Source organism: Anaerotruncus sp. AF02-27, assembly GCF_003465835.1.
GTDB lineage: Bacteria > Bacillota > Clostridia > Oscillospirales > Ruminococcaceae > Anaerotruncus > Anaerotruncus rubiinfantis.
The window spans coordinates 282,293-339,963 of record NZ_QSBX01000002.1 but is presented as its reverse complement, the minus strand read 5'-3'; the positions used below and the strand labels follow the sequence as shown (position 1 = coordinate 339,963).

The 57,671-nt window shown below is 57.7% G+C and carries 53 protein-coding genes (2 of these 53 running past the window's edge); 35 read left to right on the top strand and 18 right to left on the bottom strand.

Translation table 11 applies throughout. From position 1 onward, the window contains the following. The 9 genes from asnS to DWV16_RS03670 form a co-directional block, all read left to right on the top strand. Nucleotides 1-964, top strand: partial view of an asparagine--tRNA ligase gene (gene asnS / locus DWV16_RS03710; protein WP_118477820.1) — the 3' portion only. Its footprint begins 431 nt before the window's first position; only the last 964 of its 1,395 coding nucleotides appear in the window; its start codon lies off the left edge, out of view; its stop codon occupies nt 962-964. Nucleotide 965: 1 nt separating this feature from the next. Further along, nucleotides 966-1,760, top strand: a complete 795-nt coding sequence (gene larE / locus DWV16_RS03705) for an ATP-dependent sacrificial sulfur transferase LarE (RefSeq protein ID WP_118477819.1) — start codon at nt 966-968, stop codon at nt 1,758-1,760. Between the two features lie 11 nt (nt 1,761-1,771). Then, nucleotides 1,772-2,521: a nickel pincer cofactor biosynthesis protein LarB gene (larB, locus tag DWV16_RS03700; RefSeq protein ID WP_118477818.1), complete on the top strand. Its 750-nt coding sequence runs from the start codon at nt 1,772-1,774 to the stop codon at nt 2,519-2,521. A 175-nt stretch (nt 2,522-2,696) separates the two neighbouring features. After that, the gene (larC, locus tag DWV16_RS03695; protein ID WP_243007267.1) at nt 2,697-3,962 is read left to right on the top strand and encodes a nickel pincer cofactor biosynthesis protein LarC; all 1,266 of its coding nucleotides are present in this window, start codon (nt 2,697-2,699) and stop codon (nt 3,960-3,962) included. Between the two features lie 265 nt (nt 3,963-4,227). Next, entirely contained in the window at nt 4,228-5,523 is a 1,296-nt protein-coding gene (locus DWV16_RS03690) for an aminotransferase class I/II-fold pyridoxal phosphate-dependent enzyme (RefSeq protein WP_118477816.1), read from the top strand. Nucleotides 5,524-5,639: 116 nt separating this feature from the next. Further along, nucleotides 5,640-7,079: an adenylosuccinate lyase gene (gene purB, locus DWV16_RS03685; protein WP_118477815.1), complete on the top strand. Its 1,440-nt coding sequence runs from the start codon at nt 5,640-5,642 to the stop codon at nt 7,077-7,079. A gap of 346 nt (nt 7,080-7,425) precedes the next feature. Continuing rightward, nucleotides 7,426-8,781: a preprotein translocase subunit SecD gene (gene secD / locus DWV16_RS03680; protein ID WP_118477814.1), complete on the top strand. Its 1,356-nt coding sequence runs from the start codon at nt 7,426-7,428 to the stop codon at nt 8,779-8,781. Further along, complete coding sequence (gene secF, locus DWV16_RS03675; protein ID WP_066459094.1) at nt 8,778-9,713, top strand: protein translocase subunit SecF; 936 nt, start codon at nt 8,778-8,780, stop codon at nt 9,711-9,713. Before secD ends, secF begins: the two co-directional genes overlap by 4 nt. Nucleotides 9,714-9,838: 125 nt before the next feature. Next, a complete protein-coding gene (locus DWV16_RS03670; protein WP_118477813.1) occupies nt 9,839-10,624 on the top strand; it encodes a sugar phosphate isomerase/epimerase in 786 nt (261 codons plus the stop codon). A 517-nt stretch (nt 10,625-11,141) separates the two neighbouring features. Here the strand turns inward: DWV16_RS03670 and DWV16_RS03660 are convergent. From DWV16_RS03660 to DWV16_RS03650, 3 genes are all read right to left on the bottom strand, one after another. Then, on the bottom strand, nt 11,142-11,897 hold the full coding sequence (locus tag DWV16_RS03660) for an aspartate/glutamate racemase family protein (RefSeq protein ID WP_118477811.1): 756 nt from the start codon (nt 11,895-11,897) through the stop codon (nt 11,142-11,144). Between the two features lie 22 nt (nt 11,898-11,919). Beyond that, nucleotides 11,920-13,323 carry an MmgE/PrpD family protein gene (locus DWV16_RS03655; RefSeq protein ID WP_118477810.1) on the bottom strand — a complete coding sequence of 468 codons (1,404 nt, stop codon included), beginning with the start codon at nt 13,321-13,323 and terminating at the stop codon, nt 11,920-11,922. A gap of 186 nt (nt 13,324-13,509) precedes the next feature. Beyond that, on the bottom strand, nt 13,510-15,561 hold the full coding sequence (locus tag DWV16_RS03650; RefSeq protein WP_118477809.1) for a sigma-54-dependent Fis family transcriptional regulator: 2,052 nt from the start codon (nt 15,559-15,561) through the stop codon (nt 13,510-13,512). Between the two features lie 330 nt (nt 15,562-15,891). On the opposite strand from DWV16_RS03650, the gene DWV16_RS03645 reads away from it, so the two are divergent. The 13 genes from DWV16_RS03645 (at nt 15,892) to DWV16_RS03585 (ending at nt 30,376) form a co-directional block, all read left to right on the top strand. Further along, nucleotides 15,892-16,881 (top strand): ornithine cyclodeaminase family protein, encoded by a 990-nt coding sequence (locus DWV16_RS03645; protein WP_118477808.1) that lies wholly within the window; start codon nt 15,892-15,894, stop codon nt 16,879-16,881. 26 nt (nt 16,882-16,907) lie between these two features. After that, nucleotides 16,908-17,981: an NAD/NADP octopine/nopaline dehydrogenase family protein gene (locus tag DWV16_RS03640; protein WP_118477807.1), complete on the top strand. Its 1,074-nt coding sequence runs from the start codon at nt 16,908-16,910 to the stop codon at nt 17,979-17,981. 64 nt (nt 17,982-18,045) lie between these two features. Next, nucleotides 18,046-19,155, top strand: coding sequence for a TRAP transporter substrate-binding protein (locus DWV16_RS03635; protein ID WP_066459111.1), 1,110 nt, complete (start codon nt 18,046-18,048; stop codon nt 19,153-19,155). A gap of 82 nt (nt 19,156-19,237) precedes the next feature. Beyond that, nucleotides 19,238-19,753, top strand: a complete 516-nt coding sequence (locus tag DWV16_RS03630; protein WP_066459116.1) for a TRAP transporter small permease — start codon at nt 19,238-19,240, stop codon at nt 19,751-19,753. A 17-nt stretch (nt 19,754-19,770) separates the two neighbouring features. Then, nucleotides 19,771-21,048 carry a TRAP transporter large permease gene (locus tag DWV16_RS03625; protein ID WP_118477806.1) on the top strand — a complete coding sequence of 426 codons (1,278 nt, stop codon included), beginning with the start codon at nt 19,771-19,773 and terminating at the stop codon, nt 21,046-21,048. A gap of 137 nt (nt 21,049-21,185) precedes the next feature. After that, on the top strand, nt 21,186-22,586 hold the full coding sequence (locus tag DWV16_RS03620; RefSeq protein ID WP_158572769.1) for an SLC13 family permease: 1,401 nt from the start codon (nt 21,186-21,188) through the stop codon (nt 22,584-22,586). 53 nt (nt 22,587-22,639) lie between these two features. Beyond that, the gene (locus DWV16_RS03615) at nt 22,640-24,199 is read left to right on the top strand and encodes an ABC transporter substrate-binding protein (RefSeq protein WP_118477804.1); all 1,560 of its coding nucleotides are present in this window, start codon (nt 22,640-22,642) and stop codon (nt 24,197-24,199) included. A 135-nt stretch (nt 24,200-24,334) separates the two neighbouring features. Then, entirely contained in the window at nt 24,335-25,264 is a 930-nt protein-coding gene (locus DWV16_RS03610) for an ABC transporter permease (protein WP_066459125.1), read from the top strand. A 15-nt stretch (nt 25,265-25,279) separates the two neighbouring features. Beyond that, a complete protein-coding gene (locus DWV16_RS03605) occupies nt 25,280-26,143 on the top strand; it encodes an ABC transporter permease (RefSeq protein ID WP_066459127.1) in 864 nt (287 codons plus the stop codon). Nucleotides 26,144-26,159: 16 nt separating this feature from the next. Beyond that, nucleotides 26,160-27,128, top strand: a complete 969-nt coding sequence (locus DWV16_RS03600; protein ID WP_066459129.1) for an ABC transporter ATP-binding protein — start codon at nt 26,160-26,162, stop codon at nt 27,126-27,128. A gap of 9 nt (nt 27,129-27,137) precedes the next feature. Next, the gene (locus DWV16_RS03595) at nt 27,138-28,085 is read left to right on the top strand and encodes an ABC transporter ATP-binding protein (protein WP_118477803.1); all 948 of its coding nucleotides are present in this window, start codon (nt 27,138-27,140) and stop codon (nt 28,083-28,085) included. Nucleotides 28,086-28,098: 13 nt separating this feature from the next. Beyond that, entirely contained in the window at nt 28,099-29,280 is a 1,182-nt protein-coding gene (locus DWV16_RS03590; protein ID WP_158572768.1) for a M20 family metallopeptidase, read from the top strand. Between the two features lie 25 nt (nt 29,281-29,305). Continuing rightward, on the top strand, nt 29,306-30,376 hold the full coding sequence (locus DWV16_RS03585) for a Xaa-Pro peptidase family protein (protein ID WP_118477801.1): 1,071 nt from the start codon (nt 29,306-29,308) through the stop codon (nt 30,374-30,376). 68 nt (nt 30,377-30,444) lie between these two features. Here DWV16_RS03585 and DWV16_RS03580 read toward each other — a convergent pair whose 3' ends face one another. The 7 genes from DWV16_RS03580 to DWV16_RS03550 are packed head-to-tail and all read right to left on the bottom strand — an operon-like array spanning nt 30,445 to nt 37,897. Further along, complete coding sequence (locus DWV16_RS03580; RefSeq protein WP_118477800.1) at nt 30,445-30,960, bottom strand: 4Fe-4S dicluster domain-containing protein; 516 nt, start codon at nt 30,958-30,960, stop codon at nt 30,445-30,447. 10 nt (nt 30,961-30,970) lie between these two features. Beyond that, nucleotides 30,971-33,133: a molybdopterin-dependent oxidoreductase gene (locus DWV16_RS03575; protein ID WP_118477799.1), complete on the bottom strand. Its 2,163-nt coding sequence runs from the start codon at nt 33,131-33,133 to the stop codon at nt 30,971-30,973. Continuing rightward, entirely contained in the window at nt 33,126-34,385 is a 1,260-nt protein-coding gene (locus DWV16_RS03570) for an NAD(P)/FAD-dependent oxidoreductase (RefSeq protein WP_158572767.1), read from the bottom strand. Before DWV16_RS03570 ends, DWV16_RS03575 begins: the two co-directional genes overlap by 8 nt. Nucleotides 34,386-34,427: 42 nt before the next feature. Next, entirely contained in the window at nt 34,428-35,417 is a 990-nt protein-coding gene (locus DWV16_RS03565; protein WP_118477797.1) for a hypothetical protein, read from the bottom strand. A gap of 36 nt (nt 35,418-35,453) precedes the next feature. After that, nucleotides 35,454-35,837, bottom strand: coding sequence for a tautomerase family protein (locus tag DWV16_RS03560; RefSeq protein WP_118477796.1), 384 nt, complete (start codon nt 35,835-35,837; stop codon nt 35,454-35,456). 13 nt (nt 35,838-35,850) lie between these two features. After that, nucleotides 35,851-36,561, bottom strand: a complete 711-nt coding sequence (locus DWV16_RS03555; protein ID WP_118477795.1) for an aspartate/glutamate racemase family protein — start codon at nt 36,559-36,561, stop codon at nt 35,851-35,853. A 13-nt stretch (nt 36,562-36,574) separates the two neighbouring features. After that, entirely contained in the window at nt 36,575-37,897 is a 1,323-nt protein-coding gene (locus tag DWV16_RS03550) for an MmgE/PrpD family protein (protein WP_242863732.1), read from the bottom strand. Here DWV16_RS03550 and DWV16_RS19515 point away from each other — a divergent pair. After that, nucleotides 37,865-38,014 carry a hypothetical protein gene (locus DWV16_RS19515; RefSeq protein WP_242863739.1) on the top strand — a complete coding sequence of 50 codons (150 nt, stop codon included), beginning with the start codon at nt 37,865-37,867 and terminating at the stop codon, nt 38,012-38,014. The genes DWV16_RS03550 and DWV16_RS19515 overlap by 33 nt on opposite strands. Nucleotides 38,015-38,294: 280 nt before the next feature. On the opposite strand, the gene DWV16_RS03545 is transcribed toward DWV16_RS19515, so the two are convergent. Genes DWV16_RS03545 through glp form a run of 3 tightly spaced genes read right to left on the bottom strand, consistent with a single transcriptional unit; the run spans nt 38,295 to nt 41,029 of the window. Continuing rightward, on the bottom strand, nt 38,295-39,236 hold the full coding sequence (locus tag DWV16_RS03545; protein ID WP_118477794.1) for a molybdenum cofactor guanylyltransferase: 942 nt from the start codon (nt 39,234-39,236) through the stop codon (nt 38,295-38,297). Further along, entirely contained in the window at nt 39,233-39,739 is a 507-nt protein-coding gene (mobB, locus tag DWV16_RS03540) for a molybdopterin-guanine dinucleotide biosynthesis protein B (RefSeq protein WP_066459153.1), read from the bottom strand. Before mobB ends, DWV16_RS03545 begins: the two co-directional genes overlap by 4 nt. 12 nt (nt 39,740-39,751) lie before the next feature. Further along, the gene (gene glp, locus DWV16_RS03535) at nt 39,752-41,029 is read right to left on the bottom strand and encodes a gephyrin-like molybdotransferase Glp (RefSeq protein WP_199719757.1); all 1,278 of its coding nucleotides are present in this window, start codon (nt 41,027-41,029) and stop codon (nt 39,752-39,754) included. Nucleotides 41,030-41,459: 430 nt separating this feature from the next. Here glp and nrdR point away from each other — a divergent pair, with 430 nt between their 5' ends. Then, on the top strand, nt 41,460-41,945 hold the full coding sequence (nrdR, locus tag DWV16_RS03525; protein ID WP_118477792.1) for a transcriptional regulator NrdR: 486 nt from the start codon (nt 41,460-41,462) through the stop codon (nt 41,943-41,945). Nucleotides 41,946-41,995: 50 nt separating this feature from the next. Here nrdR and DWV16_RS03520 read toward each other — a convergent pair whose 3' ends face one another. Further along, nucleotides 41,996-42,376: a DUF4363 family protein gene (locus DWV16_RS03520; protein ID WP_066459159.1), complete on the bottom strand. Its 381-nt coding sequence runs from the start codon at nt 42,374-42,376 to the stop codon at nt 41,996-41,998. Next, complete coding sequence (locus DWV16_RS03515) at nt 42,373-43,080, bottom strand: DUF421 domain-containing protein (RefSeq protein ID WP_066459161.1); 708 nt, start codon at nt 43,078-43,080, stop codon at nt 42,373-42,375. Before DWV16_RS03515 ends, DWV16_RS03520 begins: the two co-directional genes overlap by 4 nt. A gap of 129 nt (nt 43,081-43,209) precedes the next feature. Between DWV16_RS03515 and DWV16_RS03510 the strand changes: the two genes are divergently transcribed. From DWV16_RS03510 to DWV16_RS03500, 3 genes are read left to right on the top strand one after another with little or no spacing between them, the layout of a single operon-like run. After that, nucleotides 43,210-44,754, top strand: a complete 1,545-nt coding sequence (locus tag DWV16_RS03510; RefSeq protein WP_066459163.1) for a spore germination protein — start codon at nt 43,210-43,212, stop codon at nt 44,752-44,754. Nucleotides 44,755-44,757: 3 nt separating this feature from the next. Continuing rightward, the gene (locus DWV16_RS03505) at nt 44,758-45,834 is read left to right on the top strand and encodes a GerAB/ArcD/ProY family transporter (protein ID WP_066459164.1); all 1,077 of its coding nucleotides are present in this window, start codon (nt 44,758-44,760) and stop codon (nt 45,832-45,834) included. Further along, nucleotides 45,831-47,078, top strand: coding sequence for a Ger(x)C family spore germination protein (locus DWV16_RS03500; protein ID WP_118477791.1), 1,248 nt, complete (start codon nt 45,831-45,833; stop codon nt 47,076-47,078). The genes DWV16_RS03505 and DWV16_RS03500 overlap by 4 nt, the downstream gene beginning before the upstream one ends. 61 nt (nt 47,079-47,139) lie before the next feature. Here DWV16_RS03500 and DWV16_RS03495 read toward each other — a convergent pair whose 3' ends face one another. Then, nucleotides 47,140-47,484, bottom strand: coding sequence for a hypothetical protein (locus DWV16_RS03495; protein WP_066459168.1), 345 nt, complete (start codon nt 47,482-47,484; stop codon nt 47,140-47,142). 226 nt (nt 47,485-47,710) lie between these two features. On the opposite strand from DWV16_RS03495, the gene spoIVB reads away from it, so the two are divergent. The 3 genes from spoIVB to DWV16_RS03480 all read left to right on the top strand — a co-directional run bounded on the left by spoIVB (nt 47,711) and on the right by DWV16_RS03480 (nt 51,543). After that, entirely contained in the window at nt 47,711-48,931 is a 1,221-nt protein-coding gene (gene spoIVB, locus DWV16_RS03490) for a SpoIVB peptidase (protein ID WP_066459170.1), read from the top strand. Between the two features lie 131 nt (nt 48,932-49,062). After that, nucleotides 49,063-49,842, top strand: a complete 780-nt coding sequence (spo0A, locus tag DWV16_RS03485; protein WP_118477790.1) for a sporulation transcription factor Spo0A — start codon at nt 49,063-49,065, stop codon at nt 49,840-49,842. An 84-nt stretch (nt 49,843-49,926) separates the two neighbouring features. Beyond that, nucleotides 49,927-51,543: an amidohydrolase gene (locus tag DWV16_RS03480; RefSeq protein WP_066460437.1), complete on the top strand. Its 1,617-nt coding sequence runs from the start codon at nt 49,927-49,929 to the stop codon at nt 51,541-51,543. A 93-nt stretch (nt 51,544-51,636) separates the two neighbouring features. Here the strand turns inward: DWV16_RS03480 and DWV16_RS03475 are convergent, their stop codons facing one another. Continuing rightward, a complete protein-coding gene (locus tag DWV16_RS03475; RefSeq protein WP_118477789.1) occupies nt 51,637-52,584 on the bottom strand; it encodes a hypothetical protein in 948 nt (315 codons plus the stop codon). Between the two features lie 221 nt (nt 52,585-52,805). Here DWV16_RS03475 and DWV16_RS03470 point away from each other — a divergent pair, with 221 nt between their 5' ends. Continuing rightward, entirely contained in the window at nt 52,806-52,976 is a 171-nt protein-coding gene (locus tag DWV16_RS03470) for a DUF1540 domain-containing protein (protein ID WP_079988276.1), read from the top strand. 48 nt (nt 52,977-53,024) lie between these two features. Here DWV16_RS03470 and DWV16_RS03465 read toward each other — a convergent pair whose 3' ends face one another. Further along, nucleotides 53,025-53,882, bottom strand: a complete 858-nt coding sequence (locus DWV16_RS03465) for an endonuclease/exonuclease/phosphatase family protein (RefSeq protein WP_066459176.1) — start codon at nt 53,880-53,882, stop codon at nt 53,025-53,027. A gap of 228 nt (nt 53,883-54,110) precedes the next feature. Here DWV16_RS03465 and DWV16_RS03460 point away from each other — a divergent pair, with 228 nt between their 5' ends. The 4 genes from DWV16_RS03460 to guaB all read left to right on the top strand — a co-directional run. After that, nucleotides 54,111-55,085 carry an aldo/keto reductase gene (locus tag DWV16_RS03460; RefSeq protein ID WP_118477788.1) on the top strand — a complete coding sequence of 325 codons (975 nt, stop codon included), beginning with the start codon at nt 54,111-54,113 and terminating at the stop codon, nt 55,083-55,085. Nucleotide 55,086: 1 nt separating this feature from the next. Beyond that, a complete protein-coding gene (locus tag DWV16_RS03455) occupies nt 55,087-55,428 on the top strand; it encodes a Smr/MutS family protein (protein ID WP_118477787.1) in 342 nt (113 codons plus the stop codon). Further along, the gene (locus DWV16_RS03450) at nt 55,425-56,567 is read left to right on the top strand and encodes a DUF3810 domain-containing protein (RefSeq protein ID WP_118477786.1); all 1,143 of its coding nucleotides are present in this window, start codon (nt 55,425-55,427) and stop codon (nt 56,565-56,567) included. The genes DWV16_RS03455 and DWV16_RS03450 overlap by 4 nt, the downstream gene beginning before the upstream one ends. 147 nt (nt 56,568-56,714) lie before the next feature. Continuing rightward, nucleotides 56,715-57,671, top strand: the 5' portion of a protein-coding gene (gene guaB, locus DWV16_RS03445; protein ID WP_066459184.1) for an IMP dehydrogenase. 516 nt of this gene lie beyond the right edge of the window; only the first 957 of its 1,473 coding nucleotides appear in the window; its start codon is at nt 56,715-56,717; the stop codon falls past the right edge of the window.

The following is a 57,671-nucleotide window of genomic DNA, read 5'->3' as shown; positions in this document are numbered from 1 at the left end:
TGCGATCCACAAATTTTTCAATGAACGCGGCTTTATATACGCGCACACGCCGCTCATCACCGGCAGCGACGCCGAAGGCGCGGGAGAGATGTTCCGTGTGACCACGCTCGACCCGCAGAATCCGCCCCTTACCGAGGACGGCAAGATCGATTATTCCCAGGACTTTTTCGGCAAGGCGACCAACCTGACGGTTTCTGGCCAGCTCGAGGCGGAATGCATGGCGATGGCCTTCTCGAAGGTGTACACCTTTGGGCCGACCTTCCGTGCGGAAAATTCCTACACCGCCCGCCACGCGGCCGAATTCTGGATGATCGAGCCGGAGATTGCGTTCGCGGATCTCGCGGACGATATGGAACTCGCGCAGGATATGGTGAAGTACGTCCTTTCTTATGTGCTGGCTGAGTGCCCGGAGGAGATGCAGTTCTTCAACAATTTCTACGACAAGGGCCTCATCGAGCGGCTGCAGGGGATTGTTTCGTCCGATTTCGCCTGTGTCACCTATACCGAAGCGGTTAAAATCCTTGAACAGCATAAGGACGAGTTTCAATATCCGGTTTACTGGGGCTGCGATTTGCAGACCGAGCATGAGCGTTACCTCACCGAGCAGGTGATGAAGCGCCCGGTCTTTGTCACTGACTATCCCAAGGAGATCAAAGCCTTCTACATGCGGCTCAACGACGACGGCAAAACCGTTGCGGCGGTCGATCTGCTGGTGCCGGGCATCGGCGAGATCATCGGCGGAAGCCAGCGTGAGGAGCGGCTCGATGTGCTGCTTTCGCGCATGAAGGAACTGAACCTCAATGAGGAGGATTACTGGTGGTATCTCGACCTCAGGCGGTTCGGCGGCACCAAACACGCGGGCTTCGGGCTCGGGTTTGACCGCCTCATCATGTATATTACCGGCGTGTCGAACATCCGCGATATCCTGCCGTTCCCGCGCACGACCGGAACGGCGGAATTTTAAGATGAACCGGCAGCTTCAAACGCTGACCGAAACCCTCACACAGCTTGCCGCCGGCGGCGGGCTGTGTGTTGCGTTTTCGGGCGGAGTTGACAGTTCGCTTCTCGTGAAGCTCGCATGCGGCGCGGGCATCCCGGTGCACGCAGTTACCTTCGACAGTACCCTGCAGCCCGCTGCCGACGCCCCGCAGGCCGCAAAACAGGCGGCTTCCTACGGCGCGAAGCATGTTCTGCTGCGGTGCGACCCGCTTTCGGACGAAGTGGTCCGGATGAACCGAAAGGAGCGCTGTTATCGCTGCAAATACGCGCTTTTCGCACGGCTGCGTGAATATGCGGCCGAACAGGGCTTTGCAGCGGTGATCGACGGCACAAACGCGGACGACCTGTCGGAATACCGGCCGGGCCTGCGGGCCCTGCGGGAGCTTTCAATTGTGAGCCCGCTCGCTGAGCTTGGCATCACCAAGGCGATGGTGCGGGAATTTGCAGCGGAGATCGGGCTCGATGTTGCCAAAAAACCGTCATCGCCCTGCCTGGCGACCCGGTTCCCTTACGATACGCTTCTCACAGAGCAGGAGCTTTCCCGCGCTGGAAAAGCGGAGGAGCTTCTGCGTGGATTCGGGTTTCTGACTGTCCGCGCGCGGGTACATGGGGAGCTTCTGCGGATCGAAGTGCCGCTTGAACAGCTTGCGCAAGCCGTTCAATGCGCCGGGGAGCTTGTCCCCGCGATGCGCGCGCTTGGCTTTTCCCAGGTCACGCTTGACCTCGCAGGCTTTCGCAGCGGAAGCTTCGATGGGAAGTAGGGAGGATACATATGGAGATCAAAACGCTGTTAGAACAGGTGCGCGCGGGTGAAATCACGGTCGCGCAGGCGCAGAAATATATTGAAAAACTCCCTTATGAGGAGCTCGATTTTGCAAAACTCGACCATCATCGGCTGATGCGCAGCGGTTTTGGGGAAACGGTGTTCTGCCAGGGCAAAACGCCCGGGCAGTGCGCTGAGATCTTCGCGCGCTTTGCCGGGATGGGGGAGAACGCGCTCGGCACCCGGGCCGATCCGGCGCACTATGAAGCGGTGAAAGCTGTTCTGCCGGACGCGGTCTACCACGAACGGGCGCGCACCATTGCCTACACCTGCAATCCGGTGGAGCCGATCGGATGCGTCGCCATCTGCACCGCGGGCACCTCGGACATCCCGGTGGCGGAGGAGGCCGCGCTCACTGCGGAGTTTTTCGGGGCGAAGGTCGAGCGGGTCTTTGACGTGGGTGTGGCGGGAATCCACCGGCTGTTCGCAGAGATGGACCGCATCCACACGGCAAACTGCGTCGTTGCCTGTGCCGGGATGGAAGGGGCGCTCGCGAGCGTCATCGGCGGGCTTGTGAGCGTACCGGTGGTGGCGTTGCCAACCAGCGTTGGCTATGGCGCGAGCTTTCACGGGCTTTCCGCGCTGCTCACCATGCTCAATTCCTGTGCGGAGGGGGTCGCAACAGTCAACATTGACAACGGCTTCGGCGCGGGCTACCTTGCGGCGCAAATCAACAGGCTCGCTTGCCGGGGAAAATAACTGCTGGAGACGGAGGGGGAACAATGACAAGATAGCTTCGACGCGGCAAATCGATCTATCTGTTTTTGGTGTTCTCCATGACTTTTATGCTGGCGCGGATATCTTTGGGCGCGGTGCGTGACCTGTCGCGGACTCTGCTCACGGTGCCTGTGCCGCGATGGGAGGAATCGACCACATGAAAACACTTTATCTGGAATGTTATTCGGGTATCAGCGGCGATATGACGGTGGCCGCGCTGCTCGACCTGGGCGCGGATGAACAGAAACTGCGTGCCGCGCTCGCAAGTCTCGGCGTGGGCGGTTACCACCTGCACACCGGCCGGGTGACAAAACGCGGAATCTCCGCGTTTGATTTTGACGTGCATCTGGAGGCGCAGGAACATCCGCATGAGCATCATCATATGGACGGACATGACCATACCCACGCGCACGAACATCCCCACGATCACAGCCATGATCACACGCATGATCACAGTTGCGGGCATGCGCACGAGCATCGTAATTTTGCAGATATCGTTGCGATTATCAACCGCGGAGCGCTGACCCCGCGCGCCAAAGAGCTGGCAAAGCAGATCTTTGCGCTGGTTGCAAAGGCGGAGTCGAAGGTGCACGGCCTGCCGGTGGAAGAGGTGCATTTCCATGAGGTCGGCGCGGTGGATTCGATCGTAGATATTGTTGCGGCCGCTTTCTGTCTCGACAACCTGGGGATTGAAAAGGTCTACTGTTCGCCGCTTTACGAAGGGACTGGAACGGTGAAGTGCCAGCATGGGATCATGCCGGTTCCCGCGCCCGCGACAGCGGAAATCATCGCGTCGAGCAGCCTTTCAATGACCATCACCGACAATTTCGGGGAGATGGTGACCCCGACCGGCGCGGCGATTGCGGCGGCGGTATCCGCCGGCGCGCCGCCCAAAAGTTTTTCGATTCTGAAGACTGGCTACGGCGCGGGCAAGAAGGAATTCGAGCGTGCGAACGTGCTGCGCGCGCACCTTATTGAGGAGCGGAGGGAAGGATCGTACGACGGGGTGGTGAAACTCGAGTGCAACATCGACAACATGACCGGTGAACAGCTCGGATATGCGATGGAGCAGCTATTTGACGCCGAGGCGCTCGACGCATGGTTTACGCCCATCCAGATGAAAAAAAACCGCCCGGCGGTGCTGCTTTCGGTGCTTTGCAGGCCGGACAGGCTCGAAAAACTGACCGCCTGCATCCTGGCCCACACCGGAACGATCGGCGTGCGGTACACGCCGATGCGGCGGATAGAGATGCAGCGGGAAGCGGATGAGGTGCAGACCGCTTACGGCGCGGTGAAGGTGAAGCGCAGCCGCTGGGGAGCGGTCGAAAAAACGGCGGTGGAGTATGAAAGCGCACGGGAAAAGGCGCGGGAATGGGATGTGCCCATTTCGGAAATCTACCGCGCGGCCCGGTCCGAAAAGTGACAATTAGGAATCAGTGGAAATGGAAAGGTGCAGGAATGCGGCTGAGCATTCCTGCACCTTGTGCATTTTTAGCGGTCTATCTCATTTTGACACATACTTTTTCGTGCTGTTTTCTGAATTTTGCAGGATTAAAAAATTCAACTTGCAAACCATGGAGTGTTGTCATATACTATTATGAGGATTAAGGCAGAATTTGGCGGCTGCCTATGCAGAGATGAAGGATTTTTGGGAAAACATATTCTTGAAGATAGTGGAGGTCAACATTATGGCAACTTACAGTGCGCTTTCCCGCCCGGAGCTTGAAGCGCTGCACCGCGAGCTGGTAAAGCGGTATGACGCTTTCAGGGACAGAGGGCTGAAATTGGATATGTCCCGCGGCAAGCCTGCCGCTGACCAGTTCGATCTGGTGAAGGGGATTCTGGACGTGGTGAATTCCGAATCGTCTCCTTATGCGTCTGACGGCGTGGACTGCCGCAACTACGGCGATCTGGATGGGATTCCAGAGTGCAAAGCGCTCTTCTGCGAGATGCTCGGCGTGAGTTTCGATGAGGTTTTTATCTGCGGAAACTCGTCGCTTTCGATCATGTACGACGCAATCGGAAAAATGATTCTGCATGGTGTGCGTGAAGGCGCGACTGCCTGGTGCAGGCTGCCAAAGGTGAAGTTCCTCTGTCCTGCGCCGGGATACGACCGTCATTTCGCAATCACCGAATGTTACGGCATCGAGATGATCCCGGTTGAAATGACCCCGGACGGCCCGGATATGGATACCGTGGAAAAGCTGGCCGCCAGTGATGAAAGCGTCAAGGGCATCTGGTGCGTCCCGAAATATTCAAACCCGCAGGGTATCACCTATTCGGATGAAACGGTCCGCCGCCTGGCGCGGATGAAAACCGCGGCCAGCGATTTCATCATCATGTGGGACAATGCCTACGCGGTGCATGACCTCTATCCCGACCGTCGTGACCAGGTGCTGAACATCCTGGACGAATGCAAAAAAACCGGCGACCCCGACCGGGTTATGATGTTTGCCTCCACTTCAAAAATTACCTATGCGGGCTCCGGCGTCGGCGCGTTTGCCTGCTCGCCGAACAATATGAAGCGCATGAAAAAGTTGATTTCAATCCAGACGATCGGCTTTGATAAGATCAATATGCTGCGCCATGCGCGTTATTTTAAGAATATGGACGGTGTCATGGCCCATATGGACAGACAGGCGGAGCTGCTGCGCCCGAAGTTCAAAGCCGTGCTTGACGCGTTCGACCGGGAGCTTGCGGGCAAGGGAATTGCCGAATGGCTGAATCCGAACGGCGGTTACTTCATCTCGCTCGATGTGATGGATGGCTGCGCCAAACGGGTGGTGCAGCTTTGCCGGGACGCTGGCGTCACCCTCACCCCGGCGGGCGCGAGCTTCCCTTACGGGAAGGACCCGCGCGACCGCAATATCCGCGTCGCGCCGACCTATCCGACGGTGGAGGAGCTGACCCTTGCCGTCGATCTGCTCTGCATCTGCGTGCAGCTTGCCGCGGTGGAAAAATTGCTGCGGGAGCAGACCTTCTGATGTTATTTTCCTTCGGCCATCGGCCCGGACTTTTGTACGGCGGACGATCTTTTCATCGTCCGCCGTTTGTGGTATACTTTTTGCATTGAGGCTTAATTTGGAAAGGATGTTAAAATATGAGCGACAGAACCGACCGTTACGAAAGCCCGTTTTGTACGCGGTATGCAAGCGATGAGATGCAATATGTATTCTCAGCGGACAACAAATTCAAGACCTGGCGCAAACTTTGGATTGCGCTTGCAAAGGCCGAGCAGAAGCAGGGCCTTGCCATCACCGACGAACAGATCGCGGAGCTGGAAACCCATGCGGAGGACATCAATTACGAGGTTGCCGTCGAGCGGGAGAAACTGGTCCGCCATGACGTGATGAGCCATGTCTATGCCTACGGCATGCAGTGCCCGAAGGCGAAGGGGATCATCCATTTGGGGGCGACGAGCTGCTATGTGGGGGATAACACCGATATCATCGTCATGCGGGAAGGCCTGCGGATCGTCCGCCGCAAACTGATCAACGTCATCTCGCTGCTTTCTGATTTCGCCATGAAATATAAGGACCTGCCGGCGCTCGCCTACACCCATCTGCAGCCGGCGCAGCTCACCACCGTCGGCAAACGCGCGACGCTGTGGGTAAATGAACTGATGATGGATTTGGCGGAGGTGGAGCATCGCATCGCGGATCTGAAGCTGCTGGGCAGCAAGGGCACCACCGGAACCCAGGCGAGCTTCATGGAGCTCTTTGACGGGGATGGAGAGAAGGTCAAGGCCTGCGAGATGGACATCGCCCACATGATGGGTTTCGAAGCGGTCGTGCCGGTTTCGGGCCAGACCTATTCGCGCAAGGTGGATTCCTACGTCTGTTTCGCGCTCGCAGGCATTGCGCAGAGCGCAAGCAAGTTCTCGAACGACCTGCGCCTTCTGGCAAACTTCAAGGAGATGGAGGAGCCATTTGAGAAAAACCAGATCGGTTCGTCCGCGATGCCGTATAAACGCAATCCGATGCGTTCTGAACGGATCACGTCGTTGGCGCGGTATGTGATGGCGGACTCTTTGAACCCGCAGTTCACCGCGGCGACCCAATGGTTCGAGCGCACGCTCGACGACAGCGCGAACAAACGCATCGCGGTCGCGGAGGCCTTCCTCGCGGTTGACGCGATCCTGGGGATTATGCTGAACGTCTGCGACGGGCTGGTGGTCTATCCGAAGGTGATCGAGCAGCGCCTGCGCCGGGAACTGCCGTTTATGGCGACTGAGAACATCATGATGCAGGCGGTCAAGAAGGGCGGCGACCGTCAGGAGCTGCATGAGCGTCTGCGGGAGCACTCGCTGGCCGCCGCGAAGGTGGTCAAGGAGGAGGGCGGTGAGAACGACCTCATCGAGCGCATCTGCGCCGACAGCGTCTTTAACCTTTCGCGCAGTGAGATTGAAGGGGTGCTTGACCCGAAGGAATTCACAGGCCGCAGCGCCGAGCAGGTGGAGGAGTACATCCGGGATGTTGTCGGGCCGGTGCTCGAGCAGAACAGGGAGATTCTCGGCGAACGCGCGCAGCTTTCGGTTTAAAAATTTACAGACTGGGAAGCATAGCCGCTGAACGCTGCGGTTTTGAACCTATGCCACAGGCGGAACCGTGCCTTTGGACGGTGCGGTTTCAATGCGCAGTTTTCCCACAGACGCGAAGCGCGCTGCGGGAAAAGGACGGCCTGCCGCCGCTTTGCAGCGGCGGGCCGTGTGAATCTGAAAAATCAATTGACTTTTGGATATAATTCCAATATAATTGTAAAAGTGCCGCATTGTGACATACAGTGCGAATTCGCATGGAATGAGGAACCATATCAACCGCAGAACGGGATGCTGAACTGCGGTTGTTGTCTGTGTTTGCAGATATGGTTGCAAGGAGGACAAGCAGATGAAAAAAGTTGGAAAGCCGACGTTCTTTGTAGTTCTTGCATTGATCGTTGTGCTTGCCGGGCTGTCATTCTTCGGGATTCATGCGTCCTATGGCGATATACCCAGTACGTATATCAAGGGCGCAGGGGATATCCGTTGGGGCATCGACATCCGCGGAGGCGTCGACGTGACGTTCAGCCCGGAAGAAGGCTACGATGCCACAGATGACGAGATGGCCGCGGCGGAATCTATCATCAAGGTGAGGCTCGTGTCGCAGAATATCACCGACTCGGAAGTTTACACCGACTACAACCGTGACAGAATTATCGTCCGTTTCCCCTGGAAGGAAGGGGAAACCGACTTTAACCCTGAGAAGGCTGTCAAAGAGCTCGGCGAGACCGCGCTTCTGACCTTCCGGGAAAACATGGACGGCCCGGTCGTCCTCGAAGGCAAGGATGTGGAATCTGCCACCGCGGGGATGGATCAGGAAACTGGGCAGTATATCGTTCAGCTGAAACTGAAGCCCGAAGGAGCCCAAGCATTCTCCGAAGCGACTGGGCGCCTGGTTGGGCAGACCATCTCGATCTGGATGGATGAAACCAATATCAGCGCCCCGACGGTAAACTCCCAGATCCCGAACGGCGAGGCCCAGATCACCGGGCGCTTTACCGCGGAGGAAGCAAAAGCTCTGGCGGATAAGATCAATGGCGGCGCGCTGCCCTTCAAGCTCGTGACCGAGAACTATTCCTCGATTTCCCCGACGCTCGGCATGGGCGCGCGTGACGCGATGGTCACCGCGGGCATCATCGCATTCATCCTGGTTTCGATCTACATTATCGCGCTTTACCGCCTGCCCGGCGTGATCGCCTGCATCGCGCTGCTCGGCCAGGTCGCGGGTTCGATTGCGTGCATCTCGGGATTCTTCCCGAACGCGCCGTCCTTCACCCTGACGCTGCCCGGCATCGCCGGTATTATCCTGTCGATCGGTATGGGCGTTGATGCGAACGTCATCACTTCCGAACGCATCAAGGAGGAACTGCGCATCGGAAAAACAATCGACGGCGCGGTCGACTCCGGCTTCCAGCGGACCTTCTCCGCGATCTTCGACGGAAACATCACCACGATTATCGTTGCGGGCGTCCTGATGGGGGCGTTCGGCCCTCCGGGATCGATCCTTGCGAAGATCCTTGCGCCGATCTTCAGCTGGTTTGGACCTTCCGCTACCGGCGCGATTTATTCCTTCGGTTTCACGCTGGTTGTGGGTGTTATCTTCAACCTGCTGATGGGCGTCCTGGCGTCCCGTCTGATGCTCAAATCCATCTCCAAGTTCAAGGCGTTTAAGAAACCGTGGCTGTATGGAGGTGCGAAGGCATGAAAAAGACCTATGATATCGTAGGACGTAAAAAGCTCTGGTTTACCATTCCGCTTGTCGTCCTCGTGATTACTTTGCTGGTATCGGCTGTCTTTGGTGTCGAGCTTGATATCAATTTCCGCGGCGGTTCGATCGTCACCTATTCGTTTGAAGGCGATGTGGATCAGGGCGCGTTCCAGGAGACAATCCAGGGCGCCCTTGGCCAGCAGATCGGCCTGCAGCGGCAGGAGGATGTCGTCACCGGAAGGGTGAACTATGTCGCGACCCTGTCCTCCAAGGAGGGCGTCACGCCGGAAAAGCAGATGGAGATCACTTCCGCGCTGCAGCAGAAATTCTCCGGCAACAATGTGGAGGTCGTTGAGACCAGTAACGTCGATCCGGCGATCGGCCGCGATTTCTTCGCGAAATCGATGGTTGCGGTTGCGGCGGCAGCTGTGTTGATGATCTTGTATATCGCTTTCCGTTTCCGGAAGATGGGCGGCTGGTCGGCCGGCGTTTTTGCGACGGTTGCGCTGATGCATGACGTCATGTATGTGTTTGCGACCTTTGTGCTGCTCAGGTTCCCAATTGGCGACAGCTTCATCGCGGTCGCGCTGACCATCCTTGGTTATTCGATCAACGCGACGATCGTCATCTATGACCGTATCCGTGAAAACGAGCGTTCGATGGGCAGCAAGGAAACACTGGACGAAGTGGTCAACAAATCGATCAACCAGTCGCTGGCGCGTTCGATCAACACGACCGTTTCCACCGTCATTGCGGTCGGTACCGTCTGCGTGATCTGCTACATTTTCCACGTGGAATCGATCCTGATCTTCACGCTGCCGATGATGATCGGTATGCTGGCGGGCGCGTATTCCTCGGTCTGTATCGCGGGTCCGCTGTGGGTGACCTGGCAGGATCGCAAGGCTGCGAAGAAAAAACTTCAGAAATAAACCCATCAAGCCGCCGGCAATTCCGGCGGCTTGATTTTTTTGACCTCATTTTCCGGTGGCGCGATGATGTTTAATTTGCTATAATGTTGTCAGGCTGATTACTTGCGGCCGGAAAGGGGTATCCCATGTTAGCTGGCATCTCCACCTCAACCTTTTACCCGGAGCTGACTGAAAACGCATTGCGGCAGCTGGCGGTTTTTGGCGTTCAGGCCGCTGAGGTGTTTTTCAATTCCTTTTCTGAACTGGAGGAAGGATATGTGCGGGAACTTTCCCGGATCGCCCAGGACGGCGATGTGAAAGTCCTTTCCATACATCCGTTCATGTCGGGCCTGGAGCCGCTCCTGTTCTTTTCAGACTACCGGCGCCGCTTTGACGATGCCGTGGAGTTCTATAAACGTTTTTTCCACGCGGCCAACCTGCTGGGAGCGAAAATCCTCGTATTCCACGGCAACCGCCGTGAAAGCGTGCGGACCTGGCCGGAATATTTTGATCTGTTTGGGGAGCTGATGGAAGCGGGGCAGCGGATGGGAGTCACGGTAGCGCAGGAGAACGTACCGCGCTGCCAGAGCTACTGTCCGGAGTTTTTCAAAGCGATGACCGATTACTTGCCTGAAGCGCGTTTTGTGCTCGATACCAAACAGTGTATTCGGGCGGGATATACGGCGCTGGAGATGGCGCAGGCGATGGGTGACCGGGTGCTGCATGTGCATATCAGCGATTACGACGAAACGCATGACTGCCTGCCAGTGGGAAGGGGACGGCTCGATCTGGGGGCTCTTTTGCAGACGCTGGCGGGATATGGTTTCGACGGCGGCGTATTGCTTGAGCTCTACCGGCAGAATTACGGAGGGTACGAGGAGCTCTGGGAGAGCTATGATACCATCTTATCGGCTATACGCAAGGCATGCTGAAACAGACGGGCAGAGTAAGCTTTTTGAATTCAGATTCAAATTAAAAGAAGCCCCGCTAGGTGAGCGGCTGACGATGAGTGAGGTTAGCCTGTTTACGGGCAGCGAGGAATAATCTCTGCGCGGATGGCAGACCGCATTACACGTTTAGCGTGTAAGCGAGAAATCGAGGGCTTTGCCCGCATGTGAAATACCCCCGGCTATGCCGGGGGTATTTCACATGCGGATCATTTTGGGCGCGCACCAGGCAGCGAGGGGGAGTCGGCTAAGTCGCGCTGGGGTGGATCGCTATCCGTTTGGTCCAATCGGATGGGGCATTGCGCAGAAGATCATCAGACTGCAAATTTTTTCTCACTTGGAGCGGGTAACGCTCGAGATAGACACGTCGAAAGGCTTACGGACGATCGAAAATAATTCGTTCCTTTTTCTCCGTTTGGGATATCCATTGTGTGCCTCCTGCCGGGCAGATCCTGTCCGATAAGCCGGATGCCGTCCCACGTTCCATCCGTATCCGTTCGTATTATAGTCCAGGACGCGGAGCCTTTTCAGTGGGCGTGGGGACCATCTGCATAAACAACTTCCCAAGCGGAGGACGGTGGGGAAGTTCCAATGTGTTTAGGATGTGCCAAAGGGTGCACTGGTTGCTGGTGACGACCGGGCGGCCGAATTCCGCCTCGATCGATTCGATGTGGTCGAGGACCTTGAATCCGGCGCAGCTGATGAAGATGGTGTCCGCCTCAGGGGTGAACACCTCGCGCACGAGCGCGCGTATCTCCTCAATCGGGATCTGCGGAACACGTGGGGTGTCGTTGATGTTCATCCCTTTGAGAGCGAGCACCTCATAGCCGCTTTTGGTAAAAAAATCATATTCGATCCTGTTGACCGAATCCGGGTAGGGAGTGGCCATCACCAGTTTGTGGGAGTCAAGCGCTGCGAGCGCCGCGAGCACAGCGGTCGTGGTGGTCACAGTGCGCACGCCGGTGAGCTGTTCGAGCCGCTCGCTGACCGCGCGGTCGTAACCGATGCCGCCGATGAAACTGCCGGAGGTGCAGCAGAAAACGATGAGTTCCACTCCCTGTGCTGCGAGCCGGGAGGCCGCGCCGTCGATCGCTTCGCTGAATTTTCGGATACCTCTTGCGCCCATGTCGAAGAGTTCGACCAGTTCGGTGATGAGCGCATACCCTGCGGGAAGATGGCTGCGCATCTCCTCCTCTGGATTTTTGATACCGCCTCCCCCGGGCGAACCGGGGGAGATTAAGCCGATCTTTCTGTCCATACGGTCCTCGCTTTCCGCCGCCTCAGCGGTGAAGAATGTGGCTGATGGCGGAGACGTCCGGCACCTCTTCGAGGGCCTGCAGGATGCGAACGCCCTCTTCGACCTTCTCATCGGGGAGGGAAACGCCGGCCTGGATGCGGTACCGGTCGGAGAGTTCCTCCCAGCTCAGCATCTTTTTCGGGTGTCCGGGCAGGCAGTCCATGCTGTCGGAATAGACTTTTCCGTCCTTGGTGGTGATGGTGAGCGTCTTTTTCGGGAAGGTGCCCTCCTTCATGATGTCGAACGAACCGACAAGGGAATGCTCCTTGGAGGGGCCGCCCTTCACCTTGGATGCGAGTGAAAGCACTCTGGGGTTCTTCATATTCTCGCGGGAGTACCAGTGCGCGCCGGGACGTGGATCGCAGAGCATTGCGGCGATACAGAACGGAATGCTGAACTGCGCGTGGGTGAGGGAGGAGTAGCCGTCGGGCGAGAAGGCCATGCGCAGCTGGGTGGGCGGATCGATGACGATCTCTGCAATGTCGTCGGGCTGAATGCCGTTTTCGGTCGTGATCTTGTGGGCGAGCTCCATGGGAGTCTGGTTCCACATGTTGGCCGGCCAGTGCTTGAGCAGCGTCTCCATAATGAGGTACCGCTCGCCGAGGTCCTTGAGATACCATTCGGGGTGGGAGTTGGCGGTCATGTGCACCTCATAGGCGGCGGGATCGTCGAAGCAGTCCATAAAGTTCTCCACCCCGCCTTTGGCGGCGAGCGTCAGCGCGACGCCGTCGCGTGCCCGGAAGCCGTGCAGATAGTGGTAGGCATCGGACATGGTCGTGTGGCAGAGGCTTGCGGTGATCGGGCTGCAGGCGGTGCCGAAGCCGAGCGCCTGGTTGATCTGGTCGGGGTCTAAGCCGAGCAGTTTGCAGGCCGGCACGACGCAGGCGAACATCTGCCAGCTGGTGAGCCCCCAGCCGTTGCTGTCGTCGGGGTCGTCCACTACCATGGCGATGCGCTGGTAGACCTCATAGGCGGCGACCACAGCGGTGATGAGATCCTTGCCGGACTTCTTCTGGCCCTCAGCGACGGCCCAGGCCACCGGAACCGCGCCGGCCGATGGATGGCCGGTCCAGGAGCAGTCCTCCCAGTCGAGCAGGTCGGAGAGGGTGCCGTTGACAAAGGCAGCGTTCACCATGCTGAGCTTCGACCCATCAATCCAGACGGTGGCGTCCCCGCCGCCTGGGCCGTTATACTGCTTCCCAACCGAGATGGCCGCCTTGGCCAGCGGCACCTCAGGAGCGGCAAGCGCGACGCCGATTGTCTGCATAATAATCTTTTTGGCGCGATCGGTCACTTCGGCGGGCAGATCCTCATAACGCAGATGATGGATGTATTCCGCGAGTTTCTGGGTGTAATCGGTCTTGATTTCATGAAAACTGAAATGCATTTTTCCTCGCTCCTTATCAGATGGTTTGCCCTTTATTACAGCAAATTCCGTGCCACCTAAGGAAAACGTGGTTCGTCCGGCGGGATTCCGCACAGGAGCGGCAGCTTTGTCCCCAAATTGAAAAGGGGAGCCATCCCCTTTATCCCAAATAGCAATAGAATTGGGATTCTTCGGATGGCTCGCCCGTTATATGGTTTCCGTTTCTCCGGCCTTCATGGCCCGCAGGCCCCGCTCGGTGATACGGGTACCCTGACGGCCCTGGTGAATCTCGACGAGCTGCATGCGCTCCATGTCCTCAAGCAGCTTGCGGATCATCATTTCGGAAAAAAACTGTCCCTGCTTGTCAAAATAGAGCTTCAGTTTGCGCCGGCCGATGCCGATGCCAAGGGAATTGAAATTGTCAATCGCGCGCAGCAGCGCGACACAGCGCGCGCGGTAATCGCTGTCGCAGCCTTCAAAGATCACCCCCTCCTGCGGTTTCCTGACGGGCGTGGGCGGTTCGGCGGAATAGCCGCTGCGTATGTAGGAAGGGAGATGCTCCTCCTGGATTTCGGGGATGTTGAGATTGAAGAGGTACTCCATACAGTTTTGCAGCTCGCGCACGTTCCCTTCGAACGGGTGGTTTACAACCCGTTCGAGCGCGGCGGGGGAGAATTTGATCTGCGTGTGTCCCAGCTCCATGAAATACTGCATCAGAAACTCGATGTCGCATTTGCGCTCGGAGAGCGGTGGGATTTTCAAAAAAAGCACATTCAGCCGGTAGAACAGGTCGTTGCGGAAGGTGCCCTCCTTGACCATGCGGTAGATATCCTTATTGGTGGCGGCGATGATCCGCACGTCGATAGGGATGGTGTTCTCGCCGCCGACCCGGACGACCTCCTTCTCCTGCAGGACGCGCAGCAGCCGCACCTGCAGATGCAGCGGCATGTCCCCGATTTCGTCAAGGAAGAGGGTGCCCTTGTGGGCGAGCTCGAACACTCCCTGTTTGCCCTCCTTCTTCGCGCCGGTGAAGGTGCCGCCCTCGTAGCCGAAAAGCTCGCTCTCCATCAGCGATTCGACGATCGCGCCGCAGTTGATGGCGATGAAGGGGAACTGCCGGCGGCGGGAGCTGTTGTGGATGGCCTGGGCAAAGAGCTCCTTGCCCACGCCGGTCGGCCCGAGGATCAGTACGTTGCTTTCAGCCTTGGCAATGCGGCGAGCGATGCTCTTGCATTCAATGATTGCGTCGCTTACGCCGATGATGTCCTCAAATTTATATTTGGCGGTGTGCTTGCGATGGATGACCTGGCGGCGCAGATTCTCTTGACGCTTCTCCTCGTCCCAGTACTTTGACATGCGCATCAGGCCAATCTGGGAGTTGTGATGATAGTTGATACTGATGTTGACGACATAGTGGCTGTCGTTGAAGAGGACCACCCGTTCCTCCTTGAAGTCGGCGGGGGTCAGCGTCTCCATGAAAGGAAAAATTTTATGCAGGCTCTTCCCGATCAAGTGCTCCTGCGGGATGCTGGTGATCTTTTCGATATAGCTGTCGCAGTATTCGATGACAAACTCGCTCGAGAAGCAGAGCACGCCCTCCTGTACGGAGGAAACTTTTTTATAGTCCCCGGAGAGTGAGTTTTCAACGACAAGGTCGTTGGTGAAGGCGCGATAGTGGGTGCACATCTCCTTGAAGTAGCGCTGAAAGGTCGTGGTGGTGACGATTTCAGGCATCTCGAGACAGAGCGCGATCTCAAGGACGGTGGCGATGCTGAAATGGCTGCGGTCTATCCCGATGGCCACTCGTTTGTCCCGGTCGGGGAGGGAAGGGTGGCCGAAGGCGACGACGTATTTTTCAAGCCGCTCAGGGTCCATCCCTTCACTCCAGGCGGTCATGGCTTCCTTGCGTGCGCCGAGCTTCTCAAGCATCATCATCCGGCGGCGGGAGTTGACAAGCCCGCCTTCGCAGACGACGCTGATGGCGTGTTTCTTCTGGGCTTCGAGGATCTGTGAGAAGGAGGACTTCTCTATGGTGTAGGAAGCGATGACGAAGCCGACATCGGGGTTATCCATCGAACTGAAGGTCTGGTTCATATACGGACTGGTGGCGACCACCACGTCGGCTTCGATCGTGGGACGGTCGTTTTTTCCGGTCACCAGGTAGTCGACCTGCGCCATGCCCCCGAAGAGGACACGCAGTTCCTGGGCGTAGGAGTCGAGAAAGAGCGATTCGTAGCCGAAAATAACAATTTTTTTCAAATGTTCTACACCTCTGGGTCGAATTGGGGGGAATCCAAAAGAATCCCGCCTGTTTTTCAGTATAAAGCACCCGAGGGCGGGTGTCAAACCAAAATGGCAAATTTTCAATCCCTATAATCCCGTTTTCGGAGAAAATTGAGCGAAAAAGGGATTGAATGGCTTTCGGAAACGGAAGGCTGCACTTCGTTTCCGCGTGGGAAAAGCGAATTTAGCGGGGATTGCGTTTTCTTTTGCGTTTGGCACAGGACTTGCTGTTATTAGACGCAAAGAAACAACGCGGGACCGGCGGACGGGCCGGACCGCTCAAAATGATGCAAAGGCGGCGAAGCGATGACAGATTATCATGTGGACATCCGGGTCCTCTCGAAAGCCGAGGTCGAAAGCCTCGTGAGCTACCGTGATGTGGTGGACACAGTCGAAGAGACCTTTCTCGCGCTGGCGCGCCACGAAATTTTCCATCCGATCAAGGAACCCATCTGGGTGGATGACGGCCGTGCAAACATGATTATGGCGATGGCGGCCCATATCAAAAGCCAGCAGGTCGCCGGCGTCAAATGGGTCAACATGTATGAAAAGCAGCAGCCGGGCTATCCCTCCTGCGCGGGCAGCATCCTGCTTTTAAACGATGACCGCAACGGCCAGCCCTACGCGATCCTGGAGGCAACCTCGATCACCGCGATGCGCACCGCGGGCGGGCACGCGGCGGTCGCCGCGAAGCATCTCGCCCGCCCGGATTCGCAGGTGTTGACGGTGATCGGCTGCGGCACCGAGGCGGTGAGCGGCGTTGCAAGTTTTCTCGATCTCTTTGCGCTGCGGGAGCTGCGTGTTTTTGACATTCACCCCGCCGCCATGCAGCGGATGCGGGAACTTTACGGAGACCGGCTCACAGTGACCTGCTGTTCCGACGCACAGACGGCCTGCGAGGGGGCGGATATCCTGATGACCGTCACCACCTCGCGGCGGCCGGTGGTTGAAGCGGACTGGATTCCGAAGGGATGCTTCGTGGCGGGGCTTTACTCGCTCTTCGACCTCGACCCCAGGGCCGCAATCACCTGTGACAAATGGGTTCTCGGATCGAAAGAGGCCGACCGGCGGCAGATCCTGGAGGACCCGGTGTTCGAGGACTACCATCTTACGATGGAAAACGTCTACGCCGACCTGCCCGAGATCCTGAGCGGAGCGAAGCCCGGACGCGAGCGGGACGACGAGACGATCGTCTACACCCACTTCGGGATGGGCGCGCTCGACGTGGCGGTTGGGAAACTCATCTACCAGCGCGCCTGCGCGCAGGATGTGGGCCAGATTATCCGCCTGGTCTGATCCGGGCGGTTAGAGGGAGGAATACCATGAAGAAAATTGCAGTGGTAGGCGGCGGAAGCACCGGCCATATGGTGGCCGCGGACGTCGCTTCCCGCGGGCATGAAGCGCGGCTCTGCGACAGTGAGGCCTATCGTGAAATCCTGGAACAGACGGCCGCGATCGGAAAGATCGCGCTGAGCGGCAGTGGCTTCGACACGGTGGGGAAACTCGCGATGGCGACTACCGATGTCGCCCGTGCGCTTGACGGGGCCGATCTGGTCATCTGCTGCACCATCGCCAACCGCGACGAGGAGGTCGCCGAGATGATCGCGCCGCACGTCCCGAAGGACGGGGTGGTGCTCCTGAGCGCCGGCAGCGCCGGGTCGCTCGTTTACCACAGGGTCTTTAACCGGCTGGGCCGGCGGGACATCGTGGTGGGGGAGACCAGCGGAAATCTCTATCCCTGCCGGATGATCGGCCCGGGCAAGGTCTTTTCGGGCGGGAAATATGCGCCCAAGGCGGCGGCCGCGGTCCCGGAAAGGGATACGGAACGGCTGGTCGAGGCGTTTTCCGGGGTGTACGAACTCACGCCAGCGAGCTGTGTGCTCGAAACCGCATTCAACGGGCCGAACCTGATCGCCCATATCGACCTCACCCTGCTGAACGCAGGCGCCATCGAAACGGCGAAGGGGCCCTACCGCATTTTCAACGTCGGCATCTGCCGCAGCACCATCAACCTGGCGGATGCGCTCTGGCAGGAGAAGAAACGAGTCATGGATGCGCTCGGCTTCGCTTGCGGGCCGTCGCCGGCCGGCTTCTACCGCAAACTCGCGGATCACGACGCGCACGCCTTCGACGGCTTTCGGGCGCTTGAGGGCCCTGAGAGCCTGACCGGGCGGTATATCACCGAGGATGTCCCGATGCTCGACTGCCTGTTCCTTTCGGTGGCGCGGGCGATCGGGGTTGCAACGCCGCTCTTCGAAGGGCTTGTGGCGGTGGCGTCGACGGTGAACCAGACCGACTACTATGCCCAGGGCCGAACCTTGGAAAGCCTGGGGATCGAAGCCCGCACCCCCGCGGAGATCGCCGCGAGTTTCCGGGACCCCGGCAATCTGCAATGACCCCATTCCCTGACGGACGGCAGGGCGAAAATAAATTGCTCGAAAATATGAGGAGGCCAAAAAAATGAAAAAGAACATAAGTATGATCCTCGCAGTGGCAATGCTCATTGGAATGCTCGCCGGATGCAGCGGCTCCAAACCCGAGGCCAGCTCCGCCGCGGCGCCCGCCCCGACGGCTTCTGCCGCTTCCGAAGCGGCTTCCGATGCAGCGGCCCCCGCGCCCGAAGGCCAGATCCTGGTGCGCATTGCGACCCAGATGGCGGCCGACAACAACACCACCATCGCGATGAACGTCTTTGGCGACTATGTGATGGAAAAGACAAACAATGCAATCAAGGTCGAGGTCTATCCGAACTCCCAGCTCGGAGCGGAGGACATCGTCATGCAGCAGGTGCTGACCGGCACGCTGGAGATGTCGCCGATCAGTTCGGCCGTTTTGAGCACCGTCGTGCCTGAGGTCAACATCTTCTCCTTCCCATTCCTTTTCAACGACCTCGACACCTATATCGACATGTGCTGGGACGAAGGCTTCCGTGAGCGGATCTTCAATGCGGTCGAGGAGCGCACCGGCTGCAAGACCCTCGGCTTCACCATCGGTATCGGCCGTGGCGTCTCGAATACCAAACGCGAGATCCGCACGGTCGACGACATGAAGGGCCTCAAAATCCGCACAATCGGCTCCCCGATTATCATCGACACCTTCAACTCTTTTGGCGCGACCGCGACCAACGTCCCATGGAAAGAGGTCTACACGGCGCTGCAGCAGGGGCTTGTGGACGGCGAGGACAGCTCGGTCATCGCAAACCTCGACCAGAAATTCATCGAAAGCAACAAGTTCTACACCCAGCTCGACACCATGTTCCAGAACCACCTGCTGGTCGTCTCTTCCGAACTTTGGAACAAGCTGACCCCGGAACAGCAGCAGATCTTCGTCGAGGCGGGCGTCAAGGCGGACGAATACGGCTTCGAGTGCTCGCGCACTGACATCAAGGACAGCTATGAGCGCGCAGCCAAGGAATATCCGGACTTTAAGATCACTTCCGACCTGACCCCGGAAGAGAAACAGACCTTTGTGGATGCCTGCCGTCCGGTTTGGGACAAATACAAACCCGAAGTAGGTGAGGATCTCTTCAACTACACCTACGACCTCATGCAGAAGATGGTAAAAAAATAAGTCTGACAATCCCCGCCGTCGGGCCCTCCGGCGGCGGGAAAACCAAAATAACAATTCAGAGGAATAGAGGAGGGAATCCGGCTTGCGTGCAAAGGTGAACCGGGCGCTTGGAAAGATCGGGCGCTTTGAAAAGGCGCTGATGGGTGGCTTTTTCATGGTCATGACCCTGATGGTTTTCGTTCAGATTACAATCAGGTGGTGTGGTCTGCGCAGCTTTTCCTGGCTGGAGGAGTTTGCGCAATATGTCTATATCTGTGTGGTGATGGTCGGAGCCGCCAACGGCGTTACTGACGACAGCCTCATGAAAGTGCGGCTTTTTGAATCGATCCTGCCAAAGGCGGCCTGCCGGATCATTGGCGTAATCAGCGGCCTGCTCTGCAGCGGAATTGCGTTTTATATGGCATCCATCAGCTACCAGACTGTCAAAAAGATGTTCCAGCTCCATGCAAAGACTTCGGTGCTCGGCTGGCCGGTGTGGTTTTTCTACGCGGTCATGGCTGTCGCGTTTGTGGGAATGGGGGTCCGCTTCCTTCTGCGGATCATTTTCCCGCCCATGGAAGAGAAGGATAAACCCAATACGCCTGCCAAAGCGCAGTAGGAAAGGAGGATTGCTCAATGGCTTGGTTAATGCTTTTGTTTTTTGTATTTCTGTTTCTGGGTTTTCCGATCGCATTCATCCTGCTGGCTGTCTCGCTGATCGGAGCGATCTTCCTGCTGAACAATAACCCGCAGATCGTCGTCCAGATGATGTTCAACGGCATGAACAGCTACACCATTCTGGCGGTCCCTTTCTTCATCATTTCGGGCGGTATCGCCGCGCGCGGCGGCACAGCCAAGAGCCTGATCAACGTCATGAAAAAGGTGTTCGGCAAGCTGCCGGGCGGCCTTGGAATCGCCACCATCTTCGCCTGCACCTTCTTTGCTGCGATTTCGGGATCGAGCCTCGCGACGATCGTCGCGCTCGGCACCCTCATGATTCCGACCCTGATCGGTGAAGGCTACGATCCCGAGATGGCGACCGGCATTGTTAACTCGGCCGGTTCGCTGGGGATCCTGATTCCGCCAAGCGTCCCGATGGTCACGATGAGCGTGGCGATGGGGCTCTCGGTCGCGAAGCTGTTCGCGGCGGGGTTTTTGCCGGGTATCATCCTGGCGATTATCTGGAGCGTCTATGTGGCGATCACCTGCAAGCGCACCGGAGTTGGCACTAAAAAAACGGAGGAGAAGGAGCGCTACGGTTTCAAGGAGTTCCTCAAAGACGTGCCGGCCCTCTTCTTCCCAATCGTCATCCTCGGCAGCATCTACGGCGGCATCGCCACCCCGACCGAAGCGGCGGCAATCTCGATCGTCTACATCACGATCATCGAGGTCTTCTATTATAAGACCTGCAAACTTGCCGAACTGCCGGCGATGTTTGGTAAATCGACCGCCGAGGCGACCATCGTTTCGGTCATGCTCGGCTGCGCCGCGCCGATCACCTGGTTCGTCACAAATATGCAGCTGCCCGCAGCCCTCTCGGCCGCCGCGCAGCAGTACATACCAAACAAATTCGTATTTATTATCGCGCTCACGCTGGTGCTGTTCGTATTCGGCTGCTTCATGGACATCATCTCGGTCATCGTCATCCTTGGACCAATGGTGCTTCCGACCCTCATCATGTACGGCATGGACCCGATTCACTTTGGCATCATGTGTATTCTGAACACCCAGATCGGCATGATGACCCCGCCGTTCGGCATGAACATTTTTGTCTGCATGCGGGTGGCCAATATGGGCATGGGGAAGGTCGTAAAATCCACAATGCCGTACCTGATCCTGCTTATTATAGCGACGCTGGTTATCTCGTTTATTCCGGAGATTTCGATGTTTGTCCCCAATCTGCTTGCGTCCTGACGCGGTCAGCCCATCGATTGCCCCCCGGGCGCCGGGGGGCAATCTGTGCATCCATAGCGGGCGGTTTCCGCTGTGTTCAAAAAGACGAACTCCGGCGACTGGACTATAATTTTGTAAGATGATGGAGAATTTTCACTGTGATAAAAAAATTTCTGCAAAAGCGTCCCCTCGGACTGCTGCTGGGGCTGGCAACAGCTGCTGTGTTGCTGATAGCGCCGCTCCCAATCGCTGAGGACGGACGAATCTGCCTTGCAATCTCGCTTTGCGTGATCGTCTGGTGGGGCTTTGAGGTGATGCCGGTCGGGCTTTCCTCCTGTGCGCTGCTGATGGGGTACTCTCTCTTTTTAAACTCCGAAACCGTACAGCCCCAACTGATTTTCAAGTTCTGGACCATGCCGATGGCCTATATGGTTCTGAGCGGTTTCCTGATCGCGGGCGCGATCAAGCACTCGGGGATCGGCAGGCGGCTGGCACTCATTTTCATTTCAAAATTTGTAAAGAACTATGACCAGATTATCTTTGCCTGCTATATCCTCAGCTATCTTTTGAGCCTCATCATCCCGCAGTCGTTTGCAAGGGCGTTTCTCATCATGTCGGTCATGTCCTTCATCATCGAGAAGACCGATATGGAAAAAAAGTACGCCATCAACATCGGCCTTGCGGTTTTCGCCGCGCAAAACGGCGCGGGGCTCCTGTTTATGACCGGTGACAGCTCGATCAACATGCTTCTTCTGAATCTGATCCCCGAGGCGGTGCGCCCAGGCTGGCTCGACTGGCTCTGGATCATGCTGGTGCCCGCGCTGCTGCTGGGTGTTCTGACCTGCGGGATGCAGATGCTGCTCGTGCGCGGTCCAAAGAACCTATGCATCGATGTGCAGCTCGCCCGGCGGGAACTGGAGACGATGGGACCGCTCTCCATAAAGGAGAAAAAGACCCTCTTCTGGCTCGCGGTGGCGGTTATATTGTGGATGACCGACAGCATCCACCATGTCGACGTGGGCTGGGTGAGTTTGGCAGTCGCGGTTCTGATGGCGATGCCAGTGATCGGGGACGTCATCGAGCAGCGGGACATCGCCGAGATCAATCTCGGTACGCTGCTCTTCCTGAACGCCAGCATGGCGATTGGAATGGTGGGCGGCGCGACAGGGATGAACCAGTTTCTGGCCGACCTGCTCTGTCCAAAGGAGATTTCCGGTGGCGTGATGGGTCTTATGCTGGTGGTCGTGCTGGTCTGTTTCGGCCTGCACTTCTTGCTCGGGAGCGTCACCGCAGTCATCACCCTCGCGCTTCCCGCCCTCTTCATCGTGGCCGAGCCGATGGGAGTGGGCATTGTGCCGGTAGCCTTCGCGGTCTATCTCGCAACGATCGGCCAGTGGTTCTTTCCCTATCAAAACATCTCGCTCACCATCGGAATGGGGGAGAATGCGGGGATGTACTCGGTGAAGGAAGTGGCGAAATTAGGTTTTGCGTTCACCATCCCGGCGGCTGCGGTTGTGCTGATTTCAGCCGTCTGGTGGATGATTATCGGTATCGTTTGACCCTCCGCCGAAGGCGGAATTTTGGAATAAGCACGCATTATTAGGAGGTAACTATGAAAAGAACATTTACGAGCATTCTCGCAGGGATTCTTGCGGCAACCATGCTGCTTTCCGGCTGTTCCGGCAACGGCGGCAGCTCATCCGGCGGGGGAAACACGGCCCAGCCGGGCGCGAACGCGTCCGCCGAGGGCGCTTCGGCGCGCACCGACCTCAACATGGTCATGACGACCGACCTCAACACCCTTGATCCGCACAATTCCAATGCGATTTTTGAATCGAAGGTCATCCGCAACCTCTTCGACGCGCTGGTCGAGGTGGACGACGAGACCAAGGAAATCGTTCCTGCCCTGGCTGAGAGCTGGGAGATCGCGCCGGACGGCGAATCGGTCACCTTTAAACTGCGCAGCGGCGTCAAGTTTCACAACGGCGAGGACCTGAAGGCCAGCGACGTCAAATTTTCTTTTGAGCGCGCAATCGAGGCGCCGAAGGTCCGCAGCTACTCGTTTGCGATGAAGAGCATGGACGTGGTGGACGACAGCACGGTCAAGCTCAATCTCAACTACCCCTACGGCAGCATCCTTTCGATGGTCGCGAAGATTTACATCGTGAGCGAGAAGGCCGTCACCGATCTTGGTGATGAATTCGGCCGCAAACCGGTCGGCACCGGCGCCTACAGCCTGGTTGAGTGGGAACCCGCGCAGCAGATCGTGCTCAAGGCGAACGACGGTTATTTTAACGGCGCGCCCGCGCTCAAGGATGTGGTCATCAAGCTGATCGTCGACTCGAACACCGCTTTCATCGCGCTTGAGACCGGCGACGTGGATTTCTATCCCGAAGCGGTCCCGGTCGACGTCGAGCAGGCCAAGACCAACGACAAGCTCACCGTCCTCGAGGACGTAGCGAACAGCTTCTACTTTATCACCTTTAATAACAAGACAATCTCCGATGAGAAGGTTCGCCAAGCGATCAGCTATGCGGTCGATGTCAACACGATGAACACGATCGGCTTCGAAGGCAAGGGAACCCTCGCGCAGATGCCGCTCAAACCCGGCGCCGAGGGCTACACCGAGGACGTCAAGGTCTATGATTACAACCCCGATGAGGCGAAGAAACTGCTCTCCGAAGCCGGCTATTCCGAAGGGCAGCTCAGCCTGCGCCTGGTCTTTATCGAGAGCAGCACCAACAAGAAGATGAGCCAGGTCATGCAGGAGGAGCTCGCGAACGTGGGGATCAACCTCGTGCTCGAGCCGCTCGAATCCGGCACCTACTACACCCAGATCGCCACCGGCGACTACGACATGCTCATCTCCGGACAGGGCTACGACCCGACCAACACCGACCGCACCTTCTTCCGGCTCTTCCACACCGAGGGAGACTACAACTACTGCAAATATTCGAACCCGAAGGTCGACGAGCTTCTGAACACGGCGCGCGTCGAAAGCGACCGTGCGAAACGCGATGAAATCTACAAAGAAGTCATCGGAATTGTGCGCGACGAAGCGGTCTACCTGCCGCTCTACTACAAGGCGGCGACCCTTGTCTACGACAAAAATCTGCAGGGCGTCAAGATCAAAGACGACTCGATGTATGACTTCGCGGATTTCCACTGGTAAAACCGGAGAGCGCTTCAAGACGACAGGACCGGACGGTCCCCGCAAGCGGTCGCAGCCAGAAATGCAATCGGACCGCATTTCTGGTTGTGCCTTGCTGCACAGGGCCGGCTCCTGCGAAAGCGATAAGGAGAGACTATGTACAGATATGTGATAAAAAGACTTCTGCTGCTGATCCCGATTCTGCTCTGCGTGAGCTTTGTGGTCTTTTTCATCCTTGACCTGACCCCCGGCGATCCGGCGCGTCTGATCCTTGGCGAGGATGCCTCCGAGGAAACGGTAGCGGAACTGCGGGAAGAAATGGGGCTGAACGACCCGTTCTTGGTTCGCTATGTAAACTACGTCGTCGACGCACTGCACGGGGATTTCGGCCAGTCCTACCGGACCAACCAGGATGTCGTCACCGAAATCATGGCGCGGTTTCCAACCTCGATCAAATTGTCGGTGTTTGGGGTGCTGCTGACCGTCGTGTTCGGTATCCCAATTGGGATTCTGGCTGCGGTCAAACAGTATTCCGCCATGGATATGGTGAGCACCATCACGGCCATGTTCATGGCGGCGATCCCGGGGTTCTGGCTGGGGCTGATACTGATTTTAATATTTTCGCTGCATCTCAACTGGCTGCCGCCGAACGGGGCGGACAGCCTGAAAAACTTTATCCTGCCCTCGATCACAATCGCATTGCCGTTCATCGCGAGCATCATGCGCATGACCCGCTCGACCATGCTCGAGACGATCCGGCAGGACTACATCCGCACTGCGCGCTCAAAGGGCGCGGAGGAGAAGGTGGTCATCTGGAAGCATGCGCTGAGAAACGCTTTGCTGCCGATCATCACCATGCTGGGCACCAACCTGAGCATCCTGCTGGGCGGCACGATGATCGTGGAGACGGTCTTTTCGATGCCGGGGCTTGGTACCCTAATCGTCACCTCGATCCGTTCCAAGGACATCCCCCAGATCATGGCCGCGATTCTGTTTCTTTCGATCATGTCCTGCGTCATCATGCTGATCGTGGATCTGGTGTACGCGTACGTGGACCCGAGAATTAAAGCCAGATACGAACGGTAACGGGAGGAGAAAACGATGGCAAAACCGAAAAAAAAGAGCAAGGCGCTGGAGATTTGGAAACGGTTTCGCAAGAACAAGGCCGCGATGATCGGTCTGGTGCTGATTCTTATTTTTGCATTCTTCGCAATTTTTGCAAACTTCATCTGCGACTATGAAACGCTGGCCATCAAGCAGAACGCGGCCATCCGGCTGCAGCCGCCGAGCGCCGAGCACATTTTCGGCACCGATGCCTACGGGCGGGACCTGTTTGCGCGGGTGGTGCACGGAAGCCGTGTCTCGCTCTCGATCGGCTTCATCTCGACCTTCTTTTCGCTGGTGGTCGGGGGCTTTCTGGGCGCTGCCGCAGGCTACTACGGCGGCAAGGCGGATATGCTCATCATGCGCGGCATGGACGTGCTCGCGAGCATCCCGCAGATGCTGCTGGCGCTGGCCGTGGTGGCCGCGCTGGGCGCGGACCTCAAAAACCTCATCATCGCGGTCACGGTGGGCTCGATCCCGGGCTTCACCCGGGTGGTGAAGTCGGCGGTGCTTACAACGGTGGGGCAGGACTTCATCGAGGCGGCACGCGCCTGCGGAACGAGCGATTTTCGGATCATCTGCAAGCACGTCATCCCGAACGCCATTGGGCCGATCATCGTACAGGCGACCATGTCGGTGGCCAAAATGATTATCCTTGCGGCGGGCCTCAGCTTTATCGGCATGGGCGTCGCGGCTCCAACCCCTGAATGGGGCTCGATGCTTTCGGAGGGGCGCGAATACATGCGGTATTCGGCCTATCTTGTGCTTTTCCCGGGGCTTGCGATCGTCTTTTCCGCCCTGTCGCTCAACCTGATTGGCGACGGCCTGCGGGATTCCCTTGATCCCCGTCTGAAGAATTAATGTGAGAGGTGCGGCAATGAGTGATAAACTTTTGGAAATTCAAGATCTCGAAGTGATCTATCAGACGGACGAGGAGACGGTGTACGCGGTCAATGGGATTGACCTTTCGATCGGCCGCGGGGAGACGCTCGGGCTGGTCGGGGAGACCGGCGCGGGCAAGACCACCACCGCGCTCTCGATCCTGCGGCTGCTGCCGTTTCGGGTCGGGAAGATTGTGAAGGGGAAGATCCTGTTTGACAAAAAGGACCTGCTCGCGGAATCCGATGAGGGGATGCGTGCGATCCGCGGGGAAAAGATATCGATGATCTTCCAGGACCCGATGACCAGCCTCAACCCGATCATGCGGGTGGGCGAACAGATCGCGGAGAACCTCCAGTTCCACAATAACGACAACAAGACTCCCGAACAGATTGAACAGCGGGTGGAGGAGATTCTCGAATTGGTGGGTATTCCCGCCAAGCGCAAAAACGAGTATCCCCACCAGTTTTCCGGCGGGATGAAACAGCGGGTGGTGATCGCGATCGCGCTGGCCTGCGAACCGCAGCTGCTCATCGCGGACGAACCGACCACCGCCCTCGATGTGACCATCCAGGCACAGGTTCTGGCGATGATGTACGAGCTCAAGCAGAAGCTCGGGACCTCGATGATCCTCATCACCCACGATTTGGGGATTGTGGCCGAAACCTGCGACTACGTGGCAATCATGTACGCGGGGGAGATCATCGAATACGGCACGGTGGAGGACATCTATAACGGGGATATCCACCACCCCTATACGGTGGGGCTTTTTAACGCCATCCCCAACCTTACATCCGAGACCAAACGGCTCAGCCCAATCGCGGGCCTGATGCCCGACCCCACCGACCTGCCGGCAGGCTGCAAATTCTGCCCGCGCTGCCCCAAGAAGATGCCGGTCTGCGAGACCGAGCGCCCGGAGGACTACTGCCGCGACGGCCACGTCGTGAAGTGTCATCTCTATAAGTAGGAGGATACGATGCAAGAGGTTTTATTGAAGACCGTCAACCTGAAAAAATATTTCGATGTCAAAAACGGGATGCTTCACGCTGTGGACGACGTCAACCTCTCAATCAACCGGGGCGAGACGCTCGGGGTGGTCGGCGAGTCCGGCTGCGGCAAATCCACTCTGGGGCGCACCATCCTGCGGCTGACCGAACCGACGGCCGGACAGGTCCTCTTTGAAGGAAAGGACATCGTGAAGCTGGGCAAAGGGGAGATGCGCGACCTGCGCACCCAGATGCAGCTCATCTTCCAGGACCCGTACGCGAGCCTCAACCCGCGGCTCTCGGTGGCCGAGCTCATTTCCGAGCCGATGATCGTCACCAAATGCTGCAAGCGGGACGAGATCTATGGGCGGGTGCGCAAGCTGATGGATACGGTGGGGCTGGCCGAGCGGCTGGAGAACGCCTATCCGCACGAACTCGACGGCGGCCGCCGCCAGCGCATCGGCATTGCCCGCGCGCTGGCGGTGAATCCCAAATTCATCGTCTGCGACGAGCCGGTTTCGGCGCTTGACGTCTCGATCCAGGCCCAGATTTTAAACCTGCTGATGGACCTGCAGGACGAATTGGGACTCACCTACATGTTCATCACGCACGATCTCTCGGTAGTCAAGCACATCTCGAACAATATCGCGGTCATGTACCTGGGTCAGTGCGTCGAGCTTGCAAACGTCCGCGCGCTCTTCCAAAACCCGATCCATCCGTACACCCGCGCGCTGCTCGACGCGATCCCCATCCCGGTCGTCAACCGGGAGAAGCGCAACCGGGAGATCATCCACGGAGAGGTCACCAGCCCCATCAATCCGCATCCGGGCTGCCGGTTCGCCGCCCGCTGCAAGTACGCGACCGAGGAGTGCACCCGGGAAAACATCCCGCTGCGCGACCGCGGGGATGGGCATATGGCGGCCTGCATCAAATTTTAATCGGAGGTTCATGATGGACTACATCAAACTGGCGCAGAAGTATAACGACCGGGTAGTAGAGCTCCGCCGGGACATCCACATGCATCCCGAGCTTTCACTGGAGGAGTTCCGCACGGCCGAACTGGTGGCAAAGGAGCTGCGCGCGCTCGGCATGGAGGTCCATACCGGCGTGGGCAAGACCGGCGTGGTCGGGCTGCTTAGAGGCGCGAAGGAGGGCAGGACCATCGCCCTGCGCGCCGACATGGACGCCCTGCCGATCCAGGAGGAGAACGACCTGCCCTTCAAGTCGGTTTATCCGGGCAAGATGCACGCCTGTGGGCACGATGTGCACACAGCGGTGCTGCTGGGCGCCGCGATGGCGCTCACCGAGATCAAGGATCAACTGAACGGCACGGTCAAATTAATCTTCCAGCCGGCTGAGGAAAACGCCCCGAACGGCGGGGCGAAGCAGATGATCACGGAGGGGGTGCTCGAGGACCCGAAGGTCGATGCGATTGTCGGGCTGCACATCCTGCCGTTTGTCAAAAGCGGGGTCATCTCGCTCAAAAAGGGGGAACTGCTCGCAAGCGCCGACCAGTTTGAGATCCGTATCACCGGCAGGGGCTGCCATGCGGCCAGTCCGCATCTCGGGGTGGATGCGGTTACGGTGGGCGCGCACCTCGTCACCGCGCTGCAGAGCGTGGTCAGCCGCATGACCGATCCGATGGAACCAGCGGTGCTCAATGTGGGTGTCCTCGAAGCGGGCGGCAGGGAAAACGTCCTTGCCCAGAGCGCCGTGCTCAAAGGGACCTGCCGCGTTTTCAACCCAAAGACCCGCGAGAACCTCAAAGCGCGCATGCAGCAGGTGATGGAGGGAGTCTGCGCCGCGTTTGGCGCGACTGGAGAGTTTCTTTACACCTACGGCTATCCGCCGCTGCTGAGCGATCCGGAACTCACCCAGTTCTGTTCGGATGCGGCCACCGAGCTTTTTGGCCCCGATGGGGTCGTGGTGAAGCCAAAGCCCGCGATGGGCGGCGAGGACTTTGCCTATTATACCGAGGTGATCCCGGGCGCGTTCATCTCGCTCGGTACCGGCAGGGCAGAGGGCCCGAACGCCCCCATGCACAGTCCGCGTCTCATGGTGGAGGAGGGTTCCTTTGTGAACGGTGTGAGCTTTATGACCAAGGTGGCGGTCGACTACCTGAACCGTCCGTGACCGGCAGAGAGGAAGGAATTTGTACATGGAACAGCAGCGGCTGGAGAAGCTCTGTGGACTGATGCGGGAACGTGGGATCGACCAAATGGTCATCACTTCCCCCGCCAATCTCTATTATCTGACCGGAAAATTCACCCAGCCAATGGAACGGCTATTGGCGCTGGTGGTAGACCGCGATGGAAACGCCGTCTACTATGCAAATAAAATCTTTTTGATCGACCAGTCGATCGGCGCCGAAGTTGTGACCTTTTCGGACACCGACGACGGGATGGCCCCGCTCGCCAAAGGCGTGCGGGAGACGGGAACGGTCGCGATCGACAAGAACTGGACGGCGCGCTTTTTGCTGCAGCTCATCGAGCGGCGTCCGCGTGTCAGGTATCTGCACGACTGCACCATTCTCGAAGAGCTGCGCATGGTGAAGGATCTGCGCGAAATCGAGGCGCTCCGGCAGGCTTCGCGTATTTCGGATAAGGTGCTCGCGGCGCTGCACGACCGCATCACCGATGGAATGGCTGAACGGGACGTTTACCGCATCTCGCAGGATCTCTATACCCGTGAAGGCGGGACGAACGGCGGCGCGATGGTGCAGTTCGGCAAAAACAGCGCCGATCCGCACAGCATGTCCGGCCCTACTGTGGTTCAGCCGGGGGACAGCATCGTGATCGACACCGGCGTGAATTATCGGCGTTACCGTTCGGATATGACCCGGACCGTCTTTTTCCGCGGCGTGCCGCCTGAGCTCGAGAAGGCCTACGGGATCGTCCTAGCGGCCAATCGCGCCGGAGTCGCGGCCGTACGGCCGGGAGCCCCGCTGCACACGGTGGATGACGCGGCCCGCGGTCTCATCACCGAGGCGGGATACGGCCCCCGGTTTATCCACCGTACCGGCCACAGCATCGGTCTCGATATGCATGAACCGCCTGATGTTTCCGCCGGTACGCCGGTGGTGATGCAACCGGGGATGGTCTTTTCAGTTGAGCCGGGCATCTATCTGCCAGGGCTTGGCGGGGTGCGGATCGAGGATCTCGTGCTGGTCACAGAGGACGGCTGTGAGGTGCTCAACCGCTTGGACCGCGCGTTGCGGGTGCTGGACTGACAAAAGAATATTGGCTCAAAAAGAGGCCCGCCACAGGCGGGCCTCTTTTTGAGTGGGGATTTTTTGTGTCACGGCTCTTCGCTGCCGAGAATCGCGTTTGTGATCGCCTTGAGCGAACGGGCGGCCCGTTGGGAAAGGTACTGCGATTCGCTTTCGTAAACCGAAAGCGCCCCGAACGGGCAGATACGCACGCAGGCGGGCTTGAGACCGGCCTTGAGGCGTTCGGAGCAGCCGTCGCATTTGGTGATCCGATCCTTCTGGTCGAAACTCGGAATGCCGAATGGGCAGGCCATCGCGCAACTGTGGCAGCCGATACAGCGGTCGGGGTCGAAGAGGGTGAGATTGGTGGCAGAGTCCTTGTAGAGCGCGCCGGTCGGGCATCCCATCACACAAGGTGCGTCGCTGCAGTGCATGCAGGCCACCGAGAGGTTGGTGTAACGGATCTTATCCTTCCCCTCCTCAAGCAGGTGGATACGGCGCAAAGGGGTGTCCCCATGGGAAGGGTCGATGTCGTTCTGGTCCATGCAGGCCACCGCACAGGCCCCGCAGGACACACATTTTTCCAGGTTCAGATCGAATATCATAACATCGCTCCTATCTCTCGCGCGCGGCGGGTATGTTTTTGGCCTTCTCGACACGGCAGCGCACCTGCTTAAAGCCTGGGAAACCGGAATAGGGGTCCAGATGATCGGCAGGGATCAGCTCGTTGACATCTGCCTCAGGGTAGCCGTGATACATGTAGACCTCGCCTGGTTTTGCGGCATGGGTGAGGTTGGCGCGTACCGTGATCTGCCCGCATGAGGTGGAGAGCACGATCCAGTCGTCCTGCGCGATACCCGATTCCCGTGCGGTTTCGGGGTTCAGATCGGCGGCGGGATCGGGACGCAGGCTGCGCGGCCAGGTGAGGCTGTGCAGTCTGGAGTGTACCGCGTTGGGAAGCCGCGCACCGGTGATGAGGGTGCAGGGGAACTGCTTCGGATCGGCGCCGTCGTAGCTGTCGTGGTAGGTGGGCAGTGGATTCAGATCGGGGTAATCTTTCGAAATTTCCTCGATGATGGCCGATTTGAGCTCAAGTTTGCCGGTTTTGGTTTCAAAACCGTTTTTTGTGTAGGTTCCGGGAATATAGGGCTTAAATTCCTTCATCCGCAGCGGCAGGGGGGCCTCCATCAGTTCGTCGAGGGAGACGCTGAGCGGCTCGATGAGGTATTCCATAGTCGCGCGCAGGCCGCTCTTCATGAGATCGTCGTCGATGTCGAGATACTGTGCGAGCTCGCACATGATCTGGGTGTCCGACTTCGACTCGTAGAGCGGCTCAATGGCGGGCTTGGTGCAGGTGAGGAAGCCGCCGGGGTAGCCCTTGAGCTCGCTGCGCTCCATCGAAGTGCAGGCGGGCAGCAGGATATCGGCGTGCTTTGTGAATTCGGTGGTCACGAGATCGATGGCCACAATGAAGTCAAGCTTGTCGACCGCCTTGAGGAATTTGCTCGGCTGGGGCCACATCCGATGGTTCAGCCCGAAACCGACCAGCGCTTTGAGCGGATAGGGAGTGCAGGTTTCGATCTGGCGGGGCAGGTCCATCGCCTGGCATTCGCCGGCGAGCGCCTCCCAGACGGGGAACCGGCGCGCGCCGATGGCTTCGCGGCAGTTTTTTGGCTCCTTGTCGTGGATGAAGTGCGCTTCGTTGGTGGGAAAGCCGCAGTCGGTATAGGCGAGCGAGGTGTGGATGGGCAGCATCCCGCCCTTGCGGTCGATATTGCCGCAGATGGCCTGCAGCGCAACCAGGGCGCGGTAGTTGTTATAGCCGTTGATGTGATGGGTGACGGCGGCGGCCGAGGTGTAGGAGGCGGCGGGGCCGCCTGTGGCATAGAGGCGGGCCGCTTTTTCAAGCAGGTCGGCTGGGACGCCGGTGATGGCCGCGGTGCGCTCCGGGGTGAACTCGGCGGCATAGGAGGCGTATTCCTCGAAACCGTAGGTGTGCGCGCGCACATATTTCTTGTCGTACCATCCCCGCTGGATGATGAGGTTCGCGAGCCCAAGGGCGAGCGCGCCGTCGGTACCGGGCTTCAGCTGCAGGTGGATGTCGGCAAGCTTGCGGGAGGTCTCAGTCACACGCGGGTCGACAATGATGATCTTGCCGCCCCGCTCCTTAAATTCCATCAGCTCGCGCCCCTGAATATGCAGGTTGATGAGGGTGTTGCAGGCCCAGCCCAGAAAGACGCTGGCATTTCGCATGTCGGGCCGGTAGTTGCGCCCGGTCACGGTCATCCAGGCCATCTGGGTCGCCTTGAAGCAGCAGGAGCTTTCGGTGCCGTAATTGCGGCTGCCAAAGGAATAGGTGAGCCGGTGCAGCCAGGTGCGGTACCATTTGGTGTAACCGGTGTACCAGCATACAGCCTCTGGGCCGGAGGTGCGTTTAATGGCGTTGAGCCTGTCGCCGATCTCCCGGTAGGCCTCCTCCCAGGAGATTGGTTCAAATTCGCCGCTGCCACGGGGGCCGGTGCGGCGCATGGGAGTGCGGATGCGGTTCTCCTGGTAGACGAACTGCCGGTTGCTGGCCCCCTTGGTGCAGAGTTTCCCATTGCTGCCGGGAAAGCCCTCGGTGCCTTCGATTTTGATAATCTTGCCATCCTTGACATAGACGTCCAGCCCGCAGTGGGATCCGGGCGTACAGATGTCGCAGATGCTTTTATGGACCTCCACGCCGGTTTCGGCGCAGGGGATTTTGGCTTTGCTCAGCGCTTCCAGTTTGCTATTCATGGTCCTCCCCCTCTATCTGACTGATATACGACTCCGGCAGCCCTCTGCCGCGCAAATAGGCGCGCTGCATCGGGGTCAGGGTCGGGGATTCGCCGGTGAGCTGGCGGAGCATCAAGCTCTTGAGCACCCCGCTGATGTTGCCGCAGTCGAGCAGGTTGGCGCAGCAGATCTTGCCGTCCGCAAGGACAACCTCAAGGTACATCCCGTCCTTTTCGTAGACGAGATGTTTGCCCTGGATGCGGTTGTCGCCCAGCCCTACGAATTCCATCCCCATGAAGTGGGTGATGTTGTGGATGATGTTCCCGGCATAATCGGCGTGACCGCCCGCGCAGACGGTGCCGGCGGTGCGTCCCTGGCAGCCCGCGTTCGCCCAAAGCCCGATGATCTGGGTCTGGCCGGACTGCAGATTGTTGCCCTCGCAGCAATCCCCGGCCGCATAGATTCCCTCGGCCGAGGTGCGCATCCGGGTGTCCACCACAATTCCGCGGTTGACGGCAACGCCGGAATCCGGGGCGGATACGATCCCGGTGTTCGCCCGGGTGCCGATGCAAAGGCAGATGACGTCGGCGGGCAGCAGCTCGCCGGTGGCAATGCGTACCCCTTCGGGTTCGATCGCCTCGACCCCCGCGTTCCAGCGAAAGTCGAGCCCCATCTCGCGCAGCCGCGCCTCCATCCGGCGGGAAAGCGGTTCCATCGCGGCCAGTGGGAAAAGGCGTGGCGCCGCGTCGACGACCGTCGTCGCGACAGCGCGTTCGTAGAGAAGCTGCGCGACCTTGATTCCCACCATCGAGGCGCCCACCACCACGCCGGTTTTGATGGGATTGGCATCGAGGTAGTCTCGCAGATCCTCCGCGTCCTGCAGGGTGCGCATCAGGAAAACGCGCCGGTCCGGCAGGCCGGGGATCGGCGGGGCGAAGGCCCGCGCTCCGGTCGCAATTACGATTCCGTCGAAGGATGGCTGCTCGCTGTTTGAGAGGAGAAGCGCCCGCTCCCTGCCGCGCACCGCCTCGACGGTGACGCCGGTGTGCAGCGCGAGGGAGAGATCCCTGGAAATCTGTTCGAGCGGTCCGAAGACGAAGCTCTGCTCCCTCGGGATTTTTCCGGACGCATAGTAGGTGCTTAGCATGGGGTTAAACGGGGGTTCGCAAAGTGTCTCAAAGACGTGGATCTGCGCGCCGGCGTCCTGCCGGCGAATGGCTTCGGCGGCATGATAGCCCGCACAGCCAAACCCGACGACAGCATAGTTTTTCAAGTTTGTTCCCTCCAGCCGCCCCGCAAGGGCGTTTGATCGGTTTTAGTCCATTCGGATGATCTGGCCGGCATTCACTTTGACGGCCTTATCATAGATCAGCTTGCCCACCGCGACATCCAGAGCGCCCATCCCGAAGTGGGTGTAAACGATGATTTCCCGATCGTTCTCGCGGGCGGGGGCTTTTTGGGTAAGGATTTCTCCCATGTCCGCGTAGACCGGGGCATCTGCGAGCTGATACTGGGCGAGGGAGGGGTTTTTGATGATCTGCATCGTGTCGTCCTTGCGGGAACCAAGCACCCATTTGTCGGCCTTGAAGGCGCATTGCGGATCGAGGTCGAAGAAGCTGTAGAGCCCGATTACGGTACAGCCCGCGGGCAGGTCCTCGAAGTGGATGAGCGGCTTGCGGCAGGTGGTGGCCAGAATGAGGATGTCGCATTCCCTGGCCGCTTCCTTTGCATCGGTGAAGCAGGAAATCTCGGCGCGATCGGAATGGGCGGCCTGAAACTTTTCCATCGCCGCTTCATTTTTGTCGCAGAGGCGCAGCTTCACGATGTCCGGAAAGGCCTGAAGGAAGGATTCGGCGGCGAGCCGCCCTTCTTCGCCGCAGCCGACGATCGCAAGGGTCGCGGAACCGGATTTTGCAAGATATTTCGCCGCCACGACCGCGTGGCCGCCGCCGGTGCGCATGGCGGTGATCTCGCTCGCCTCGATCATGCAGTAAGGCTGGCCGTTTTCGGTATCGCTCAGGATCAGCAGGTTGCCCCCGCAGGAGGGATAGCCGGGAAGCTGTTCCTTCATCATGTTGGTCCATTTGACGCCTGCGGTGCGTAGATATTTGAGGTTCGCGGCCATCGCCATAATGAAATTCGAACGCTGTTCGTTTAAAAACATCGGCTCTTTGATCGGGTGAAAGACATTTCCCGCCGCGTTCTGACGGAAGGTCTCCTCGACCGCCTCGACCACCTCGGCGCAGGTAATGAGCTTTCTCGCCTCAGTTCCGGTGATGACACGCATATCCAGATGGTATTCCATAGATTTGTCCCTCTTTCTGATGGAGTCTCGCCGGGCTCAGACGCCGCGGCCTTTCTTCGCAAGAAATTCGCTGGCCACCTGGCCGGAGGCAATTCCCCAGTTTTCGAGCGGCGGTTCGTGCAGTACAATCTTGAGCCCCGCGGTGCTCTGGCCGGCAGCGCGAATCCCGTCGGCGACCGCGCGGTAGAGCGCCCGCTTCTGGTCGAGGGTGCGTCCGGGGAAAATGTCGATCTCGACAATAAGGTAGTCGAGCGGATCAAGCCCTTCTGGGAAGGAGACGCAGTCGGTCTCGAAGAGAGCGACCGCGCAGTTGCTCTGTTTCCCCATCTGCTCGGTGAATGCGCGGGCCACCGCCGCCACAAGCTGCCGCTTCTGACCAGCGGTCTTTTGCCGCGCCGAAAAAATTTTAATACTGGGCATCGAACCCCTCCTGTCATTTGGTGAAAAGGCTTCCGGCTTTGAGGTCCTCGGTCCTGCCCATCATCCGCATCAGCTTCCAGAGGGTGGCTTGGTTGCTGGTGACGACCGGCCGGCCGAAATCGCTCTCGAGCCCGCGGATGTAGTCGATCACCCGGAAGCCGGCGCAGCTCACGAAGATGCCTTCGCATGCGGGGGTGAAGGCATCGCGCACCGTACTGTAGATCCGGTCAAAGGGGACCTGCGCCACAAGGTTCATCTGGACGATGCCCAGTCCCTTGCAGGAAAGAACGTCATAACCGCTGTCTCGCATAAACCGGATTTCGATCTCGTTGACCGCGTCGGGATAGGGGGTGACCATTGCCATTTTGCGGATGCCGAGGGTTGTGAGCGCCTCGGTGACGGCAGTGGTCGTGGTGGTGACAGGCAGGCCGCAGGAGCGCTCGAGCCGTTCGATGATCTCGCGGTCGTACCCGGCCCCGCGGATGAAGCTGCCGGAGGTGCAGTTGAGCGCGATGACCTGCGCGCCGCGTTCAGCGAGCCGCACCGCCGCTCCGTCGGCTTCGTCAGCGAAGCGGCTGAGCACCTCGACGTCGATCTTGGCGAGCGGGATGCGTTCGGCAAGGATGGTGACGTCGTCCGGCTTGTATTTTCCCATCTCGTTTTCGGGGTTTTTGACCCCGCCGCCGGGACAGATTAGCCCGACGGACAGCGGTTGTCCCATCATCTTGGCACCTTCCTCACTGGCGGGCGAAGAGGTGGCAGATTGTGGAGAGGTCTCCGCAATCCTCAAGCTTTTCGATGGCGCTGATCGCCGCGTCCTGCTGCGCGGGGGTGAGGACGCTTGCGCTTTGGATGCGGAAGCGGCTGCCGAGTTCCTCCCAGGACATCATCTGCTGCGGGTGGCCCGGATGGGTGTCCATCTGCTCCTCGTAGACCTTGCCGTTCTTGGTTTTGATGGTCATCGTCTTCATCGGATAGGAGCCGTTTTGCCAGATGATGAAGCTGCCGCCAAGCGTATGCTGCTCGCTTGGGCCGCTCTTGACCCGCTGCGCCAGCGCAAGGACCTTCGGGTCCTTCATATTTTCGGCCGAGTACCACTGTGCGCCGGGGGTGCGGTCGTAGAGCATTGCGGCGATGCAGAACGGGATGCTGAACTGCGCCTGGGTCAGCGAGGTGTAGCCCTCGGGGCGGATGGCCATGCGCAGCTGGGTTGGCGGGTCGAGGATGATCTCGTCGATGTCTTCGGGCGAGATACCGTACTTTTCTGTCATCACATAGGCGAGCTCGACGGCGGTCTGATTCCACATGTTGGCTGGCCAGTGCTTGAGCAGGGTGTCGAGAATGAGGTAGCGCTCGCCCAGTTCTTTGGTGTACCACTCGGGCCGGTGGTCGGGGGTCATATGTACCGCATAGGCTTTGGGATCGTCGAAGCAGTCCTGGTAGTTCTCGACGCCGCTTTTGGCGGTGAGCGCAAGTTCGATGCCGTCCCGGGCCCTGAAGCCGTGCAGGTAGTGGTAGGCGTCAGACATGGTGGTGTGATGCAGGCAGCCGCAGATGGTGCTGGCGGCGGTGCCGAAGCCGAGTGCCTGGTTGGCGCGCTCAAGGTCCAGGTCGAAGAGCTTGATAGCCGGGACCAGCGCAGCGAAGATCTGCCAGCTGGTCAGCCCCCAGCCGTTGCCGGCGGCCTGTCCCTTGGGATTCTGGATTGCCATGGCAATGCGCTGGTAGACCTCATAGCCGGCGACGACGGCGGTGATGAAATCCTTGCCGGATTTCTTCTGCCCCTCACAGCAGGCCCATGCGGACGGGATCACGCCGGCCGACGGATGGCCGGTCCAGGAACAATCCTCCCAATCGAGCATGTCGGTGATTGCGCCGTTGACGAAAGCCGCGTTCGCCATACTCAGGCGCGTGCCGCTGATCCAGGCGGTCGCGGTGCCCTGTTCGCCGCCGTTAAACTGCCTGCCAAGTTCGATGGCACGGCCGGACATGGGGACTCCGTTGGCGGCCAGCGCCGCGGCGATCGCATGCAGGGCGATCTTCTTGGCGCGGTCGACCACCTCGGCGGGAAGCTGGTCGTACTTGAGGTCGAGGATGTACTGCGCGAGGGTGTCGGTGTAGTTGGTGGTGATTTTGTTGATGCTGAACTTCATCTGAACTCCTCCGATTCTTTCTGATGCAAAATCGCTTGGTAAGATTACTACACCCTAAATACCAGCAAGAAACGTGCCAGTTCTTTTCAGACGCGCCGTACAATCCCGTTCGCCCCAAATATGCGGACAGGCGGCGCAAAAGCCTGTCTTGACGGGCGTCAGGCGCCGCAAAATGAAATGTGCAGAAAACGGAATGATCCCATTAAAGGGATTCAAATCCCATTTAAAAGGGAACAAAAAGGGACCGCGCACCCCATTCTACGAAGTGCGCGGCCCCAAAACCGGACCGTGGGATAAGAGAAGATTATTTTGCATCGAGCAGCCGCTCGTAAAGCGCGCGCGTGTTGACGTTGGTGAGCACCCGGTCGTCGAAGGGGGTCTGCGCGAGCGGGACATACCGCACACAGAGCTTTTCGAGGAACCGCATCACGCTGCGCTCCCCGGCGGCGAGCTGTTCCGCGAGCATTTCCCGCGTCCCAACGGCGTAAACGGCCGTCAGTGGGTGGGGACGGCCGTCCCGCGTGACCGGGACCACCGCGTCATATCCCTCCCGCAGCCCGCAGAGGTACAGCAGGAACGCACGGGTGACACAGGGGGTGTCGCAGGGGCAGACTGCGAGGTAGGCAGCCTTCGCGTGCCGCATCGCGGTGCAGAGCCCGCCGAGCGGACCTGTCCCGGGGAATTCGTCGGGCAAAGGAAGGAAGCTGCCGCAATCCTCGTACCGACCGATGCGGTCGACCGAGAGATATTTCTCGGGGAAGGGCGAGAGCGCTTCCATCGCGTGAACAAGCAGGCTGCGTCCCCCGAGCAAAAGCAGCGCCTTGTTTTCGCCCATCCGGCGGCTTTGGCCGCCGGCCAGAAGCAGTGCGGCAACCCCGTTGGGAGCGGGGAAAGGGACGGTACCAGCAGCGGGGAGGCAGAGCAGCTCCACGAGGCAGAGGGCTGCGGCGAGATCCGCGTCGCACCCGTTAGTCAGGGAGATTTCCATCGCGAGCAGCTCTTCCCGGCTGCTGCAGGAAATGGGATCGCCCGCCCCATCCACCACCCGCCAGACAGGGCCGGCAGGGCTGTTCAGCGAAACGGGGACAAGCATCCCTCCCGCCGCATATTCGGGCGCACAAATCTGCAGCGCGCGCAAAAGCGCGGCGCCCTGCAGGAGTTCCGCCTGTTCCAGTCCGCATTCTTCCCGCAGCTCCCACAGGATATCCCCGGCACAGCGGGAAGTGAGCAGTTGCCACAGATTCATGAGGGTTCCTCCTCCTGATTTTGCTTCCAGTGCAGGATGATTTTTACAAGTCCCGGCAGGTCGTCGAGCGCCAGCACCGGGACGGTCGGATGGGTGAGCGGCAGGTCGGTCGCGATGGCGAGCAGCGTCGCAGGGTCGCAGACCGGTCTGACTGAAATGCCCGCGCGCACCACCTCGATCTTTGGCAGTGGGGAGCTTTTTCCTCCTTCGAGGATCAGAAAATCGCAGTCGGGCGCGAACGCGCAGATTTCCGAAAAGGAGAGCTCCTCCCGGTCGCGCACCATCAACAGTTTCGCATGGGAATAGATAATGGTACTGACAGCACCCGCCTGCTTGTGACGGTAGCTGTCGGTCCCGGGCAGGTCGGCGGAGAAATCGTGTCCGTCGTGCTTGATGGTCGCGACCCGAAATCCCGCTTCGGTGAGCGCTCGGACCAGCCGGACGGTGAGGGTGGTCTTGCCGGAATTTTTGACGCCGCTCACTGCGAAAAGCATGGGATGCATAAAAATTCCCCCTTAGAGCCAGACGAGCCGGACCCGGTCCCCTTGGCGCAGCCCGCCGCTTCCGGCCGGGATATCGATGAAAACGTTGCAGCCGAGCATCGACGAGATCGCGCCGGAGGAATGGTTGCCGCGCGAGACATCCACGAAGCCGCTTTTACATTGGGCGCGGATAAACCGCCGTTTGGGGCTGGGTTTTCCAAAGTCGCTCTGCATGATCCCTTCGCCGGTGCGGCAGACGAGACTTTCGTCCCGCGCGAGCCTGGAAAGCACTGGCCGCGCGAGTAGCTCGAAGGTGGCGAGCGCCGCGAACGGATTGCCAGAGAGGCAGAGCAGAAGCTTATTGTCCGCGATCGCACCGAGCATCGGCATCCCCGGCTTCATCAATAGTCTCCAGAAGAGTGTTTCAGCCCCTAGCAGCTGCAGAACTTCGTGCATGATGTCCTTTTTGCCGACCGAGACGCCGCCGGTGGTCAGTACGAGATCGGCTTCGGGCAGCGCCTCAGCGATGACGCGCGCCGCAGACGCGGATTCGTCCCGGCAGGCGGGCAGCACCTTGGGCGAGAACCCGAGTTCCTGTAGCCGCGCCTCCAAAAGATAGCGGTTGGCGTTGTAGATTTGGCCAGGACCCGCCTGTTCACCCGGCTCGATCAGCTCGCTGCCGGTGTTGAGCAGCAGAATGCGCGGCGGCGTGTAAACGCGCGTACGGGTGAACCCGAGCGATGCGAGCACCCCGATTGAAACGTAGGAAAGTTTTTCGCCGCGCCGTAGCAGCAACGTCCCCTTTTTTACATCTTCCCCCTGAAAGCATAAGTTGTCGTGATGCCGGGCCGGATGGAAAATCCGTACAAAAGGCATGCCGTCGTCGGTATCCTCTTGGCGGATGACACAGTCGCAGCCTGCGGGAATTGCCGCGCCGGTCATAATGTTGACCGCTTCGCCCGCGCCCACATGTCCGGCAAAATAATCCCCGGCGCATTCGGTTCCGATCACCCGCAGTTTGGCAGGAGCCTCGGACGTGGCTGCCGCAACGTCGGCGGAACGCACGGCGTAACCGTCGAGCGGGGAGCGGTCAAAGGGAGGCAGATCCATCGGGGAAAAGACATCCTCCGCGAGAATCCGTCCGCGCGTTCGCTCGAGCGGCAGCTCCTCCACCCGTTCGATGGGCTGGGTCCGTTCCAGCAGGAGGCGAACCCCCTCCTCCAATTCCACACCGATGCGCATCCGCACATGCTCCTTTCTCTGGTTCTTTCCGCTGTATTTTTGATAAAACCGGCCGATATTTGTGTTCATTATGTCACAGACTCTCCAAAATATCAACTCCTTTTTAAAAACTGCAAGTGCGGCTGCAAATTTTCGAGGGGATAAGGATTTCAGAAACCTGCAAATTCCCATAGATGATGTGGTCACGATTTCAGATGTTTTCATAGAGCGTTTGGGTGATGGCGTGGCTGGCTTCGTGTGGATTTCTTTCATGCTTGGTCTGGGCATAACAGAGATTGTAAGGACTTTCCAGAAAGGAACGAAAGTCGAGCTCCGCCGGCAGAATTACGGAGGATGCGAGGAGCTCTTGGAGAGTTATTATACAATCTTAGCGGCTAAACGGGAACGGAATTTGTGAAAACAGCTTGCCAGTTTCGGAAAATAATGGTACAATGAGGACAAGTCTAATACGAATAGTATAAATATTTTCCAGCCCGTACTACAAGGGGGAATTGTACGAATGAAATGCCCATACTGCGGTTATGTGGAAAGTAAAGTTGTCGATTCGCGTCCCACCGATGAATCCGAGCGGATCCGCCGCCGACGGGAATGCCTCAAATGTGAACGGCGTTTTACAACTTATGAAATCATCGAAACAACGCCATTGGTCGTTATCAAAAAGGACAAATCGCGCGAGTCTTTCGATGCGGGCAAGCTGCTTGCGGGAATGGTGCGCGCCTGCGAAAAACGCCCGGTTTCGCTGGCGGTGTTGGAGCAGGCGGTGGGCGACATCGAGATGGTTCTGCACAACTCCCTGGAAAAAGAGGTCCCTTCCTATAAAATCGGGGAGCTTGCGATGGAAAAGCTGCGGGAGATCGACGAGGTGGCCTATGTGCGTTTCGCCTCAGTCTACCGGCAGTTTAAGGACATCGATTCGTTTATGAAGGAATTGCAGGCGATACTGGAAGCCCGTACGGGCGCACAAAAGGATAAAAACGCAGATTAAAAGCATAATATAAAAGGCCCGCTGCCATTGGCAGCGGGCCTTTTTTGCAGTCAGAAGATATTTCTGAAATTTGGTACTTCAGAATCATAGACATGGTCGATAAGCTCCTGGAGCCTGGCCACCTCGGCGGCCAGCTCACCGTAGTCCTCATATCGGGCGAGCGCGGGAAGGCGCGCCGTTGTGCTGTCGATCGCGTCGAGCGCTTCATGGTGGATATACCGCAAGAGCAGCTTTTCATTTTCCTGCCACTGGGACTGGAACTGTTCGGCCAAATGGATGATCCGAGCATTGCTTCCCTCCTCAATAGCGGCGGAAAGATCGGACAGGGAGGCTTCCATCTCATCGGTGATGCGCATCAAATGGAAAAGCCCGGCCGCGCTGACCCCAATGATCAGCGCAATGATGCAAAGCGCAATCCACAGCCGCTTCATTCGTCCGCCTCCTTTTTCTTATTCGGCGCTTCTTCCACCGGCACGATCAGATAATCCGCCTGGCGGTTGCAGGTCATAAGGAAGATATCCTTGGTATTGTAGCCGTTTTCGGTGACGGTTTTTTCGAGCCATTCATATTTCAGATTGCAGTATTTGAGCCCGCTGTCGATCACCACGCCGTCGCTGATGAGTACGACCGGAGGTGCGTCGTCTGCGGGCTGGCCCTGCAGGTTCAGCATCTTGGCGGTCACCGTCTGCGCGTCGAATTTCTGATAGACGGAAAGTTTTCCGGTTGTTTCAACGATGGCAAAAGCCACGTCACGGATATCGAAGATATTGTTCCCGCGGAGCTGCTCCATCATATCGTCGATGGTGAAACGCAGCTCCTTAAGTTCCTGCTGGTCGATTTTTCCGTCCCGGATGATGACGCGGGGCGTCCCGGAGATGAAGCGGCGCGCCTTGCGGAATTTCAATGTGATGGCGGAGATGACCACATCGAAGGAGACGAGCGTCAGGATGGGGATGATGCCTCCGATGAGCGGGACGTTGGCGTCCTCAATGGCCATCGTCGCAATGTTTGAAACGAGGATGGTGACCACCAGTTCGGACGGCTGCAGCTGACCAAGCTGGCGTTTTCCCATCAGGCGCAGGCTGACGATGATGAGCGCATAAATAATGAGCACCCGGATAAAGACGATCAACATAAAGGTAGCAGACCTCCCAATCTTAAGTCATACAAAAAATAGTGTGACCCGCCGGTACGCGGATATTCCGGCGGATGGATTGGCAATAATAATGTAAACAGCGACTTTCTATGATTGTGAGGACTGCAGATGTTTCAGAAATGGAAAAACCTGTTTGCGCCGCCGCAGGCATATATTCCGCCGCAGGCAAACGATGCGCTCGAGAAAAAGCTGGAATCCAGCCTGCTCGAGAGGTTGATCGACGTGCGCGCGATGTTCCCGGATTCGGGTGATCTTGTCATCCATGAGCTCGAGGTGTGCGGCGTGCCGTGCGCAATGCTGATGTGCGAAGGCATGGTTTCAACCGCGACCTTTTCCAAAATCTTTGCCCTGCCGCTGACCACCGTAAAGCTGGAAAACCCGTCGCCGCAGGCGGTTTTTGAATGGGTGCGCCGCCAGTCGCTGATGGCGCCCGACCAGAAGGAAATCCATACCTATGCCGAACTGTTCCGGTTTATGATGTCCGGCTTTGTCGTGCTGCTCATTGACGGGATCGAAGCCGGTTCGGTTTTCGGCATTCAGGGCTTTTCCGGCCGCTCGGTGGGCGAGCCGACGAGCGAGGTCAATGTGCGCGGCAGCCAGGAGGGCTTCATCGAGATGCTGCGCCCAAACATGTCGCTTTTGCGGCGCAGGATCAAATCGCCCGACCTCATTTTCGACATGTTCGAACTCGGCACCAAAAGCCGTACCGACTGCATGCTGGTCTATCTGAAGGATATGGTTTCGCCCGCGCTTTTGCGGGAGGTGAAATACCGGCTTTCCAAGGTGAAGATCGATGTGGTGCTCGAAACCGGCTATATCCAGCCGTTTTTGGACGACAAACCGCTCTCGCTTTTTTCGGGCGTCGGCTATACCGAACGGCCGGATACCCTCTGTGCGAAGGTCGCGGAGGGCAGAATCGGAATCCTGATGGATGGCACGCCCTATGCGCTTATTGTTCCATACCTCTTCAATGAGAATTTTCAGAGCGCCGACGACTATTCCCACCGGCCGTATTTCGCCACTTTCATCCGCTGGCTTAAATATGCGGCATTTTTCTTTTCGATCCTCCTGCCAGGGCTTTATGTCGGGGTCGGCACCTTCCATCCGGAGCTTCTGCCCGACACGCTGCTCATGAGCCTGGTCGCCAGCGAGGAATCAACCCCGTTCCCATTGATGATCGAAGCCCTGGTCATTTTTTTCATCTATGAGATCATGCGGGAAGCGGGGCTTCGCATGCCGCGCGCGGTCGGCCATGCGGTGAGCATTGTGGGCGCGCTGGTCATCGGGGACGCGGCCGTAACCGCGGGTATCATCGGTTCGCCGATGGTGATGGTCGTGGCAATCACTGCGATCAGCTCGTTTGTTGTGCCATCCCTTTACGAACCGGTCACCATCCTTCGCTTCGCTTTTATCCTTATTGGTGGGCTGACCGGGCTTTTTGGAATCGCGCTCGGCATGTGCGCGGTGCTGGTGAATCTGTGCGCGGTGAATCCGCTTGGCGTGCCTGCCACAGCGCCCGCCACACCGTTTTCACTCTATTCGATGCGGGATGTGCTCTTTCGTTGGAGCTGGCGGACACTTGCCAGGGAGGATCTGCGCGTACAGGACCTGGCCGGGAGCGACATCCGGGATGACAAGGCAAAGGAGGAATAGTATTTGCAGGGAAAGATCCGTGATATTTCCGGCGCACAGCTTGTGATGCTGCTGTTTGTGAGCAGGCTTTTCACACTGTTCACCTTTATCCCGAAATCCGGGCAGGCGGTCTCCGGTTCCACCGCGCTGCTCACCATCCTGCTGGCCGCCGCGGCAACCCTTCTTCTCATATTGCCATACCTCTGGCTTTGCAGGAAAGGAGGACAGGATATACTGGCCGCCGCATTTTCGGCCAGCCGCTTTTACGGCGTGCTGGTCAGCGCCTGCTACGGCACCTTTTGCATTCTCATGGCAGGATATACAGCGAGCCACTTTGAATTCTTCATGACCAGCACAGTCTATCAAAACGCCCCGCCGTGGATCTTCCTTCTGTGCCTCATCCCGGCCGCGGCCTACGCCGCCCGGCTGGGACTGGAGGCGTTTTCACGATTCGGCGTGTTTGTCTTTATCCTGATGCTGGCGGTCATTGCGCTGATCTGCGGCGCGCTTATCCCGGAGATGGATCTTGTGAACGTGGTCAGCCCGTTTCTGGAGGGAGAGGAAGCGGTTTTTTCGGGTACCATGCAGGCGGTCACCGCCAATGCCGAAGCCGTCGTCTTTATCCTGTTATGCTCCCGCGCCGGGAAAGGAAGTGGAAAGACTTTTATCTGGTATGTCGTTCTGGCGGCCATTTTCTATGAGATTTTATCCTTTTCGGTGCTGGCCGCGTTGGGCGACTATGCCAAAACCCGTCTTTTCCCGCTCTATACTGCCGCGACAGTGGCTCAGATTTCGGTATTTGGACGGCTTGATATCCTGCATATCGCCATGTGGGTGTGCGTGGCGTTTCTGCGCGCGGCTGCCTATCTCTATTGCGCGCTCGTCTGCCTGCGCAGGATTTTTCATAAGCTTCCGTACGCGGCCGCGGCGGCCATCGTAGCAGTGGGGGCAGGGGGATTGGCCTTTTTCACCTCAACCGACATGCGGTATCTGAATGAAGCGGGCAGGCTGTTGATGAACGGGGTTCCGTTCGGCGTTCTTGTGGTCCTGATCCCGCTGATCACGGCGCTGTTTTTAAAAAAAGGGGGGAAATCCGTATGAAACGGGCACTGCTCATTACCCTGCTCCTGACAGCGCTGCTGACTGGCTGCATGAACAGTGTACGGCTTAATGACCGCGGTGTGGTCGAAGCGGTTGCGGTCGACCGTACGGAGGAAGGCTTATATACCGCGGTTCTCCAGCTGGCCGGTCAGACACAGGATGGGGATAAACCGCCGGCCTCGTCCGAATTGCTTCAGGAGGGCGGCGGGACGCTGACCGACCTTTTCAGCCGGGCTGCGGTCAAACGCGGAAAATCGCTGTTTTTTGGAAGCTGCCGGCTGATCCTCATCGGGGAGGATGCCGCCCGTGAAGGAGTCAATGAGGTTCTGGACTTCTTCAATGCAAACCATCAGATCACTCCGGCGGTGACGGTTGCGGTTGTGAAGGACAAGGCGGAAAACCTGCTGATGGCGCAGGAAAAGGACCCCGCGCTCACGGCGGACCGGATTCTGGACATCATCCAAAACGCGCGGCAGAACGGCTTTGCACCGGAAAGCCGGCTGATGGATCTGGTCGGCGCGATCCACAGCGACTATTCCTCCGGGACGCTCGCATTGGTGGAGCTCAGCGGGGAAACAGCTGCTGCGTCCTCCTCCGAAGCGCAAGGCGGCTCCTCCCGGGAGGACCCCTCCAAAGCACAGGAGACATTTCTTCCAAATGGGGAAAAAACGGATACGCCAGATACAAAATCGGACCAAAAGGAAAGCGGCAAGCCGGAAATCCAGCTTGCCGGTTCGGCGGTATTCTCAGGCGACCGCCTGGTCCATTTGCTGAATCCACAGCAGACCCGCGGGCTTGCATGGGTGAAGGGAAAAATCAAGAATACCGCGCTTTCGGTTGCCGATGAAAACCTTGGTATTGTCGCGGCGGTGACCAACCGTGTAAAAGCGCGGGTAATTCCGGAACGAATGGGGGATACCCTTGTATTTCACATTGCGGTGGAGGTGCATTCCGGCGCGTATGAAACGGTGCTCAATACCGGTGACCGAATGACGGCGGAACAGAAACGGTACGCCGCCGCGCTGCAGGCACGGGACATCCGCCGGGAAATTGAAAGCGCGATCCATGCCACCCAGGGACAGGGATACGACCCGCTCGGGCTCACCCAACTGGTGAAGCAGCGTCTGCCGGAATACTATCAGGAGCATGCTTCGGACTGGGAAACGGTGTTTACTGGGTGTGGCTATAATGTTGTGGTTGGCTGTGAAATCGACCGTTCCGGCGTGGACAACAAGCTCCTATAGGAAGTGCGCGCTTTCCGCCGGGGAAAGCGCGCACTTTTTAGAATCTTTATTTTGAAAAATTTCAGGGATGCAGCCCAATAATTCGGAAGGGTTTGTGGGTCTGTATACAGTAATTGAGCGTATAGGCTGTGCCGCGCGAGTGATGGTCCCAAAAGGCGAGCACCAGGTCGGCGTAATCGACGATCTTCTGATTGCGGATGAGCGGGGCCAGTTTGCCGTTCGCGCCGTAATCGGGCGCGAATATGGTGATAGGCAGGTCAAGGGCCCGCGCCGCTTGTTCCGCGATCGTATCAATTCCGGCGGCGCCGCCGCTCACCAGCTCGGATGTATTCTGCGGGATATGGGGGATCATGCCATCCACCGTAAACCCGCCGGCTTCGCGTGAACCGACAATTGCAACCCGCATCACTTCACCGCCCCATTTTTTATAAATAAATTATAGCACAGAAAAGAAAGATCTTCCAGACAGGCAAAGAAAAATCCTCCATGGCAATGCGCATGGGTGTTTCACGCCGAAATTTTTCGATCGCCAAAAAGTCTTGCAGTTATTCCCCGAAATAATCAGATTACACGGTGGAAGATTAAATGCGTACAAAAAAATTTTTTGAATGAGCAAGTAGGGGGATAATCCAATGAGAAAGCAATATCAACGATTTGCCGGCGCGTTGTCTCTGGCAATTGTCGCCGTGCAGTCGATCGCACTTTATACGCAGGCAATCCTGCCGGATCACTATTATGTGGTCGCGGGCGAAACCCTGAGCATCAATTCCACGCTTCCGATCAAAACTTCATCGAGCGGCGGAAGCCTGCCTGTGGAAGCATATTCCTCACCGGGCAACAGTTATAATGTGGATCTCAAGCTTCCGTATGGCATCGAAGTCAAACAGGTACAGGTCCAGGTGGTCGACCGGGAGATGGTGGTCCCCGGCGGAAATCCATTCGGCATCAAGATGTTTACCGAAGGCGTGCTGGTTGTGGGGATGAGCGATATCGCAAGCGGTGGGACATCCTCCAACCCAGCGAAAGCGGCTGGCCTCAAGGTGGGGGACATCATCAAATCAATCGACGGGCGGGCGGTACAGACAAATGAAGATGTTGGAGCGATCGTCTCCTCTTGCGCGGGCAATCCGGTCAAAGTTTCCTTTGAGCGGGCCGGGACAGAGATGAGCTGCTTTTTAAATCCGGTTCAGAGCGACGATGGGACCTACAGGGCGGGCATTTGGGTACGCGACTCCTCCGCCGGCATTGGTACCATGACCTATTATAACCCGATTAACCATGTTTTTGCAGGGCTTGGACACGCGATCTGCGATGTGGATACAGGGGATATCATGCCGTTGCATTCGGGAGAAATCGTGGATGTGAATATCACGGGAGTGCATCGCGGCGAGAGCGGCCTGCCGGGCGAACTGCGCGGGAGTTTTTCCGGACAGAAGAAAGGCGAGCTGCTCATCAATTCTCAGGTTGGAATTTTCGGTGTTGGGACGGATATTCCGTCGCATTCCGAGGCAATTCCGCTGGCTATGAGATACGAAGTGACAGAAGGTCCGGCGACCATCTGGTGCACACTTGACGATGGGGACCCCAAAGAGTATACGATTAATATAGAAAAAGTTAGCATCGCGGAAAATAATCCGACAAAAAATATGGTAATTCGCGTGGTTGACCCAGAACTTTTAACCAAAACCGGTGGAATCGTTCAGGGGATGAGCGGAAGCCCAATTGTGCAAAATAACAAGTTAGTGGGTGCGGTTACGCATGTTTTCGTCAACGATCCGACTCGAGGGTACGGGATATTTGCCGAAAATATGGATAAAATGTCGAAAAATGTCGAAAATACACCAAAAAAATAACGCAAAACTAACCAATTTTATGGTGAAAAATACGTTGAAATTTTGGAGGAAAATTTGTGGAAAGATGTTGAAAAGATTAAGATAAAGTGCTAAGATAGCATTCAGGGAGACGACAAGATGGAGGAAAAAAGATGAAGGAACATGCAAAAGTTCTGATTGTTGAAGGAGGAGGCGATTATTGCAGTAAATGCGCATCTTTGCTGAAGGGTTACGGTTTTGAAACCGTCATTGCCCCTCGCGATGGTCTCGCTGTTGCGCAGCTGATTGGTGAAACCCTTCCGCGCGTTGTCCTGATGGATATCTTCATGCCAAGGCTTGACGCTATCGGCGTAATGAATTCGGTCAGGGAAATGGAGCTGGCTGTCGAACCCCGCTTTATGATCACTTCGTCTTTCAGCAGCCCGATGCTTGAGCAGGAGATTATGACTGCCGGCGCCTGTTACTTTTTCCTGATGCCTTTCGACGTGGACATCATGGTCGAGCGCATCATGAAACTGGCCGGACTTCCCGCGGGCGCAGGAAAGACGATCGGTGAACGCGAGGCAAAAGGCGAACCGGACCTGGAACTGATGGTGACGGAGATTATCCATCAGATTGGCGTTCCGGCGCATATCAAGGGCTATCATTATGTGCGGGAATCGATCATGCTGGCGGTCAAACAGCCTGAGATCATCAACTCGGTGACAAAGCTTCTTTATCCGACCGTTGCGAAAAAGTTTGATACCACACCCTCCCGTGTAGAGCGCGCGATCCGGCACGCAATCGAGGTTGCATGGGACCGGGGCGATGTGGACACATTGAACAGTTATTTTGGTTATACCATCCACAACGGAAGAGGCAAGCCGACCAACTCTGAATTTGTCGCAATGATTGCCGATAAGCTGCGGCTGCGGCTGAAAAACGCAAACTGAATGCTGAAATTATTTTACATCCTCCGCTTTGCCGGTTTTCCCGGTGAAGCGGAGTTCCAATTTTCGGGGAAGAAAGGGAGATTCATGAAAAAAACCATCTATTATAATGGCGATATTCTGACCATGGAGCCGGGCGGCATGCCGGACGCGGTGCTGACCGAAGATGGTGTCATCCGCGCTGTTGGCACCAGGGAAGCGCTGTTTGCCAGAAGCGGCCGGGACACCGCCCTCTGCGATTTGCAGGGGCATACGCTGCTCCCCGCCTTCATCGATCCGCACAGTCACATCACAGCTTACGCAAAGACGGTTTCGCTCGTCTCGCTCGAAGGCTGTAAAAGCTTTGAGGAGATTGCGGAGCGGATCTGCCGCTTCCAAAATGAAAACAATTTGCGTAAAGGGGAATGGATCAGCGGATTTGGCTACGACCAGAACGACCTCAAAGAGGGCCGCCATCCGGATAAGACCTTGCTGGATCAGGCATGCGGAGAACATCCGGTGCTGATTTCGCACGCATCCGGGCATATGGGCGTCGCGAATACATTGGCGCTGCATGAAATCGGCGTGACAGCACAGACGCCCGACCCGCAGGGCGGCCACATCGGCCGGCTGCCGGATGGAAGAGAACCGGACGGATATTTGGAGGAAACCGCCTTCACCGGTATCAAAGGACTCCCGCAGCCAACCCTGGAAGAGCAGTGCAGCCAGATGCGCCGTGCGCAGGATGCGTATCTGCGTTATGGTATCACAACGGTGCAGGACGGACTGACCCGCGCGGACGAGTGGCGGCTTTTAAAGCTTATGGCAGGACAAAACGCCTTGAAACTTGACATTGTGAGCTATATCGACCTGAACCTGTGCAAAAATCTGGTGCGGGAAAATCCACAATTTGTAAACCGGTATCAGAACCGCCTGAAGATCGGGGGCTACAAGGTTTTCCTGGACGGTTCGCCGCAGGGGCGCACCGCTTGGATGAGCCGGCCATATGAGGGCTCAGATGACGGTGATTACCGGGGCTATCCGGTCTATCAGGATGGGCAGATGCGGGAGTTTATGCGCATTGCCGAATCGGAAGGCCTGCAGATCCTGGCGCACTGCAACGGCGACGCGGCGGCGCAGCAGATGATCGACGCCTACGCACAGGCGCACGCGCAGCGGCAGCGCGACATCCGCCCGGTGATGATCCACGCGCAGCTTGTCCGTCCAGACCAGCTCACGGCCATGCGGCGGCTTTCGATGACTGCTTCGTTTTTTGCGGCGCACACCTGGTACTGGGGCGACACGCATCTCAAAAATTTTGGCCGCGAGCGGGGCGCGAGGATCAGTCCGGCTGGCTCTGCCCTGCGGTCCGGAGTGAACTTTACCTTTCATCAGGATACGCCGGTTGTGCCGCCGGATATGCTTTTTACCATCTGGTGCGCGGTTAACCGGGTGACGAAAGACGGTGAAAAACTATCGCAGGCGGAATGCATCACTCCGTATGAAGCGCTGGAAGCGGTCACGGTCAATGCCGCATGGCAATATTTTGAGGAGGATGCAAAGGGTTCGATCAGAGCGGGCAAGCGTGCGGATCTCGTGATCCTGGACAGAAACCCGCTGCGGGTGAACCCCATGGAAATCAGGAACATCCAAGTGCTCCGGACCATCAAGGACGGGGAAACGGTATACGAAAAAACAGGCAGCGAAAAAGCGGCCGTCTTATAAGACGGCCGCCCGATTTTATTGCAATGGCCACAGCTTAGGCATATGGCCCATTTAGGCATATGGCCCATTTTTATACAAAGCGATAAAAGATACTCAAACGCCTTTCTTGTAGCCGGTCACGCGCAGTGACTGCCGGTCCCGCCCGGTCAGCACATAAGTATCCTGCGGGAAAGAGTGGAAGTTCGAATTGACATATTCACGCACCTCGGAAATGGAGCAGTTTTCACTGCTTTCCCATGAACCGTCCGGTGTGGACCAGGAACCGCGGAACTCCCAGAAGGAGAGGCGAATGATCTTGGCTGTGTAGCTGTCCCCAATGCGCTTCCACTCGACAACCACCGGGTAATCGGTCGAAAGCGCGGCGGTAGGGCCCTCCAGATAGTAGAGGTCGATTTCGGCGTTGTAACGGATACGCAGCCCGTCCGCGCGCGGCAGTTCATAGGAATCGCCGAAAAGTTCCGCGGCTTTGGCACGGACGTCCTCGCCGTAGGAGAGCAGGCTGAGCTCCTGTCCGCCCTCGTACCGCTCCACAAAGAATTTTTTTATTTCATTTTCGGTCGATACGTTTGCGAACGCATCTGAATACAGGTCGATATGCGGCGCTTGGGAAGCGGCAATTTCGATAAGGATAGCGGGATCAAGCTCCAAAATATCTGTGAAATTGGTATCGAAAATCAGGGCGTTATGGTAATCCCGGTATTTATAGATGGCGGCGGCAAGATCGTAGGGAACGTCGCGGACGTCGCTGCCCATGTGGTCGGTATAAAACTGCGCGCCCATCGAACAATAATTCTGCAGCTCGGCAGCGCGGTAACTGTAGTTTTCAAGGGGAAGGCGCGCCGCTGGGTCGACCGAAACGGTGCTGGAGGCATCCGGAAGCTGGGCCGCTCCGGAGGATTCCTGGGAGGGGGAAACGCCCGAGCCAGGCTTATCCGAAGTTTCAGAGCCCTCCCGCGCGGTACAGCCGGCCAAAACAGACAGGGCGGCTGCCGCGCACAGCAAAGCCACGAGAACGCCCGCTGCCAGTAAAAATTTTTTCATACAAAGACTCCTAACAGAAACTTTACGGGGATATTATAACATTGGCGGTAAATCGCATCAACCCATAGTTTGCGACTAGTTTTTAGCCAATTTGTAAACGATGCGAAATGAGGAATCTCCGCTTATAATCCATGTAAACCAGGGTAAACTATCATTGACGTAAACCGCTGTTTGCGTCCCCGTTTGCGATACGCATAAAACTTGTTAAGGAGGCGTCTTTTATGGACAACTGCAAAGCGAACCACAGCATCGAATGCACCGTTCAGCAGTGTGCCAACCACTGCTCCAGCGCGGACTACTGCTCCCTGAACTGCGTCAAGATCGGTACCCATGAGAATAACCCGACCGTGGACCAGTGCACCGACTGCAAATCCTTCATCCGCAAGAACTGATTTACAGGCTCGAAAACAGCCGGCGACTACGGTCGCCGGCTGTTTTGTTTATGCGGTTTGGCTGTTGTCCCGGGGCTTTTTTTTGAGACGCAGGGTAGCCAGCAGAGGATAGTGATCGGAAGGATACCGTCCGTCAATGGGGTCGGTGAATATCCGCGAATCGATCACTTCAAAATCATCCGAGACAAAGATATAATCGATCGGGCAGGCGCCGGGCTTCACTTTCCCGCTGAAGTTGTGAAGCGTATTGGAAAGCGAGGCGGGGTCAAAACTCTGGTAGACGTCGGTGAGATGCAGGTCGGGATAATATTCTGAGATGCGTTCCCGCAGCATGCGTACCGGCCTGCTGTTCGGCTTGCAGTTAAAATCTCCCATCAGAACGGTGGGCATGGGGCTTTCCTGGTTATACTTTTCCATATAGTCGAGGATTACCTTAATGCCGAGCGTGCGGGCGAAACCGCAGACGTGGTCGAGATGGGTGTTGAACACCCGGATGGTGCAGCCGACATTTTTGACATAGACTTCGGCCACGGTGCAGATACGCGGAAACACCGCGTAATAAGCCCGGCTGAGCTGCTCCGGATTTTTGGAAAGCCAGAAGGTCTTGCAGAGGTTGACCTTGGCGTCTTCATTTTTCACGATGATATCGCTATGTTCGTCATTTTTGGGCTTACGGCCGGAGAACCGCCCGAAGCCGAGGATGCTGTAGCCTGAGAGCAGGCTGCGGACATCTTCGCGCATGCTGGGAAGAAGCTCCTGCACACCGATGATGGTCGCGCCGCTGTCCCGAATGAACTGCGCGGCCAGTGCGCGCCGTTCCATCCACCGGTGCGAATGGTTGAAAGCAAATCCAAAATCCCGTTTCAGATTAAAGGATATGACTCGGATCAGATCGCTGTCGTTCATACGCTCACCTTTTTTTAAATTCTTTATAGTCTAGTGTACCACCTCGCGGCCAAAATTTCAATGCCGGGAAATGTGAATCCTTTGTAAATGAACTGCAAACATCTGGAAATTTCCGGACCAGGATTTTTAACAGTTGGGACAAAATCCTTCGCTTGTAAATCCTGATCACCGGCTTTATAATAAAAAAGAGACAAACCGGAACCACATTCATTTTTTGGAGGGCTGCATATGAAATTCCTGGACGTCCAGGCGGCGGACGGCGTTATCCGTATGGCGAAAATCGTCAAAGGGGCGGATCATTTTGGGGAGAGTATCTCCGAGGAAACTGCCTTTGCGCTGATGGACCGTTATGTTGCGCTCGGCGGGAATTCCATCGACGTCGCACGTATTTACGGGAAGATACGCTGCGGCGACATGGAAGGGGCCTATGCCCACAGTGAAGGGGTTGTCGGCCGCTGGATGAAGGCGCGCGGCAACCGCGACAAGATCGTGCTGATCACCAAGGGTGCGCATCACAATATGAATCATCCCGCCGAGAAGCGGGTTACGCCGGAGTGTATCCGCAGCGATTTGGAAACCAGCCTGAAGGAGCTCGGCGTCGGCCATGTGGATATCTACTTCCTGCACCGGGATGATCCCACCAAACCGGTCGGCCCGATTATCGACTGCCTGGATGAGCTGGTCAAAGCGGGAAAGATCCGCGCTGCCGGCGCGTCGAACTGGACCGCGGCGCGCATCGACGAAGCGAACGCTTACGCGAAAGCCCACGGCAAAACACCGTTTGCTGTTTCGCAGATCCAGTGGAGCATTGCCAGAACCACCCCGGAACTCTGGGGAGACCCGTCGCTGGTCACCATGAATGAAGCCGAATATGCGGCTTACCAGAAGAACCAAATTCCCGTGATGGCCTATGCGTCCCAGAGCGCGGGTTATTTTTCCAAGCTTTCCGCGGGGCAGGAGCTGAAACCGCGCGTGGCGCTGCGGTTCGACAGCCCCGAGAACCGGGAGCGGTTCGAGCAGGTGATGGCGCTGTGCGCCCGCACAGGAAAAACGGCCGCGCAGATCAGTTTGGCCTATATCCTTTCAAATCCGCTGCCTGCGGCGGCAATCGTCGGCTGTTCAACGGTGGAGCAGCTCGAAGACAGCATGGCGGGCATGGACTTTGCCCTCGACGCAAAAACCTGCATGGAGCTGGTGGAGTAGCATGTCTATCCTGACTGTCAACCTGGAGAGCGGAATGCCCACCGTCGACACGGCAATCTCCCGCATGAGCCAGGCAATCCGCTCTGCGAAAGCACAGCGTCTCGCTGCGGTCAAGCTGATCCACGGTTATGGCTCGAGCGGTTCGGGCGGAAGGATCAAGGCGGAAGTCCACCGCCGTCTTTCCGCGATGAAAAATACCGGTATGGTGAAAGAATTCGTGTCAGGCGAGGATTTTTCTCCATTTGATGCGGCTGCGAGGCGCGCTATCGGCCTCTGTCCGGAACTTTCCCGCGATCGGGACTATTCCCGCTGTAACCACGGGATTACGGTGGTGGTCCTATGAATGAGACGAAGTTACATATATATAACCCCATCTTTTCCTTTTTAAAACGCTGGTGGCTGCTCCTGCCGGGGCCGGTGGGCATCTGCCTGGTGCTTCTCGCGCGGCAGAGCCCCGAAATGACCGAGAAACTCTATTCCAGCGGGATCTATCCTTGGATGGTGCGCGTTTGGGGCGGGCTTACGTCGCTTCTGCCGTTTTCGCTCATTGAGCTTCTTATCTGCCTGATGATCCTTGGGGTGTTCGCGCTGCTTTTTCTGGTGATCCGCAGCCTGATCAAACGGGAGAGAAAAACAGATGCGCCGCCCGCCCGGATCGGCCTGCTCATCGGGCGGATGGCAAAGCTTTTGAGCTGTATTCTGTTCGCTTTTATCATCCTCTGCGGCCTCAACTATTACCGGCCGGAGTTCACCGCTTTCAGCGGCCTTGATGTGCGCGATTCCCCGGTGCAGGAACTGGCGGCGCTCTGTTCCGAACTTGCCGGCCGCGCGAATGAGCTGCGCGCGCAGATGCCGGAGGACGAAAACGGCGTGATGCGGCTGGAAACGGGGTATTATGCCACGGCGCGGGAAGCGCGCGCATCGTTTGGGAAGCTTTCGGAGGATTACAGCGTTCTGCCTGACCTGCCGATCAACCCAAAGCCGGTGATGAACAGTTGGTGGATGTCGCTGACTCAGATCACCGGGGTGTTTTCGCCGTACACCTACGAGGCGAATGTCAATATCGCGGCTCCGGACTACACCATCCCGGCGACCATCTGCCATGAACTGGCGCACACGCGTGGATTCATGCGCGAGGATGAAGCAAACTTCATCGGTTATCTCGCCTGTGAAAAAAGCGGAGATCCGCAGTTTACCTACAGTGGCGTGATGCTGGCGCTGGTGCATTCGATCAACCGGCTTTACAGCGTCGATTACAACGCCTTCTGCCAGGTGAACGATACCCTTTCGGATGGCGTACGGCGGGATTTCGCTTACAACAACACCTACTGGGAAAAGCATGAAGGCCCGGTGGCGGCCGTTTCCGAGGCGGTGAACGACACCTATCTCAAGGTGAACAACCAGCAGGATGGCACCCAGAGTTATGGCCGGATGGTCGATCTGCTGCTGGCGGATTACCGGGCGCGCCATGCGGAGGGTTAGTCATACTACTGCGCGTTTCATGTCGAGCGTTTTAGAAAATAACACAAATTTTGTCAATAAAGACTATTGATTGTGCACACAGGAAATGCTATGATAGTAAAAATAAATTTGAGGCGAAAACGCGACGTGAAATGGATTGGAGGACGTATGTTAAATACAAACGTGACAGAGAAGTTTACCAAAGAAGGGCTGACCTTTGACGATGTGCTGCTGGTTCCGGCGCGTTCGGATGTGGTGCCCGCCGATGTGGACATCTCCACCGACCTTGTGAAGGGAATCCGGCTGAACGCGCCGTTCCTCACCTCGGCAATGGACACGGTCACCAAATCGAAGATGGCGATTGCGATTGCCCGTGAAGGCGGCATCGGCGTCATCCATAAGAATATGAGCATCGAAGAGCAGGCGGATGAAATCAACACCGTCAAGCGCTCCGAAAACGGCGTTATCGCCAATCCGTTTTACCTTTCGCCCGAGCATCTGGTTTACGATGCGGACGAGATCATGGGAAAATATAAAATTTCCGGCGTCCCGATCTGTGAAAACGGCAAGCTCGTCGGGATTCTCACCAACCGTGACCTGCGTTTTCTGGAGGATTACGGCCTGAAGATCAAGGAGGTCATGACCAAGGAAAACCTGGTCACCGCGCCGGTGGGAACCACCTTGGACGAAGCCCGCCAGATTCTGCGCAAGCACAAAATCGAAAAGCTGCCGCTGGTGGATGACGATTTCTGCCTGCGCGGGCTCATCACCATCAAAGATATTGAAAAAGCGGTTCAGTATCCGAACTCCGCCCGCGACAAGGATGGGCGTCTGTTGGTCGGCGCGGCCATCGGCATCACCCATGATTTCATGGATCGGGTGGACGAACTTGTCAAGGCTTCGGTTGATGTGCTTGTGCTCGATTCGGCGCACGGCCACAACATCATGATTTTTGATACCCTCAAACAGATCAAGGCAAAATATCCGAACATTCCGGTCATCGCGGGCAACGTTGCAACAGCCCGCGCCACCGAGGATCTCATCAACGCGGGTGCCGACGCGATCAAGGTCGGCATCGGCCCGGGATCGATCTGCACCACCCGTGTGGTCGCCGGCATCGGCGTG

Coding starts and splice junctions, on each gene's coding strand:
- larE (WP_118477819.1), top strand. CDS start 966: ATGAACCGGCAGCTTCAAACGCTGACCGAAACCCTCACACAGCTTGCC.
- larB (WP_118477818.1), top strand. CDS start 1,772: ATGGAGATCAAAACGCTGTTAGAACAGGTGCGCGCGGGTGAAATCACG.
- larC (WP_243007267.1), top strand. CDS start 2,697: ATGAAAACACTTTATCTGGAATGTTATTCGGGTATCAGCGGCGATATG.
- DWV16_RS03690 (WP_118477816.1), top strand. CDS start 4,228: ATGGCAACTTACAGTGCGCTTTCCCGCCCGGAGCTTGAAGCGCTGCAC.
- purB (WP_118477815.1), top strand. CDS start 5,640: ATGAGCGACAGAACCGACCGTTACGAAAGCCCGTTTTGTACGCGGTAT.
- secD (WP_118477814.1), top strand. CDS start 7,426: ATGAAAAAAGTTGGAAAGCCGACGTTCTTTGTAGTTCTTGCATTGATC.
- secF (WP_066459094.1), top strand. CDS start 8,778: ATGAAAAAGACCTATGATATCGTAGGACGTAAAAAGCTCTGGTTTACC.
- DWV16_RS03670 (WP_118477813.1), top strand. CDS start 9,839: ATGTTAGCTGGCATCTCCACCTCAACCTTTTACCCGGAGCTGACTGAA.
- DWV16_RS03660 (WP_118477811.1), bottom strand. CDS start 11,897: ATGGACAGAAAGATCGGCTTAATCTCCCCCGGTTCGCCCGGGGGAGGC.
- DWV16_RS03655 (WP_118477810.1), bottom strand. CDS start 13,323: ATGCATTTCAGTTTTCATGAAATCAAGACCGATTACACCCAGAAACTC.
- DWV16_RS03645 (WP_118477808.1), top strand. CDS start 15,892: ATGACAGATTATCATGTGGACATCCGGGTCCTCTCGAAAGCCGAGGTC.
- DWV16_RS03640 (WP_118477807.1), top strand. CDS start 16,908: ATGAAGAAAATTGCAGTGGTAGGCGGCGGAAGCACCGGCCATATGGTG.
- DWV16_RS03635 (WP_066459111.1), top strand. CDS start 18,046: ATGAAAAAGAACATAAGTATGATCCTCGCAGTGGCAATGCTCATTGGA.
- DWV16_RS03625 (WP_118477806.1), top strand. CDS start 19,771: ATGGCTTGGTTAATGCTTTTGTTTTTTGTATTTCTGTTTCTGGGTTTT.
- DWV16_RS03615 (WP_118477804.1), top strand. CDS start 22,640: ATGAAAAGAACATTTACGAGCATTCTCGCAGGGATTCTTGCGGCAACC.
- DWV16_RS03610 (WP_066459125.1), top strand. CDS start 24,335: ATGTACAGATATGTGATAAAAAGACTTCTGCTGCTGATCCCGATTCTG.
- DWV16_RS03605 (WP_066459127.1), top strand. CDS start 25,280: ATGGCAAAACCGAAAAAAAAGAGCAAGGCGCTGGAGATTTGGAAACGG.
- DWV16_RS03600 (WP_066459129.1), top strand. CDS start 26,160: ATGAGTGATAAACTTTTGGAAATTCAAGATCTCGAAGTGATCTATCAG.
- DWV16_RS03595 (WP_118477803.1), top strand. CDS start 27,138: ATGCAAGAGGTTTTATTGAAGACCGTCAACCTGAAAAAATATTTCGAT.
- DWV16_RS03590 (WP_158572768.1), top strand. CDS start 28,099: ATGGACTACATCAAACTGGCGCAGAAGTATAACGACCGGGTAGTAGAG.
- DWV16_RS03585 (WP_118477801.1), top strand. CDS start 29,306: ATGGAACAGCAGCGGCTGGAGAAGCTCTGTGGACTGATGCGGGAACGT.
- DWV16_RS03580 (WP_118477800.1), bottom strand. CDS start 30,960: ATGATATTCGATCTGAACCTGGAAAAATGTGTGTCCTGCGGGGCCTGT.
- DWV16_RS03575 (WP_118477799.1), bottom strand. CDS start 33,133: ATGAATAGCAAACTGGAAGCGCTGAGCAAAGCCAAAATCCCCTGCGCC.
- DWV16_RS03565 (WP_118477797.1), bottom strand. CDS start 35,417: ATGGAATACCATCTGGATATGCGTGTCATCACCGGAACTGAGGCGAGA.
- DWV16_RS03560 (WP_118477796.1), bottom strand. CDS start 35,837: ATGCCCAGTATTAAAATTTTTTCGGCGCGGCAAAAGACCGCTGGTCAG.
- DWV16_RS03555 (WP_118477795.1), bottom strand. CDS start 36,561: ATGATGGGACAACCGCTGTCCGTCGGGCTAATCTGTCCCGGCGGCGGG.
- DWV16_RS19515 (WP_242863739.1), top strand. CDS start 37,865: ATGCAGGGCGATCTTCTTGGCGCGGTCGACCACCTCGGCGGGAAGCTG.
- DWV16_RS03545 (WP_118477794.1), bottom strand. CDS start 39,236: ATGAATCTGTGGCAACTGCTCACTTCCCGCTGTGCCGGGGATATCCTG.
- mobB (WP_066459153.1), bottom strand. CDS start 39,739: ATGCATCCCATGCTTTTCGCAGTGAGCGGCGTCAAAAATTCCGGCAAG.
- glp (WP_199719757.1), bottom strand. CDS start 41,029: ATGAACACAAATATCGGCCGGTTTTATCAAAAATACAGCGGAAAGAAC.
- nrdR (WP_118477792.1), top strand. CDS start 41,460: ATGAAATGCCCATACTGCGGTTATGTGGAAAGTAAAGTTGTCGATTCG.
- DWV16_RS03520 (WP_066459159.1), bottom strand. CDS start 42,376: ATGAAGCGGCTGTGGATTGCGCTTTGCATCATTGCGCTGATCATTGGG.
- DWV16_RS03515 (WP_066459161.1), bottom strand. CDS start 43,080: ATGTTGATCGTCTTTATCCGGGTGCTCATTATTTATGCGCTCATCATC.
- DWV16_RS03510 (WP_066459163.1), top strand. CDS start 43,210: ATGTTTCAGAAATGGAAAAACCTGTTTGCGCCGCCGCAGGCATATATT.
- DWV16_RS03500 (WP_118477791.1), top strand. CDS start 45,831: ATGAAACGGGCACTGCTCATTACCCTGCTCCTGACAGCGCTGCTGACT.
- DWV16_RS03495 (WP_066459168.1), bottom strand. CDS start 47,484: ATGCGGGTTGCAATTGTCGGTTCACGCGAAGCCGGCGGGTTTACGGTG.
- spoIVB (WP_066459170.1), top strand. CDS start 47,711: ATGAGAAAGCAATATCAACGATTTGCCGGCGCGTTGTCTCTGGCAATT.
- spo0A (WP_118477790.1), top strand. CDS start 49,063: ATGAAGGAACATGCAAAAGTTCTGATTGTTGAAGGAGGAGGCGATTAT.
- DWV16_RS03480 (WP_066460437.1), top strand. CDS start 49,927: ATGAAAAAAACCATCTATTATAATGGCGATATTCTGACCATGGAGCCG.
- DWV16_RS03475 (WP_118477789.1), bottom strand. CDS start 52,584: ATGAAAAAATTTTTACTGGCAGCGGGCGTTCTCGTGGCTTTGCTGTGC.
- DWV16_RS03470 (WP_079988276.1), top strand. CDS start 52,806: ATGGACAACTGCAAAGCGAACCACAGCATCGAATGCACCGTTCAGCAG.
- DWV16_RS03465 (WP_066459176.1), bottom strand. CDS start 53,882: ATGAACGACAGCGATCTGATCCGAGTCATATCCTTTAATCTGAAACGG.
- DWV16_RS03460 (WP_118477788.1), top strand. CDS start 54,111: ATGAAATTCCTGGACGTCCAGGCGGCGGACGGCGTTATCCGTATGGCG.
- DWV16_RS03455 (WP_118477787.1), top strand. CDS start 55,087: ATGTCTATCCTGACTGTCAACCTGGAGAGCGGAATGCCCACCGTCGAC.
- DWV16_RS03450 (WP_118477786.1), top strand. CDS start 55,425: ATGAATGAGACGAAGTTACATATATATAACCCCATCTTTTCCTTTTTA.